We start from the raw sequence: 54,978 nt of genomic DNA, 5'->3' as shown, positions 1-54,978 counted from the left end.
CGCCACCCTGATTATCGGTGTTGTTGCAGACTTTTCAGGGCCGCTGCGCACCCCAGCGGGAGCAAGCTCCCTCGCCACAGGGGAGCGGTGTCCTTTATTGGTAAACCTTCTTCAACAACCGCAGCAACTCCTCACGCTCAGCCCCTGAAAGGGTCGCCGTGGAATCCAGGTCACTCTGCGCGGCGATTTGCTTGAGTTCCTTGAGCAAGGTTTCGCCAGTCTTGCTCAGGAAGATCCCGTAGGAGCGTTTATCCGGCTTGCACCGCACGCGCACGGCCAGGGCCCGGCTTTCCAACTTGTTCAGCAGCGGCACCACTTGCGGTGGCTCGATCGTCAGGGCCTTGGCCAGGTCAGCCTGCATCAGGCCGGGATTCTGGTCGATGATTGCCAGGGCCGAGAACTGGGCAGGGCGCAGATCGTGGACGGCGAGCCGGCCAATCAGGTTCTGGAACAGTTTCAACTGGGCGCGGCGCAGGGCGTAACCGATCAGGTCATCCAGTGCGGAGTCCAGCGGCGCTTGCGCGTCGGTACCGGCGGCCAGGGGCTCGGCGGGTTCGGCAAGCTTGGAAGACTTGGCCATCGAAGTGAACTTCCTCAAGGTAAGTGGTTAACAAGGCTATCCAGTTTGCCGGGGTTGCGACGCCCTGGCTATGGGCTTGCGCAGATTCGAGATTTGTAACCTTCGATCCAGGTCCGGGAAAAGACAGATAAATCGATTAATAGTTAATTGACATAACTATTTTTCCGGTTTAGTTTTTGATCATCTTCAGCCAAGAACAAGAGAGCACGCATCATGAGTAATTACGAAGGTCGCTGGAAAACAGTCAAGGTCGATATCGAGGAGGGCATCGCCTGGGTCACCCTCAATCGCCCGGAAAAGCGCAACGCCATGAGCCCGACCCTCAACCGCGAGATGATCGACGTGCTCGAGACCTTGGAGCAGGATCCGGCCGCTGGCGTATTGGTGCTGACCGGGGCCGGTGACGCCTGGACCGCTGGCATGGACCTCAAGGAATATTTCCGCGAAGTGGATGCGGGGCCGGAAATCCTCCAGGAAAAAATCCGTCGCGAAGCGTCGCAATGGCAATGGAAACTGCTGCGCATGTACGCCAAGCCAACCATCGCCATGGTCAACGGCTGGTGCTTTGGTGGCGGTTTCAGTCCGCTGGTGGCGTGCGACCTGGCGATCTGCGCCGACGAAGCGACCTTCGGTCTCTCGGAAATCAACTGGGGCATCCCGCCGGGCAACCTCGTCAGCAAGGCCATGGCCGATACCGTGGGCCATCGCCAATCGCTGTACTACATCATGACCGGCAAGACATTCGGCGGGCAAAAAGCCGCCGAAATGGGCTTGGTCAACGAAAGCGTGCCCCTGGCGCAACTGCGTGAAGTCACCGTGGCGCTGGCGCGCAACCTGCTGGAGAAGAACCCGGTGGTGCTGCGGGCCGCCAAGCATGGTTTCAAGCGCTGCCGCGAGCTGACCTGGGAGCAGAACGAGGATTACCTGTACGCCAAGCTCGATCAGTCGCGCCTGCTCGACACCGAAGGTGGCCGCGAGCAGGGCATGAAGCAGTTTCTGGACGACAAGAGCATCAAGCCTGGCTTGCAAACCTATAAGCGCTGAATCGACCGGCGAATGGCGGGCCGCATCCCGCTGTTCGCTGCGCCGCCCTGGCGCTACTGTTACACCGCTGCGATGTATTCCCGATAAAGACAATAAAGAGGAATCACCATGCTGGACGTGCCCCTGTTGATTGGCGGCCAGTCGTGCCCGGCCCGTGACGGCCGGACCTTCGAACGCTGCAACCCGGTGACGGGTGAGGTGGTGTCTCGCGTGGCCGCCGCCACTCTGGAAGATGCCGATGCCGCGGTAGCTGCTGCCCAAGCGGCGTTTCCCGCCTGGGCCGCATTGGCGCCTAACGAACGCCGGACGCGGCTGTTGCGTGCGGCCGAGCAGTTGCAGGCCCGCAGCAGTGAATTCGTCGCTGCTGCCGGCGAGACCGGTGCCATGGCCAATTGGTACGGTTTCAACGTGCACCTGGCGGCGAACATGCTGCGCGAAGCCGCTTCCATGACGACCCAGATCAATGGCGAAATCATTCCTTCGGACGTGCCTGGCAGTTTCGCCATGGCCCTGCGTCAGCCTTGCGGCGTGGTGCTGGGCATCGCCCCTTGGAACGCTCCGGTGATTCTCGCCACCCGCGCCATCGCCATGCCCCTGGCTTGCGGTAACACCGTGGTGCTCAAGGCTTCTGAAATAAGCCCGGCAGTGCACCGGCTGATCGGCCAGGTGTTGCAGGACGCAGGGCTGGGTGACGGCGTGGTCAACGTGATCTGTAACGCACCGGCGGATGCGCCGGCCATTGTCGAGCGATTGATTGCCAACCCGGCGGTGCGTCGGGTCAATTTCACCGGTTCGACCCATGTCGGACGCATCGTCGGCGAACTGTCGGCGCGCAACCTCAAGCCGGCGCTGCTGGAACTGGGTGGCAAGGCGCCGCTGCTGGTGCTGGACGACGCCGACCTGGACGCCGCGGTGCAAGCGGCGGCCTTTGGCGCTTACTTCAACCAGGGCCAGATCTGCATGTCCACCGAGCGACTGATCGTCGATGCCCGTGTGGCGGATGAGTTCATCGCCCGCTTGGCCGCCAAGATCGCCACCCTGCGCGCTGGTGATCCGGCGGCCGGCGATTCGGTACTGGGCTCGTTGGTCGACGTCAGTGCCGGCCAACGCATCAAGGGGCTGATCGACGATGCCCTGGCCAAAGGCGCAACGCTGGTCACGGGGGGGCAGTTGGAAGGCAGCATCCTGCAGCCGACGTTGCTCGACGGCGTCACTGCGCAGATGCGCCTGTACCGCGAAGAGTCCTTCGGGCCGGTGGCCGTGTTGCTGCGCGGTGACGGCGATGAAGAGCTGCTGCGCCTGGCCAACGATTCCGAGTTCGGCCTGTCGGCCGCCATTTTCAGCCGCGATACCACCCGTGCGCTGGCCTTGGCCCAGCGGGTCGAGTCGGGCATTTGCCACATCAACGGGCCGACCGTGCACGACGAGGCGCAGATGCCCTTCGGTGGGGTCAAGTCCAGCGGTTACGGCAGCTTTGGCGGAAAGGCGTCCATCGAGCATTTCACCCAGTTGCGTTGGGTGACTTTGCAGAACGGTCCCCGGCATTACCCGATCTGAAACCCGTCGCATCGCGGGCGGTCGAGCCTTGAACGCCGTCGCCCCGATGCAGGCCAGAATAATAATGACAAGGCCGCAGCCTGGTGCTGCCACGCTCCGCTCGCATCGCGACCCGAGTGTGCCTTGGTGGAGGAAATGTACGTGAGTTCCGAGTCCAGATCGTCCTCCCGACCCGAGGCCGGGCGGTATCGCCAGGTATCGATTGGTCATCCTGCTGTGGAAGTCCGGGAAGAGCGTGGCATCTTGCACATGCGCTCCCTGGAGCCCTTGGCCCCGCTGCCAGCGCGGTTGCTCGAGCGCCTGGTGCACTGGGCCAAGGTGCGCCCGGAGCAGACGTTTATCGCTGCCCGTGAAGCCGGCGGTGACTGGCGTCGAGTCAGTTATGCCCAAATGCTCGACAGTGTCCGAGCCATCGCCCAAAGCCTGCTCGGTTACGGTTTATCGGCGGAAAAACCCTTGGCGCTGCTCTCCGGCAATGACATCGAGCACCTGCAAATGGCCCTCGGCGCGATGTACGCCGGTATTCCCTATTGCCCGGTTTCGCCGGCCTATTCATTGCTGTCCCAGGATTTCGCCAAGCTGCGTCATGTCTGCGATCTGTTGCAGCCGGGGCTGGTGTTCGTCAGTGAGGCCGCACCGTTCGAGCGCGCGATCACTGCCGTATTGCCGGCGGACGTGCCCTTGATCACAGTGCGTGGCGAGATAGCCGGCCGGTCGAGGACAAGCTTCGCCAGCCTGCTGGTCCAACCCGGCGGCGCCGAGGCCGAGCAGGCGTTCGCTGCCACCGGCCCGGACAGCATCGCCAAGTTCCTGTTTACCTCAGGCTCCACCAAGCTGCCCAAGGCGGTGATCACCACCCAGCGCATGCTTTGCGCCAATCAGCAGATGCTGCTGCAGACCTTTCCGGTGTTCGGCGAGGCGCCGCCGGTGCTGGTGGACTGGTTGCCGTGGAACCACACGTTCGGTGGCAGCCACAACGTTGGCATCGTGTTGTACAACGGCGGCACGTTCTACCTGGACGACGGCAAACCCACCGCCCAGGGCTTCGCCGAAACCCTGCGCAACCTCAAGGAAATCTCGCCTACCGCCTACCTGACCGTGCCCAAGGGCTGGGAGGAACTGGTCAATGCCCTGGAGCAGGACGATGAATTGCGCGAGCGATTCTTCAAACGCATCAGCCTGTTCTTCTTTGCGGCGGCGGGCTTGTCCCAAAGCACCTGGGACCGGCTCGACAAGGTCGCCGAACAGCATTGCGGCGAACGTATCCGCATGATGGCGGGCCTGGGCATGACCGAGGCGGCGCCGTCCTGCACCTTCACCACCGGGCCGTTGTCCATGGCTGGCTACATCGGCCTTCCAGCGCCTGGCTGCGAGGTGCGCCTGGTGCCGGTGGACGGCAAGTTCGAAGGGCGTTTTCGCGGGCCGCACATCATGCCCGGCTACTGGCGCTCGCCGCAGCAAACTGCCGAGGTATTCGACGAGGATGGTTTCTACTGTTCGGGAGATGCGATCAAGCTGGCCGACGCCAGCAATCCGCAACTGGGGCTGATGTTCGATGGGCGGATCGCCGAGGATTTCAAATTGTCTTCCGGTGTCTTCGTCAGTGTCGGGCCGTTGCGTAACCGGGCGGTGCTGGAAGGCACACCCTATGTCCAGGACCTGGTGATTACCGCACCGGATCGCGAGTGCCTGGGGGCGCTGGTGTTCCCACGGCTTGCTGAATGCCGGCGCTTGTCTGGCCTGGGCGGGGATGCCAGTGACGCCCAGGTTCTTGCCAGCCCTACGGTGCGCCAATGGTTCGCCGACTGGCTGCGACGCCTGAACCGTGAAGCCAGCGGCAACGCCAGTCGCGTGGAATGGATCGCCTTGCTCGATGAACCGGCGTCCATCGACCGCGGTGAAATCACTGACAAGGGCTCGATCAATCAACGGGCGGTGTTGCAGTGGCGGGCGGGGAAGGTGGAGGCGTTGTATCGCGGGGAGGATGCGTCGATTTTGCGGGCGGGACCTGTGGCTTAAAGCGAGACCTTGTGGATGTGCATAAATGGCGGACTCATCCACAAACGCCTGTGGGAGCGAGCTTGCTCGCGATAGCGGTGGCTTAGTAGCAGAGAGGTTCTCTGACACACCGTCATCGCGAGCAAGCTCGCCGCTCCTCCATGAGGTCCGGGGGCTGGTTTGTGATGGTTAACGCCGTCCTAGCAACAAACCCACCACCAGCCCGAAACCAGCGGAAATCGCCACGGTCTGCCAGGGGTGGCCGCCAATATAGACTTCAGTGGCGTCGACCATGGGGCGGGTACGCTCCCGTGCGCTGGCAACCGAATCAAGCGCTTGTTGCAGTTTCTGGGAGATCTGGTCGCGCAGGTTTTCAGCATCTTCGCCCACCAGCGAGGCACTGCTTTTGAGCAGCTTCTCCGATTCTTCGATCAACGCCTTCAGTTCGCTGAAGGCTTGATCCTTGATTTGCTCTCCATTCGCTTGCACGGTGCTTTTACGGGCCATTGAAGTACTCCTTGCTGATGATGGCATTGATCAATGGAGTGCTGCGCTTGTGCAAAAGTTGCAACGTTTGGCCTTGTCGGCGCAGCCCATCACAAATCGTGGTTAAGACGTTTCCCTGCAAGGTGTAAGATGGCGCCTATTTACGCAACAGGTAATTCCCATGAGCTTCAATCTGGCTGACAAGCCCCTGGCCGAGCGCGCCGCGCTGGAAGACGAAAAATCCCGACTTTTTGAACTGTGGCAAAACAACCTGGGCAAAGCCAAGGGCGATGCTGCCCGCTTGTTCGGCGAGCGCTCCAAACGCAAGGGCAAGTGGGCCGAGTGGGTGCGTGCCGAACTGGACGGCATGTCGCCGCCGGAGTACGCCAACATGGTACGCAGTGAAGTCAATCGACTGATGGCTGCCAACAAGTAAGCCTTAGGTGAATGTTGCCGTAATGGCCTCGCGAACCTTGAGCATTGTCGGCTCCATTTGCGTGTGGGTTCGCCATCCCAGTTCGATAGGGTAGCGGGGCAAGGCCAGGGGGCAGGGCAGCAAGGCCAGGCCGCTGAGGTCGGCGATGGCCCGGGCGGCATGGGCCGGAATCGTCGCCACGGCTTGGCTGCCCTTGAGCAGGAACGGCAACGCGGCAAAGTGGGTGGTCGAGGCACAGACTCGCCGGCTCAGGCCAAGCCCGGCCAGCCCTTCGTCGGTGATACCGATGAAACCACCTGAAGACACCAGCAGATGTTCACGGGCCACGAACGCCTCCAGGCTGAGGGATTGTTGGCCCTGCGCCAGGCTCGCCGGGTCCAGGAGGCAGGCGTAATCGCCTTCGCCCAACACCTGGCGGCTGAGCAACCGCTGGGCGAAACCGCCCGCCGTGATCGCCAGGTCAAGTTCGCGCTCCATCAGGGCCCGGCCGACGATCTGGCTGTGGGTCTGGCGGAAAATCAAGCGCAGGCCCGGCGCTCGGTCGGCCACTTCTTCGATCAAGCGTCGCCCATGGGCAATCTCGAAATCATCCGACAGGCCGACGATGACCGAGCGGCCTTCGTAATGGCTGGCATCCGGGTCGACCATCGCCAGGCTCTGGCGGCATTTATCCAGTGCTTCGCTGATCACCGGCTTGAGCTGGTTGGCCCGCAGCGTCGGCGCCAGGCCCCGGCCGGTACGCACGAATAATTGATCGTCATACAAACCGCGAAGCCTGCGCAGCGCTGCGCTGATGGCCGACTGGGTCACGCCCAGGCGTACGGCGGCGCGGCTGGCGCTGGATTCGTCATGCAGGGCTTCGAAGGTCTTGAGCAGATTGAGGTCGATATCGGCGATATTCATAAGACTCATATCATTTAGCAGTATTCGGGGCTTTATTCATGATCGGCCGCTGCTTGAGAATCGGCAACACCTGATGATCGAGGAGTTGAAAAACCATGCCCAAATCCATTGTGGCTGCCCTGCAGATCGGCTCGTTGCCTGGCGGCAAGGGCGAGACCCTGGCACAGATCCTTTCCTACGAAGAAGCCATTCGCGAGGCTGGCGCGCGCCTGGTGGTGATGCCAGAAGCGCTGCTGGGTGGCTATCCCAAGGGCGAAGCGTTCGGGACTCAACTGGGTTACCGGTTGCCGGAGGGACGCGAGGCGTTTGCCCGCTATTTTGCCAATGCCATTGACGTGCCCGGCGTTGAAACCGAAGCGCTGGCCGGGCTATCGGCGCGTACGGGGGCGAGCCTGGTGCTGGGCGTCATCGAGCGTGTCGGCAGCACCTTGTACTGCACCGCGCTGTATTTCGAACCCGATGAGGGCCTGGTGGCCCGGCACCGCAAGTTGATGCCCACCGGCACCGAGCGGCTGATCTGGGGCAAGGGCGATGGTTCGACCTTGCCGGTGATCGACAGCCAGGTCGGTCGGGTCGGCGCGGCGGTGTGCTGGGAAAACATGATGCCGCTGCTGCGCACCGCGATGTACGCCAAAGGGGTGGACGTCTGGTGTGCGCCGACGGTGGATGAGCGGGAGATGTGGCAGGTGACCATGCGCCATATCGCCCACGAAGGTCGCTGTTTTGTGGTCAGTGCCTGTCAGGTCCAGGCCTCGCCGCAGGCCCTGGGTATCGAGGTCGCGCACTGGCCGGCCGAGCGGCCGCTGATTGCCGGAGGCAGTGTGATTGTCGGCCCCATGGGCGATGTACTCGCGGGGCCGCTGAAGGACACAGCGGGGCTATTGATTGCCGAAATCGACACCGATGAGCTGGTGCGGGCGCGTTACGACTATGACGTGGTGGGGCATTACGCCAGGCCAGATGTGTTCGAGTTGGTGGTGGATGAGCGTGCCAAGCCCGGCGTGCGTTTCACGGCGTGATTCACCAGTTGGCGGCGGAGCCCGGCAGGTCGAGGGTTCCGCGGTCAACGAAGCGCAGGGTGCCGAATACGCCGCCGGCGAGCTTGCCCTTGAGCACATAGGGCAGGTTGTCCAGGCTTTGGGTCTGGCTCAGGCCCAAGGTCTGGCGCAACACCGAAAACGCCGAAATGCTCACCGGGACACTGAGGATCGCCTCGGAAAAGCGCGGGATCGAACCGCTCTGGTCACTGACCCCCGTTGCCAGCGTACGGCCGTTGACCTCCAGGTCCAGCGCCACGCCGTTGTAGTCGATCGCGGTTTCGTTGGGGTTCTGCACGCGCAGTTTCACGGCGAAACGCACCTCCAGGCCCTGGTTGGGCAAGGGTTCGATGCCGACCACGTTGATGTTCAGCGGGTCCCGGTGCGGGAAGAGGGCGCAGGCACTCAGGCTGAGCAGTATCAGGAAAACGGAAAGGCCGAGGATTCTGCGCATGGATTGACTCTCAACGAATGAAAAAAACCGGAAGCGATTGAGCACGATACCCCACAGGTGCCCCATGGCAACCAACGAACCCTTGGATAGGGCGCTTTTGGTGGCGAGGGAGCTTGCTCCCGCTGGGCTGCGTAGCGGCCCCAAGCTTTTGCGGTTGCTGCGCAACCGAGCGGGAGCAAGCTCCCTCGCCACAAAAGCCACAAAAGCCACAAAAGCCACAAAAGCCACAAAAGCCACAAAAGCCACAAAAGCCCATGCCACAGCGATGTATGCGAGACATGGCAAGAGGGCTCCTGACAGTTTCTGACACCAGCCTCTGCTAATCTGCGTCAACTTTTTTCTTCTGGATAGCCCATCGTGTCGCGTACCTCTCGGTTGCTCACTTTGCTGCAAGTCTTGCGGGGCAAGCGTTGCCCGGTTACCGCTGCGACATTGGCGGGAGAACTGAACGTTTCCGAGCGCACCTTGTACCGCGACATCGCCGAACTCACCGCCCTTGGTGCGCCGATCCAGGGTGAAGCGGGCATTGGTTATGTCTTGCGCAGCGGACTGTTCCTGCCGCCACTGATGTTCACCGCCGATGAAATCGAGGCCATTGTGCTGGGCTTGCGCTACGTCGATCAGCGCGCCGACGAGGTGTTGGGCAAGGCAGCCGCCGACGCCCTGGCGAAGGTCGCTGCAGTGCTGGCCCCCGATGTGCGAGACGCTTTGCGCAACCCCACGGTGCTGCCCGGCCCACCGGGTTATGGCTATCCGCAGAACACGGTGGAACTGAATGTGTACCGCCAGGCCATTCGCGCCCAGGCCAAGCTGCACATCGATTACGCCGACGTGAACAAGACCCCGAGCCAACGCTTGATCTGGCCGCTGGCCCTGGGCTTTTTCAATGAGGCGCGGGTGGTGGTGGCCTGGTGCGAATTGCGCGGCGCCTATCGGACTTTTCGCACTGACCGGATTGCCTCTGCCACCGAGCAGGGCGAGCGCTATCCGGGCCGCCGCAGCGACTTGCTGCGCGACTGGTTCGCGCTGATGAAGCTGGACGAAACCGGACGGTTCACTCCTGACAAAAACTGACACAACGCTGTTCTAGCATGGTGCCAGATCGATAAAACAAGGAGCCGTACCATGTCCAATCCCGTCTCTTCCCTGGCCCCGGCCATCGCCGGCTACATTGCGGCGGCCAATGCCCGTGACAGCTCGGCGGTGACGCGTTTCTTCGCCGAGGATGCCAACGTATTCGATGAAGGCCAGCACCGTGTTGGCACCCAGGCCATCGCCCAATGGATGGAAGACACTGCCCGGCGCTTCCAGCCGCGTGTGGAAGTCCTCAATGTGCAGCAACGCACTGGCAAGGTGTTGGTGCAGAACCTGATCTCCGGGACATTCCCCGGCAGCCCGCTGGAGTTGCGCTACACCTTCCGGCTCGATGAGCAGGGCAAGATCAGCCGGTTGGATATCTCGATTTAAGTTGTTTCAACTTAAGAAGGCGAGCGCTGTTGTATAGGAAATGAATGCAGTTGTGGCGAGGGAGCTTGCTCCCGCTGGGCTGCGTAGCGGCCCCAAGCTTTTGCGGTTGCTGCGCAACCGAGCGGGAGCAAGCTCCCTCGCCACACAGGCTTGGCGTTGAGTCAGAGGGTTTGGCATTGAGTCACAGGCAGGTGAATGACTCATCCGCCCCCGCTGTCATGGCATACTCCCCACCTTCGTATTCCGGACCCGGGCCGTATGACTTTCGACTCCCCCTTGAGTGCCTGGCAGCATGCCATCGAACACCACGGCTTCGTCCAGGACGAGGCCCAGGAACTGGCCATCATGACACTGGAGCAATGCCACAAGGCGTTGCACGAAGGTCGCAAGGCGATCAAGGGCGTTTATCTCTGGGGCCCGGTGGGACGTGGCAAGACCTGGCTGATGGACCGCTTTTATGAAAGCCTCAAGGTGCCGGCCCGTCGACAACACTTCCACCATTTCATGGCGTGGGTGCATCAGCGTTCGTTCCAGCTCACAGGGACGCCGGATCCTTTGCAGGCCCTGGCTCGGGAATTGAGCGCTGAAGTACGGGTGCTGTGTTTCGACGAACTGTTCGTCAACGACATTGGCGATGCAATCATCCTCGGACGCCTGTTCCAGGTGATGTTCGAGTTGGGGATGGTAATGGTCAGTACCTCCAACCTGCCGCCGGAGGAGCTCTATGCCAACGGCCACAACCGTGAGCGTTTCCTGCCGACCATCACCGCGATCAATCGATATATGCAGGTCGTGCCGGTGAACGGCTGGCAAGACCATCGCCAGCACCCAGGCCAATTACAGCAGCGTTATTGGCTGCGCGATCCCGGGCAACCTGATCCGCTGGGTGACGTCTTCAACCAGTTGACCTGCGGGCAAGCGTCGAGCAGTGCGCCGATCGAGGTCGGTCATCGCCTGCTTGAACCGGTCCAGGCCAGCGACAGCGTGCTCTGGAGCCGTTACCCCGACCTGTGCGAGCAACCGTTCTCGGCGCTGGATTTCATGGCGCTGTGCGACCGCTTCAGCGTCATCCTGCTCAGTGACGTGCCGTGCCTGAGCGCCGAGCAGCGCGAAGGGCGCATTGCCCGTGGCACCGAAGACGGCGTCGAAAGGGTCGAGGCCGGTGATCGCGAATTGCCGCAGTTGTCGATCCATGACGATGGCGTACGGCGCTTCATCGCCCTGGTCGACGAATGTTATGACCGCAAGGTGCCGTTGTGCCTTTCGGCTGCGGTGCCGATGGATGAGTTGTACACCGAGGGCTATCTGCAATTCCCGTTTCGCCGTACTCTCAGCCGCCTCCAGGAAATGCAAATGCAACGTTTTGGTCAGCAAGCCTGACCTGTATCCCGCCGACGGCGTCGAGCCAGCGGCACTAACGAAGTGAGATGGAAGGTCATGGAAGAAGCCAAGGACATCCTTGTACTGCAAGCCAGCTACACCAACCCGGTCCACGCTGAAGCGATCTGTCATGTGCTCAATGGCTATGCGCAGGACCCGATGGGCGGGGGACATCCCTTGCCGGCCGAGGTGCTGCTGCACCTGCCCGAGGAACTGGCCAAGCGCCCTCATGCCTTCAGCGTGTTGGCTTTCGTCAACGGCGAACCGGCGGGGCTGGTCAATTGTTTCGAAGGTTTTTCAACCTTTGCCTGCCGGCCACTGGTGAACATCCACGACGTGGCGGTCATGAAGGATTTTCGCGGCCTCGGGTTGAGCCAGAAGATGTTGCAGAAGGTTGAGGACATCGCCCGCCAGCGTGGTTGCTGCAAGATTACCCTGGAAGTGCTGGAGGGCAATGCCGTGGCCCAGGCCAGCTATGCCAAGTTCGGCTTTGCCGCCGGCATGTTCGACCCGGCCCACGGGCCTATGGAATTCTGGATCAAGCCCCTGTAAAAGCGGGCTTCTGATGGGTTTCGGTTATTTCTGCACGACTGCGGTCGTCGGTGCCTTGGGCTGCATCAGGCTGAAGTCGATCAGGGCCTTGCGTGGGGTTTGATAGGGGTCGCCGATCAGCAGCGGCCGGGCCTTGAAGTCATCGCTGACCAGGCTCTTGCTGCGGTCCAGCTCGTCAAAACTCAAGCCTGCCAGGTCTGCCCAGGTGTGAATCAGGTGCGAGCTGCTGTAGGGACGCGACAGCTCGCCGGCAAAGTTCCAGTCATGGCTTTCGCGCCACTTGGGCGAGGCCCAGGCCATGAAGGGGATGGTGTACATCGGCGCGGTCGGCTTGCCTTCGTTACGGCCCAGTGTGTCGTGGCCGGCGGAGTCGAACACGTCTTCACCATGGTCGGACAGGTACAGCAGGAAGCCGTTGGGGTCGGTCTTGGCGTAGTCCTTGATCAGGCTGGACACGACGAAGTCGTTGTACAGCACCGCGTTATCGTAGCTGTTGTAGGTCGGGACCTGATCATCACGCACGCCTGCCGGTACGCCTTGGCGATCGGTGAACTTGTTGAAGGTCGGTGGATACCGGTACTGGTAGCTCATATGGGTGCCGAGCAGATGCACCACGATCAGCTTGCGCGGGGCGCTGTCGGCCAGGGCTTTGTTGAACGGCTCGATCACATCGCCATCGTACTGCGCGGCATTCTGATTGCGGTTGTTGTTCAGGTACACCTGCTCGTCGGCCTGCTGGGAAAACGTCGTGAGCATGGTGTTGCGCTTGGTCATGGTCTGCTGGTTGGTGATCCAGAAGGTCTTGTAGCCGGCCTGTTTCATCATGCTCACCAGCGACGGGGTGCTCAGGTACAGGTCCGGGTTCTGTTCGTCGGCGAACGTCAGCACCTGCTGCAGCGCTTCGATGGTGTAGGGGCGTGGGGTGATGACGTTATCGAACACTGACAGCTGGTCCTTGAGCTTGTCCAGCTCAGGCGTGGTTTCGCGCGGGTAACCGTAGAGGCTCATGCGCTGGCGGTTGGTGGATTCACCGATCACCAGCACCAGAGTGGCCGGTTGGTCGGCCATGGCGTCCTTGAGGTTGCGCAGTGGCGCGATCTTGCTGGCGCTGTGGAGCATGCCTTGCATGTTCTCCAACTGTTCACCGTAGCGACGATAGGCCACCAGCATCTGCCACGGGACGGCCGGCTCGATGCGATTCTCGAATTTCTCCAAGCCACCGGCGAAACTGCCGGTGCGCAGGGTTTGCTTGACCAGCGGATAACCGGCCACGGCGAGCACGATGACGGCTGCGGCGACCATGGCCTGGCCCCGGGGCAGGTACACCGGGCGCAGGCGGGTCCAGAGCCAACAGCCGACGGCGGTGTGGGCCAGGAACGCCGCCACCATCCACCAGGCAAAATACTGTGTCAGGTATTCGCCGGCTTCAGACACGTTCGATTCGAACATGATGAAGATGACGCTCTGGGAAAACTCTTGCTGGTAAATGAAGAAGTAGCCCAGGCTGGCCATGGAGCAGGCCCACAGCACCACGCCGATCAAGGCGGCGAGCACGCGCGTGCGGGCGGGGAAGAGCAGCAGGGGCGCCAACCACACCGCGCTCATCACGAACGCTTGGCGAAAGCCGGTGAAGCCGGAGGTGTCGCTCAACAGAATGAGCAGTTGGGTGATGCCAGAGAAGTACCAGAAGAACAGAAACAGCCAGCCAAGCCCGGCCCAGTCGAAACCTTTCGCAGTCGTTTTGCTGCGTTTGAACAAACTCATCAAGCGCTCCAGCCTTTGTCGACGAAGCTGTCGGCACCGGATTGGTGACCGCAGGCATACGCCGAGCAACCTTAAAGGCGGAGAGTATTACGAGTCGGTTGTGAAAACTTTGTGAGTTTTTCGGATACAAAACGCACGTGAGGTGCGAATGCACCTGTGGCAAGGGGATTTGTCTCTAGGGGCGGGACCTGTGGGAGCAAGGCTTGCCCGCGATAGCCGCGCCGCGGTCGTACCGCTGAACCGCGTTATCGTTCATCGCGGGCAAGCCTTGCTCCCACAGATAGAATTCTCGCCGCAAGTGGGCACGGCAGGACTACATGGAAGTGACACTGTTTGACCAGCGTCACTTCTTCAACCGTGCCTCCGGGGACGGTTACCGAGCCAGGGACTGGTTCTGGTGGGGCAGCTGTGCGTATTGCAACTGCATGCGCAACTGCGTCACTTCATCAAGCAGTAGATCGCGTTCTTCCTTGAGTAGGCGCAATTCATCGCGACGAATGGTCACATAAAGGGTTTGGGGAGGACGTGCGGTAACGACAGGGCCCATTGCTCACCTCGCAAATGGCGTACATCAACTATAGAGATGTCGCCAGTATTTGGTCGACACCTCTACTATCGGCGCCGATTCTGATTTCTTTTGCTTGTGATTGGAACTTTTTTATTTTTCATGGTCGCTGTGTCTTCGGCCGGATCTTGAGCGTTATCCCTTGTGATCGCTCGAATTACCCGGAAACTATGCAGCAATGCTCTGGACTAACCTCCACGTGTCGTACGAGCTAAACCTTTGACTTACCTTTATTTGTAGTAGGGAGCATCAGCACATGCAACTCGGGATCATTGGACTGGGCCGCATGGGCGGCAATATTGCGCGGCGCCTGATGCTCAATGGGCACACCACCGTTGTCTATGACCGCAATGCCGCTTTTGTCGAAAACCTGCGCCAGGATGGCGCCACGGGCGTCGCGGACCTGCCGGCACTGGTCGCCGGGCTGGAGAAACCACGGGCGGTCTGGGTCATGCTGCCAGCCGGCGCGCCCACCGAAGACACCATCAACGTCCTCAGCGAGCTGTTGGAGCCGGGCGATGTAATCATTGACGGCGGTAACACGTACTACAAAGACGACATCCGTCGCGCCCAGGCCCTGTCGGAAAAAGGCCTGAGCTACATCGATGTTGGCACCTCCGGCGGCGTGTGGGGCCTGGAGCGCGGTTACTGCATGATGATTGGCGGCGATGCCGAAGTGGTGAAGCGCCTGGACCCATTGTTCGACAGCCTGGCCCCAGGCATGGGCGACATCCCGCGCACCCGTGACCGCAAATCCGACGATGACCGCGCCGAACGTGGCTACATCCACGCGGGCCCGGCCGGTTCGGGGCATTTCGTGAAGATGATCCACAACGGCATCGAATACGGAATGATGCAGGCCTTCGCCGAGGGCTTTGACATCCTCAAGACCAAATCCAGCGAAAGCCTGCCAGCGGAGCAGCGCTTCGACCTGAACCTGGCCGATATCGCCGAAGTCTGGCGTCGCGGCAGCGTGGTGTCGTCGTGGTTGCTGGACTTGACCGCCGATGCGCTGGCCAGCGATCCGAAACTGGACGGCTTTTCCGGCGAAGTCGCCGACAGCGGTGAAGGGCGCTGGACCATCGAGGCGGCCATCGAGCAAGCGGTGCCGGTTCCGGTCCTGTCCAGTTCGTTGTTTGCCCGTTTCCGCTCGCGCCAGCAAAGTACGTACGGTGACAAAATGCTCTCGGCCATGCGCTTCGGCTTTGGCGGCCACGTGGAGACGCCGAAAAAATGACCTCGATCGGCAGCAAATCCAAGGCAGAACCCGCGCCGCCGACCACGTTGTTTCTGTTCGGCGCCCATGGCGATCTGGTCAAGCGTCTGCTGATGCCGGCGCTTTACCACCTCAGTCGCGACGGTCTGCTGGGCGATGGGCTGCGCATCATCGGGGTTGACCACAACGCCATCAGCGATGTGGATTTTGCCAAGAAACTCGAGGACTTCATCCGTAACGAAGCGGCGAGCAAGGGCGGCGATGCCGACCGGGCGCTCGATCCGGTGCTGTGGGCCAAGCTGGCCAAGGGCATCAGCTACGTCCAGGGTGATTTTCTCGATGAGAGCACCTACCAGGCGCTGGCGGCGAAAATCGCCGCCAGCGGCACCGGCAACGCGGTTTTCTATCTGGCGACCGCGCCACGTTTTTTCAGTGAAGTGGTCAGCCGCCTCGGTGCGGCAGGGCTGCTTCAGGAGCAGGAAGGGGCCTTCCGTCGCGTGGTGATCGAAAAGCCGTTCGGCTCCGACCTGCACACCGCCGAAGCGCTGAACGCTTGCCTGCTCAAGGTCATGAGCGAGAAGCAGATCTATCGCATCGACCATTACCTGGGCAAGGAAACGGTGCAGAACATTCTGGTCAGCCGTTTCTCCAACAGCCTGTTCGAGGCGTTCTGGAACAACCACTACATCGACCACGTACAAATCACCGCCGCCGAAACGGTCGGCGTGGAAACCCGTGGCAGTTTTTATGAACACACCGGCGCCCTGCGGGACATGGTGCCCAATCATCTTTTCCAACTGCTGGCGATGGTGGCCATGGAGCCGCCAGCGGCGTTTGGTGCCGACGCCGTGCGTGGCGAAAAGGCCAAGGTCGTCGGCGCGATCCGGCCCTGGTCGGTGGAGCAGGCCCGGGCCAACTCGGTTCGCGGCCAGTACACAGCCGGTGAAGTCGGCGGCAAGGCGGTCAACGGTTATCGCCAGGAGGCCAACGTGGCGCCCGACAGCAGCACCGAGACCTACGTCGCCCTCAAGGTCATGATCGATAACTGGCGGTGGGTCGGCGTGCCGTTTTACCTGCGCACCGGCAAGCGCATGAGCGTGCGGGACACCGAGATTGTCATCTGCTTCAAGCCCGCGCCATACGCGCAGTTTCGCGACACTGAAGTCGACGAACTGCAACCTACGTACCTGAGAATCCAGATCCAGCCCAATGAAGGCATGTGGTTCGACCTGTTGGCCAAGCGGCCGGGGCCGGCACTCGACATGGCCAATATCGAATTGGGATTTGCCTACAAGGATTTCTTCGAAATGCAGCCATCCACGGGTTACGAAACCCTGATCTACGATTGCCTGACCGGTGACCAGACGCTGTTCCAGCGCGCTGACAACATCGAAAACGGCTGGCGCGCCGTGCAGCCGTTCCTCGATGCCTGGCAGCAGGACGCGGCATTCCAGCCCTACAAGGCCGGCGAAGATGGCCCGGCGGCCGCCGATGAATTGCTTACTCGCGACAGCCGCGTCTGGCATGGCCTCGGATGAGTGATCAGTTGATGCATCCCATCCGCTTTTTGCTCAGTGACATGGACGGCACGTTGTTGCTGCCCGACCATAGCCTCAACCAGCGCACCATCGAAGCCGTTCGTTCATTGCGTGAAGCTGGCGTGCTGTTCAGCCTCGCCACCGGGCGGCCGCCGCGGGCGATGTTGCAGTTCATCGAGGCGTTCGGCGTCGACCTGCCCACGGCGGCATTCAATGGCGGTACGCTGGTGCATCCGGACGGCAGTTTCCTCGCCGTGCATTACCTGCCGCCTGAGGCCGCGCTGACCACGCTGGCGTTGTACGCCGATCAACCCGGTATCGAGGTCTGGGTATTCGCCGACGGCGACTGGCTGGTGCGTGACGCCAACGGTCCGATGGTGCCGGTGGAAACCCGTGGCCTGGGTTATCCGCCGGTGCAGGTCGACAGCTTCGAACCCTACCTGGAGCGGATCGACAAGATCGTCGCCACCAGCGCCAATACGGATCTGCTGGTTGAGCTGGAGGCTCGCTTGCACCCGCTGCTCAAGGGCCAGGCCCAGGTGTCGCGTTCGCAACCGATCTACCTGGACGTGACGGCGATGCAGGCCAACAAGGGCGAAGCACTCTTGACCCTGGCGAAGTTCCTGGATGTGCCACTGGAGCAGACAGCGGCCATGGGCGACGGTGGCAACGACCCGGCGATGTTCCATCGCGCGGGCTTGTCGATTGCCATGGGGCAGGCGGAGGAGGCGATCAGGCGTCAGGCCGATGTCATCACTGCAGCCGTTACCGAAGACGGCGCGGCCCTGGCGATCGAACGCTACATCTTGCCGCGATAAGCTTTGGCCCTTTGTGGCGAGGGAGCTTGCTCCCGCTGGGGCGCGAAGCGCCCCCCTGTACATGCCTGACACACCGCAGTGTCAATGCTTTCTTGGGGCTGCTGCGCAGCCCAGCGGGAGCAAGCTCCCTCGCCACAGGTTTTCCTTCTGCTCAGCAATACTTCTACAGCCAGTAAGTCACCGCATACCAGCCCAAGCCACCCATCACCACGGTGTAGGGCAGTGCCATCCAGACCATCCGGCCATAGGACAGGCGAATCAGCGGGGCGATCGCCGAGGTCAGCAGGAACAGGAATGCCGCCTGGCCGTTGGGTGTGGCGACGCTCGGCAGGTTGGTGCCGGTGTTGATGGCCACCGCCAGGGTCTCGAACTGTTCGCGGCTCATGTGGCCGGATACGAAGGCCTGTTTGACCTCAGTAATGTAGATGGTTGCCACGAACACGTTGTCGCTGATCGCCGACAGCAGGCCATTGGCAATGAACAGCATGCCGGGCTGCTGGTCGGCGGGCAGGGCCAGGACCCACTGGATCAGCGGCGTGAACAACTGCTGGTCATGAATGACCGCCACCACTGCAAAGAACACCACCAGCAGCGCGGTGAACGGCATGGCGTCCTTGAACGCATTGCCAAGCCTGTGCTCGTCGGTGATGCCGGTGAAGGCGGTAATCAACACGATGACCATCAGGCCGATCAGGCCGACTTCGGCAATGTGCAGGGCCAGGCCCACGATCAGGATTAGCGCGGCAATACCCTGGACGATCAGGGCGGCGCGTTGCCGTGCGGTGCGTTCACGATTGTCCTGCTCGGCATAATCGGCCAGCACGGTGCGTACGTTGTCCGGTAGCAGCGTGCCATAACCGAACCAGCGCAGTTTTTCCAAGGCTACGCAGGTCACCAGCCCGGCCACCAGCACCGGCAGCGACACTGGCGCGACTTTCAGGAAAAAATCGACAAAATGCCAGTCCATTTCATGGCCGATCAGCAGGTTCTGCGGTTCGCCTACCAGGGTGCAGACGCCGCCCAGCGCCGTGCCGACGGCACCATGCATGAGCAGGCTGCGTAGAAACGCCCGAAACTGATTGAGATCTTCATGATGGCTCGACGGCAGATCATGGTCTTCATCGACATTGCTGTCCTGGCGCGGATCGTTGCCCGACGCCACACGGTGATACACCGCATAGAAGCCCACGGCGGCGCTGATGATCACCGCGGTGACGGTCAATGCGTCAAGGAACGCAGACAGGAACGCCGAGAGAAAACAGAACATCAAGGACAGCAGCGCCTTGGAGCGCACACCCAAAAGCAGGCGCGAGAACAGGAACAGCAGCAGATCCTTCATGAAGTAGATCCCGGCCACCATGAACATCAGCAGCAGGATGACCGGAAAGTTGTGCAGCAGCTCATCATATAGCGCCTTGGGCGTGGTCATGCCCATCACCAGCGCTTCGACCAGCAAAAGGCCGCCAGGCATCAGCGGATAGCATTTAAGGGCCATGGCGAGGGTGAAGATGAATTCCACCACCAGCATCCAACCGGCAACGACCGGGCCCAGGGTCCACAGCACCACGGCATTGAGGATCAGGAACGTGATGACGCACGCCTTGTACCAGCGTGGGGAATGCCCCAGAAAGTTATGCGCGAAAGCTTGAGCCATCGAACCGGACATTGGCTGCTCCTTTTATTTAGAAGCGCGCAACTTGCCGTAAGAAATAAGGAATATCAAGAGTAAGAATAAATACCGTCCACTCGCGACAATCCTGCTCAGGCCCAATACCGCGCAACCACCGCTCGATAATGCCCCTGGAGCGAATAGCCGCCTACCAGAATTCTTCCATCAGCTTGCATAGCCAGGGAAGTGGCGGTGTCCAGGCTGTAGCCGAGCCGAGTGCGAACCCAGCCCTTGCCCTGGCCGAAATCCGGGTCGAGGCTGGCATCCGGCAGATGTCGGGCAAGTACGAAGTCGGCCTCGATACCGCCGATCGTGGCGCCGGCGGTCACCAGTTTTCCGTCCGCTTGAAGCTGGGCGGCGGTCCACTGACTGGCAGTGCGCCCGATCGCCATGAGTTGGCACTGACCCTGGTTGCAATGACGATCCGGCTTGCCGTCGGGGCGCACTTTCAGGGACAGGCTATGCATCGGATCACGGCTGCTGCCGAACACCTGCAGATCACCGGCCGCATCCTGAACGATTTGGCTGACCATCACGCTGTGCCCCTGGGCCAGGATGGACAGGAAGCCGTTCTCGCCAAAGCTGTCATCGAGTTGGCCGCTGCTGTCATAACGGGCAATCAGGCCATGCTGGGGCAAGTCGATGGCGCCGCCGACGACAATATGGCCGTCAGCCTGGAGCACCAGGCAGCCGAGCCAGGTATTTTTCAACAAGCGTCGGACCATCACGAAACCGCGACCGTTGAACGAGGAATCCAATGCCCCATCGGGCAAGAGCCGGATCAGTACGCCGACATGGTCGGAGAGTTGATAGTGGTGATTGGCGAGCACAAGGATCCGGCCATCGGCCTGCACTTGCATGTCGCAAGCCTCAAGTCCCGGCACGCCGGGGGGGAGCCAGGGGTCGCGCAGCCCTTGGGAGAGATTGCCGCAAAGCCTGATGATGTGCCGGCCGGCATTGCCGAAGCTTTGAACGGCGCAACCTTGCTGGTCGAACAGCGCCAGGGCGGGAAGGGTGTGGTCGTTGCTTTCATAGTGCAGGCCGGACAGCAGGATATGCCCATTGGGCAACACGATCACCTTACCCGCCGTCGCTTCGAAACCGTGTTCAAACGCGCCGATCACGTAGCCGCGGGTGCCGAAGTCCGGGTCAATCTCACCGTCGTGGCTGAGTCGAGCCAGCCCGAACCGACTGCCGTGGGCCGTCTCGATCCTGGCTGCCACCAGGATTTGTCCGGCATGATCGAGCGTCAATCCGGTGGTCAGGCTCGAGGTACTGTCTTCGAAATGAACCCAGGCTTTGCCGTTGGTGGCAAAGCCTGGGTCGAGTTGTCCGGCGTGGGCCATGGCCCTGGGGGACACAAACGCGAACTGATCGAGCATGCCTGCCTCTCCTTGCGTGTCGAGCAGCCCGAAAGGGCGACGACTGCATGAGGGCAACATTCAATCCCTGAATGTGACAATGCACAACTGTCATGTTCTACGGATACAGCGGCAATTCGTGCCATAACGATGGCTTTACAACCCAGAGCCAAGCCTGCAATGGATAACAGGCTTTACCGGTGGTTATTCAGGCATCGACCAGGATTGCAATGTATAGCCTTCCTGGCTCAGTTCGGCACGGGCCTGTTTCAACAGATCGGCCAGTTGGACCGGGTCGGTATAGGCGCTGCTTGGAATTTGGGTGCGGCCAATATGGGTATTGGTGCGGTCGATGACGGTCAGGCTAAGTTCACCGTTACCGTCTTGTGGAGCCCAGGCCACGCATTGGAAAGGACGGAATGCGCGGTCGGCAATCAAAAGAGCTTCGTTGATACGGAGCGGGGCGTTCATGGCGTTTTCTCTTAAGTGTGCCCAAACAAATGATGTGCCGTCGGTTGGGCGTACCGTGCGGCTGGTTACTTGTACTGATGTCCCGAACCCGCAGGCGGGTCACACATTATTTAAATAAATTTCGATTTTCTTTCAGACCAGGCTTTTGGGCTTTTGTTTGAAAGCACCCTGAAACAAACAGACTTGAGATAACTAACCAACCGCCTGCTTATAACCAGTTTGAAGCGACCTCGATAATCAATTGATACAAGGGGGCGTCAACTTCTTGCTACTGTTACATGCAGGTTTGCCAAACGACTGTTTCTAATCATATTTCCTTATTTTGACGCCAAGGATCAGTCATGATCGAAGCCAGTACGTCACGTCGTCTGCTCGTGGTTGATCCCTGCGATGATTGTCATCGCCTGTTGCCAGGTCTGCGCACCATTGGCTGGGATGTGGACAGTTGCTCCCTCGAACACGCCAGCGATCGGACGTGCGACGTCGGCCTTTTGCGGTTGCAGCCTTTTCATCTGGAGCGCCCGGAAGCGGTCAAGGAGTTGATCAGCCGTAGCGGCACCGAATGGATCGCCGTGCTCAATCAGGAAGTGTTGCGCCTGAAAAACGTCGGTGATTTCGTCTGCGAATGGTTTTTCGACTTCCATACCTTGCCCTTCGACGTGTCCAGGGTCCAGGTGACACTGGGCCGGGCGTTTGGCATGGCGCGCTTGCGGGGGCAGGGCTCGATCCACATTGATCAACCCGAACATCAACTGCTGGGCGACAGCAAGCCGATTCGCGAGCTGCGCAAATTGTTGAGCAAGCTGGCGCCCGCCGAGTCGCCGGTCTTGATTCGGGGGGAGAGCGGTACCGGCAAGGAACTGGTGGCGCGTACCCTGCATTGTCAGTCTCACCGGCGCAACAAGCCGTTCATCGCCATCAACTGCGGTGCCATCCCCGAGCACCTGATCCAGTCCGAGTTGTTCGGGCATGAGAAGGGCGCGTTCACCGGGGCTCACCAACGCAAGATCGGGCGGATCGAGGCGGCCCACGGCGGGACGTTGTTTCTCGATGAAATCGGCGACCTGCCGTTGGAGCTACAGGCCAATCTGCTGCGTTTCCTGCAGGAAAAACACATTGAGCGGGTCGGTGGCAGCCAGCCGATCGCGGTCGATGTGCGGGTCTTGGCGGCCACCCATGTGGACCTTGAGGCGGCCATCGAGCACAAGCGGTTTCGCGAGGACCTGTATTACCGCTTGAACGTGTTGCAAGTGGTGATGGCGCCGCTGCGCGAGCGTCATGGTGACCTGGCGATGCTGGCCAGCCACTTTTCCCATTTCTACAGCCAGGAAACCGGTCGCCGTCCTCGCAGTTTCAGCGACGACGCGCTGGTGGCGATGGGCATGCATGACTGGCCCGGCAATGTGCGCGAGCTGGCCAACCGCGTCCGTCGCGGTCTGGTGTTGGCCGAAGGGCGTCAAATCGAAGCCCGGGACCTCGGCCTGGCCAGCCACCAGGGCGTCGCGGCGCCGATGGGTACGCTGGAGGACTACAAGACCCGCGCCGAGCGCCAGGCCTTGAGCGATGTGCTCAACCGTCACAGCGACAACCTGAGCGTGGCCGCCAGAGTGTTGGGCGTGTCCCGGCCGACATTCTATCGCCTGCTGCACAAGCATCAGATCCGCTGACTCAAGCTCGCTCCCACAGGGGGGGGCATTGCCCTTGGGATATGTGCCCGTCACATATCCCTGAGGGTATTAGAAGTAGTACGGGAATTTCAGGCTAAAGGTGAAATCTGGTGCGTCGTCGGTCAGCCCGATGGACAGGTTGGGTACGATGGTCAGGTTGTCGGACGCGGCGACGGTCATGCCGATGTTGAAGTAGCCGGCGTTGGCGTCGCTGGAGGTCACCGACTCCCAGTCGCCACCGTCCTGTTTGAGCTTGCTTTTCTTTTGGATCAGGTCAGAGACCGAGAACGACATGCTCATCTTCTCGTTCAAGGCAAAGGCGATGCCCGCGCCGAGCTGGAAGCTGTCGCCGATCCGCACCTTGCCTGGGACCTTCTGGTTGACTGTGGAACTGATGTCATCGAACGATTCTTCGAAGTTATGGGTGTAGGAGAGGGTGCCGAACAGCACCGCCGGATCGAAGGTCTTGACCAGCGAAAGCCCGGGCGTGATCGACCACACGCCGTTGCCGGTGGGCAGGTCGTCAGGCACGAACAGGTTGGTGTTGGCCTGGGATTGACGCAGCTTGATGCCAAACGGGTCCTTGCCGGTGGGGGCCTTGACCCGCAGGGTGACCACCGCGTCCGGAGCGTTGATCGACTCATCCATGAACTTGTAGGCGATGCCGAAGTTGACGTCGCCGATGGTCGGGTCGCGGGTCACGGTTTCTTCGCTGGTGACCCCGGCCGCGCCGTTGTTCGCGCCGCCTGACTGATACGTGGATTCGCGATAGACCACCGGCACGTTGAGGTCGAACTGCCAGCGATTATCGAAGTTATAGCGGCCGGTGAGGTCCAGCGTCCAGGTGTCGGCCTTGATCCGGTCGAGGTTGATGTTGCCCAGGAAAATCGAATCCAGGGCCAGGAAGCCGTTGAGGATCAGTTGCCGCGTGTCGTAGCGTGAATAGGTCACGCCGGTCTCGAAACTGAACTTGCCGCCGCCAAAGAAGCCGCTGGCCTCGTCATAGAGGTTGGAGACACTCTGGGCCGGTTGGGAATCATCGGCCAGGGATTGCCCATAGCCGCTGCCGCCGGTCGTTGTCGCGCCGCCGGCCACGGTCTGGTTGCCTTTCATGTCGGCCGGGGATTTGGCCAGGCGCTTGGGCTGTGGCGTGGCGGGTTGATCCTCCACCTGGCGAACCCGCTGTTCGAGCACCGCCAGGGCTTTCTGCTGGACCTCGTATCGTTGCTTGAGCTCAAGAAGTTCCTGTTTCAGCGCCTCGATGTCTGCATCCGGGGCCGCGTGCAACACGGCCGCCGGGAACAACGTGCTTAAACACATCACAGCGCGCAACGATACGGATCGATACATGAAATATGCCGTCCCTATTTGCCCAATGATCGGAAAACAGCGTAGTTCAATAACCGAGGTTACGGAGGCCGCGCAGTTGGGTCAGATTGCAGTCCAATGCCCCGGCACTGGGGCCGTTGTTGTTCAGCACCACGTTGAGCTGCGTCATGTTGTTGACCAAGTTGCTATTGCCCAGCAGGCGAGTGTTTTGCAGCAAGCCGCCCTGGGCCACTTGCTGCAGGGTGCCACCCTGGTTGTGGCTGGCCTGGATCGCCATTTGCACGCCATTGCCGGTGGCGGTGACCGCGACGCTGCCGGCGGCGTTGCTGCCGCTGATGGTCTGGCCCTTGGTCAGCAGTTGGCCTTGGGAGGGGACGAGCGCAGGCGCCTGGTTGCTCTCTTTCACATTGATGTTGACGTTGTTGTAGGCCGTGTTGCCGTCGCCGGCGGCACGCACGCTCTGGGTCACGCCCTGGCTCGTGCCAAGGCCAGCACCACCGGTAATGTTGCCGCTGCCCTGTTCCGGAGCGCTGCCGTTACCGGTCTGCTTGATGGTCGAGACGTAGAATTCGGGTTTGACGGTGGCGGCCTGGATCTGCATGGTGCTGGTGGCGCCGATCAAGTCGCCGCTGGCGTTGCGCCAGGTACTGCTCATGACGATGCCGAAGCTGATGACTCGGCCAGGCATGACATAACGACCGCGCAGCTCGGCAAGCTCCTGGTCCTTGACTTCGATGGGTTTGAAGCCGGCATGGGCAAAGCCCGAGGCAGTCGCGAGCAGGCAGGCCAGCGACAGCCAGTGTGAGGTTTTCATGTGCTGCTCCCGGAGCGTCCTGCTCCTTTTTGTACTTATTGTTGGCAGTAATCGGCGATTAGAAAAAGTCGCTCTGTATGAAACCGAAGTCCATCAGTTCCGCATCCCTGACCGGGTTGAAACCGTCCAGCTTGTTACGGGCTGTCAGGGGTTGAGGAGGGCTGCGTAGTGCATTGGTCTTGTCATAGCCCGGGCCGACGATCGCAAAGACGATGCCGTTCCAGCCTTTGACGAACTCATCGTGGGCGTAGCGCTTGTGCCCCAGCACCGGGTCGCCGATGTAGACCCATTGCTTGTCGGCCCGCTGCAACACCACGAAGTGCTTGTAGCCGCGTATCTCCATCAGGACCACCACCGGGATCGTCACCGCTTCGAGTTTCTCAGGCGGTATCCGGTAGCCTCGGGCGCGCATGCCGATGGTTTCCACGTAGCGCTTCATGTCCAGCATGGAAAACCCTTGGGTGCGAACCAGGTTCTGGTCGGCATTGACCAGCATGCCTTTGATGACGTGCTCTTCATCGACGTCAAGCCAGTAGGCCTGGCGCAGCACCGTGGCCAGCGCGGCGGCGCCGCAACTGAAATCGGTTTTCTGCTCGACGATGTCGCTGAATTTGCGTTCGCGTATGCTTTGCACCGGTTTGTAGACCAGCATGCCGCCAGGCAGGGCGGCGACCGGCATCTGCGCTGCTTCGGCCACGCAGGCCAGGCAGAGCAGCAGGGAAACGGCAGTGACACGCATGATCAATACGCCTAATGAACATCCAGGGAAAAAAAGCCCCTTTGCGTGTCATGTCGTTCATTTCAAAGCGTTGAACTGAGTCCGTGGCGAGGGAGCTTGCTCCCGCTTGAGTGCGAAGCACTCATAACCAGTGGGTCTGCTTCGCAGCCCAGCGGGAGCAAGCTCCCTCGCCACAAGAATCACTCACGTCCTGAGTGGACAGCATTACCGTTGCCGGGGCTTCGTTTCATGCGCGCTTACATGCAGGCTTTGCAGCCGGCAGCGATGGACAGCGAGTTGCTCTGCTGGTTGCCCACGCCTGCCGACACGTTGGCGCCGCCGTTACCGGAGAAGCCGTTCATGGAGTTGGTCATGGTGGCGTTGTTGATCACAGGGTTTTTCCAACCGTCACGGGTCAGCACCTGCTGGGTGTTGCTGCCGGCCAGCTCGAAGGTCCCCACGGCGGAGAACTTGAACTTGTCGTCATCGTGACCGCCGCCATAGCCGCCGCCTCTGTTGTCCCAGCCGCCGTGATCGTTGTCTTCGGCGGTACCGGTACCTTTGGCCTTGAACGTGCCGGAGGCGCTGTAGGTGCTGGTGAGGGTGTCGGTCTTGTAGGTCCGCACGCCTTTGTTGTCGACCACTAGGCCGGTGGAGGACTGGTCAGCCGCGGCAGAGGCCTGTGCGACACGGCCCCCGGATACAGCGATGGCCAGGTTGTTTTTCTGTTGGTTGAAGTTCCCGGCGGTCACGTTGATGCCGATGTTGCCGGAGCCACTGTTGCCTGCATTGGTGAGCGAGGCGTTGTTTTGCGTCGAGTTGTTCTTGACGTAGTTGTTGTTATTGACCTGCGTGGCGCTGGAGGCGGCGACAGCCGAGCCGAAGATAAAGCTTTCGTCGGCGGTGGCCAGGGCGGCGGCGTTGTCCTGCTGGTTGCCGTCGCCGCCGGCAATGTTGGCGCCCATATTGCCGTTGCTGCCATTGAGCGAGTCAGTGGCTTCAGCGGTGTTTCTGGTGGCCTGGTTGGTCACCACGTTACCGTCGCTGTTCTGCTCATCCAGCACCGTAGCCCCAGCGCCGGCATTGATGGAGAGCAATTGATCCAGCGTCGGCCCTTGCTGATGGCCATTGCCGTGACCGTGACCATTGCCATGGCCATTATTGTTGTCGTTTCCTCCAGCCTGTGCCGCCATTGTCATGACCGCGGCGAGAGCGAAAACCAATGGTTTGAGTGCCATTGTAGGTTTCATGGTGTTTCTCCTTGCGTGTCGTTGGTTAAGTGTCAGTACTTTCTTATGTAGCCTCCGGGTCAATCCGCGACTCGGATGCTCAGGGTGTTAGCCATGCGGTTTCCCACCCCTGCGCTCTGGTTCACCTGGATTACCCCTCGGCTGCCGGTGAAGGCCTGGTCGCTGGTAACGACCTGGCGACTGCCGGTTGGGGCGCCAGTTGCTCCTGAGTTCGGTAGCAACGCCACGTTCTGTTGAGACAGGGCGCTGTCGTCAATGCTCTGCGGATGGGCACTGATGCCCACCCGCATGACATTGGCCATCTGGTTGTTGGCCCCGGCGGACTGGTTGACGCCCAGCACACCGTTGCCGTTGGTGAAGGAGTGGCCGCCGATACGGGCGGTGGCGGTCATGGAAGGGTCGGCCGGCGTGTCGACGCGTTGCTGCACGCGGGTGCTGGCCTGGGCGTGGCTGCCAATGGCGATGGCCCGGGTGTTGGTTTGCTGGATCTGGTCGCCGGCGGCTTGGTTGACGTTGAAGTTGCCGGTGTAATGGCTGCCGGAATCCTGCAGGTTGGCATTACTGACCACCGCAACACCTGGATCGGCAAATACGGTGAAAGAACTGAGCAGGGAAAGCATGAACAGGGCGAGCAGAAACAGCACGGGCTTCATATCACTGACCTCCCGCCAGCCGACCCAGCGGGGCCAGGCCGGAACTCAGCGAGCGGTTGATGGTGCCGGAGATCGCGCCGCCGCTACCGCCACCGTGACCGGCATTCATGCCCGGCATGCCGTTGGGATTGGTCACGACGTTCAGACCTTGCACGCCAGTATTCGGGTTGACGGTGTTGCGGATCGACGAGCCGCTGGCCACGCTGGCAAATTCGCCGTCACTCAGTTCGGTGCTGGCGGTCGCCTGGTTGATTCGTTCGGAGGGGTTGGCATTGACGGTGGTTGGATAGGGGTCTTTGCCACCGTTGCGACCAATTGCGATGGGCTGCACGTCGCGGTTGAGCACAATGACGCCGTTGCCCTCGGCCTGCGCCGGCAGACTGAGCGTTGCGCTGGCGGCGCAGCCGGTTAACAGCAGGCACGTCAAACTTTTCTTGAAAGTCCCCACGGCATCGATTCCTTCTTCGGTGGGCTGGCCCTTGTCAGCGTTGCGAAGTGGGAGAGCATGTGTTGTGCCGTGTTTTGAAATGACTTGTAGTTCAAAGGGTTAGAGTTTTTTTGTATGACCCGCCGGTCGAATCTGTTTCATCCGTGAGACAACCCTGTGGCGGTTAATGGCCGTGCGCTATCGTTTGGCTATGGATCCAGGCTGTGGGAGGGGAGTGTTTCAAGAAACTAACAGTGAGGATGACAATTGTGTGAAAGGGCGCTGGGGCAGGGTTTGAGGGGGGCCAGGTGTTTCAAGAACGCAACACACCCCTCGCGATACGTCAGATGTCGAGCAGTCGGGTCACGGCGGCGAACACCTGGTCCCGACGTTGCGTCCAATCGCCTTCAATCACTTGGAAATGCCGTTGATGCCGAACCAGCCAACGCTCGATCGCTTCGAAGAAATCCATGCGTTCTGCCAGTTCGGGTTGGCAGCGCAAACCGTCGCCGGTCCATTCGACTTGCTCGGGGCTCAGCAACAAGTGCAGGTCATAATGGCGGGCCAGCAGGGCCGGCTCGAGCCAGTCCGGGCAGTCGCCGAACAGGGTCTGGCTCCAGAGGATGTTGCTCAGCAGGTGCGTGTCGAGGATCAACAGCGCCGGCCGGCGGGCACGCGCCTCATCTTCCCAGGCCAATTGGCCGGAGGCGATGTCGGTGATGTCCGCCAGGCAGGTGTCGCGTTGGGTCTGCTCCATGAAATGGCGTACGTACTCATCCACCCGCACGCCACCAAAATGTTCCTGCAATTGCGCCGCCAGCCAACTCTTGCCGCTGGATTCCGGGCCGGTCAGCACCACCACCTTCATGCGCGTAGGGCCGGGTCGGCGCGCCATTCCCGCCAGCCTTGCACGGCCAACAGGGTGAACAGGGCATAGAGCGCGGCAGTCAGGTGCAAGCCTTTGTAGATGAACAGGCCGACGAAGATCACGTCCAGGGCAATCCACAGCGGCCAGCATTGCACGCGTTTCTGCGCCATCCACCACTGGGCCACGAGGCTGAAACCGGTGAGCGCGGCATCGAGCCAGGGCTGGGCGGCATCGGTCCAGTGGGCCATGGCGGCGCCCAACAGCAGGCTGCCTGCCGCACCGATAGCCAGGCCGGACAGCACTGACGCCCCACCGAGACTGCTGACCTGGCGTCCATCATGATTGTGCCCGGCACGGGTCCATTGCCACCAACCGTAGAGTTGCAGCACTGCGTAGACAACCTGCAGCAGCATGTCCGAGTACAACTTCACCTCGAAAAAAATCCAGCTGTACAGCAACACCATGACCAGGCCTATCGGCCAGCACCAGGGGTTCTGCTTGACGGTCAACCAGACAGCGATCACGCCGAGGGCTGCGGCAAACAGTTCAAGCCCGGACATGGCGGTTCCTTGGGGAATAGAAGAGGGCGGCGATTGTAAACGCTATGGCGTGGGCAGCTCCAATACCAATGTTGAATGTGCCGTCGCTATCGCGAGCAAGGGATTACGTTCGTTCCCACGCTCCTGCGTGGAAATGTCGCCAGGGACGCTCCACGTTCCGCTTCTGGAGGTGACGCAGAGCGTCACTGGATGCATTCCCACGCGGAGCGTGGGAACGATCTAATCCAAAGCCCGCTCCCACAGGGGGGCTACCGATCTTTAGACCCGGAACTGCGTGAGCAACCCGTTCAACTGTTCACTCAATGCCTTGAGGCGGGTGCTTGCCTGGCTGGATTGTTCGGCGGCCATGGCCGTGCTGTGGGACAGGCCGGCGGCCTGGGTGACGTTCTGGTTGATGTCTTCCACCACATGGGCTTGTTGCAACGTGGCGCTGGCGATGGAGGCGTTCAGGTTGTTGAGATTGCGCAGGGCCTGGCCGATGGCGTTGAGGCTGGCACCGGCCAGGCCGGCCTGTTCGATGGTCAGTTGCGAAGCACGGCTGCTGTCGCCGATGACTTTCACGGCGGCTTCGGAATGGGTTTGCAGGCGCTCGATCATCGCCTGGATCTCTGCAGTGGACTTCTGAGTACGCTGGGCCAGCAACCGCACTTCATCGGCGACCACCGCGAAGCCCCGGCCCTGTTCGCCGGCGCGGGCGGCTTCGATCGCGGCGTTGAGGGCCAGCAGGTTGGTCTGCTCGGCAATGGAGCGAATTACCTCCAGCACGCTGCCAATCTGGGTGCTTTCACTCGCCAGGGTGCGGATCACTTCCACCGCCTGGTCGATGGTCTGGGACAGGCGGTCGATCTGCTGCAAGCTGCCATCGATGTTGACCTGGCCTTGCTGGGCCTGGGATTCGGCGTCGCGCATCTCATTGGCCGCGTGCTCGGCGTTCTTGGCCACGTCCTGCACGCCATAGGTCACTTCATTGATCGCGGTCGCCACCAGCTCCATTTGTTGCGACTGCTGCTGGCTGCGTTCCTGGGCCTGCGCCGCGTCGTTGCCCAATTCACTGGAGGATTGCCCCAGCGCACTGGCCGAAGCTTGCAGTTGGGTCACCACTTGCCGCAACTTGGCGGTAAAGGCGTTGAAATGCCGCGCCAGTTGAGTGACTTCGTCCTGGCCGTGGGTGTCGAGGGTGCGGGTCAGGTCACTCTCGCCGCTGGCGATGTTGGCCATGGCGTTGACCGTTTCCTGCAACGGGCCGACGATGCTGCGCACGATCAGGGTCAACAGCAGGCCCATGAGCAGGGTGATGACCAGTCCAACCACCGAGGCCTTGATCACCTGGGATTGAAACTCGGCCTGGACGTCATCCACGTACACGCCTGAGCCGATGATCCAGCCCCAGGGCTCGAACAGTTGGACGTAGGAGGTCTTGCCCACCGGGGCCTCGGCGCCCGGTTTCGGCCAGAGGTAATTGATCATGCCGGCGCCCTTGGACTTGGCGATGGCAACCATCTCGTTGAACAGCGCATAGCCGTTCGGGTCACGGATGGCCGAGAGATTCTGGCCTTCAAGCTTCGGGTTGGTCGGGTGCATGATCATGACCGGCGTCAGGTCGTTGATCCAGAAATAATCAGCCTGGTTATAGCGCAGGCCACGTACGGCGCTGAGGGCCTGCTTTTGCGCGGCGTCACGGGTGAGGGTCCCGGCAGCTTCCAGGCCTTGGTAGTAAGTCAGCACGCCGCTGGCGGTCTGTACCACATGCTGGGTTTTCTGCACCTTGGCTTGGTAGAGGTCGCTGTGGATCTGTTTAAGCATCAAGGCGCCGAGCGTGAACAACATCACGATGGCCACGACCAGGATGAGCCACAAGCGTCGGCTGATCGACACACTGCGCAAGCTATTCATACGCTGTCACTCCGGTTTTTTTATTCTTGTCATATCGACGGCCGGCACTGTAGCGCCCGGCCGCTATCGGTCATTGACCTGAGTCACAACGCGGCAGCGTTATCAGGGCTCGTCTGATAGGATTTCGGCCCCGCAGCGCAAAACCTGAGCCGGTTCTCATTTTTCATTGGTTTTTTTTGAAAGGTCGCGGTTATCGTGCACCCGCTGCGGGGGACCTGCATGACACTTGAATATTGATAAGACCTGCATGAACAGCGTCTTTTTTGGGGGATGAATGGATTTGTGGACCGCCTTTTCGGCACTGATTCTTGGCGTAGTAGAAGGCTTGACGGAGTTTCTGCCGATTTCCAGCACGGGACACCAGATCATTGTCGCTGACCTGCTCGAGTTCGGCGGTGAGCGTGCGATGGCGTTCAACATTATCATCCAGCTCGGCGCGATCCTGGCGGTGGTCTGGGAGTTTCGCCGCAAGATCTTTGACGTGGTGCTGGGCCTGCCGACGCAGCCCAGCGCCCGCCGCTTTACCGCCAACCTGCTGATCGCCTTCCTGCCCGCCGTGGTCTTGGGCGTGCTGTTCGCCGACTGGATCCACCACTACCTGTTCAACCCGGTCACGGTGGCCACCGCGTTGGTGGTGGGCGGCCTGGTGATGCTCTGGGCCGAGAAGCGCCAGCACCAGGTGCACGCCGCAACGGTGGACGAGATCTCCTGGAAAGATGCCCTGAAGGTCGGCCTGGCCCAATGCATTGCGATGATCCCAGGCACCTCCCGTTCCGGCGCGACCATCATTGGTGGCCTGCTGTTCGGGCTGTCGCGTAAAACCGCTACCGAGTTTTCGTTCTTCCTGGCAATGCCGACTATGGTTGGCGCGGCGGTCTACTCGGGCTACAAATACCGTGAACTGTTCGTCCCGGCGGATTTCCCGGTGTTCGCCATTGGCTTCGTCACCGCGTTCATTTTCGCCATGATTGCGGTCAAGGGCCTGCTGCGATTCATCGCCAGCCACAGCTACGCCGTGTTCGCCTGGTATCGAATCGCCTTCGGCCTGTTGATCCTGGCAACCTGGCAGTTCGGCTGGGTGGACTGGACCGCTGCCAAGCCATGAACCAATCACGCAGCCGCAAACACGCCGGGCGCAATGCTGAAGGCACCGTGCAGCACCTGCGGCTCAAACTGATGGTGTTTGCGCTGCTCTGTGCCTTGCCGTTGTTCGGTTCGCTCCTGTTGGGGCTGCGGGCGGTGTCGTGGGTGCCGATGGTGGCTTATGGCGGCGTCAGCGTGGTGGCATTCCTGCTGTACTGGAGCGACAAGCGCAAGGCGCGCGCCGACACCTGGCGCACCCCGGAGAATGTGCTGCATGCGGTGGAGCTGGCCGGCGGTTGGCCCGGAGCCTTGCTGGCCCAGCAGCTGTTTCGCCACAAGACTCGCAAAGTGTCGTTTCAGGTCGTGTTCTGGTTCATCGTGCTGTTGCACCAGGTGTTCTGGATCGACCAGTTGTTCCTGGGCAGCTATTTGTTCTAATGACTAGAGCAACAAGCCCACCTGGGTGCGCTTGGGCAATTTGCTGGCCACCAATTGGTGTGAGCGTTGCAGCAGGCCACGCAACTCTTCGACCCCCAGCGGGTAGGGCACTTGCATGATGACCCACTGGGCCCGCGCCAGGTAAGGCGCGGGGTGAATGCCCGGTCGGTCGCAATGGCCCAGGAACAGATCCTTGTCGACCTTGAACGCCAGCGAGTCGCCTCGCAGGCCCTGCAGGGCGAACATCTTGTTCCCGGCAATGGAAAACACCCGCACGCCGCCCCATTTGTAGTCCTCCCTGGCGCCGGGCAGGCCCAGGCAAAACTGCGCGACATCCTCTTCGCTCAACCTCATATCGTTCTATCTCCACAGCCCTCGAAGGCTTCCACCAAATGATCGATCCATGCACGCACCGCTGGCAGCACGCCACGCCGATGCGGGTAGACCGCCTGGAGCCAGCCATCGGGCGATGACCATCCAGGCAAGAGTTCCACCAGTGTGCCGTCCTGCAATTCCTGCTCGCAATACATGCTCGGCAATAAGGTGAAGCCCAGGCCGGCGAGGGTGCAGGCCCGGCGCACAATGAAGTCGTCGATGCCCAGGCGGGCTTCCAGGCTCAGTTCCACCCGCTGCCCATCGGCACTGACCAGGCGCAGGTGCACCTGGCGATCGGCTTCCAATGCCCCCAGCACCGGCAGTTGCTTGAGATCGTCCGGGGTTTCGATCCGCCGTCCTGCGACAAAGGCCGGGCTGGCAACCATCATCAGTCGCGCCTGGCGCAGGCGCCGGGTCATCAGCAAGGGATCCTCGTCCCCCAGATCGCGCACGCGCAACGCCACATCGATGCCTTCGCCGATCAAGTCCACCCGCCGGTTGAGCAGGGTCATATCCAGTTGCACCAAAGGGTATTTCACCAGGAAGGTTTCGATTATCGCCGGCAGGAACTGGTGGGCCAAGCCCACCGGACTCGACACCCGCAGTCGGCCGCGGGGTTCGCTGGACATGCTCGCCACTGCCTCGTCGGCCATCTCGGCCTCCAGCAACATGGCCTGGCAATGGCGCAGATAACGTTCGCCGACCGCGGTCAATTTCAATTGGCGGGTGGTGCGCTGGAGCAACCGGGCGCCGAGGCGTTCTTCCAGCTCGGCGATACGCCGCGACAACCGCGACTTGGGAATGCCCAGCGCGCGCCCAGCCGCCGCGAAACCGCCGGCTTCGACGACTTTGGCGAAGTAATACAAGTCATTGAGGTCTTGCATGTTGAACTCGATTGTCCTGTCAATGGGACAAACTATCGCATTTATGCTGACTTATCGATCATTGGTCTCATATGTAGGATGGTCGCCAATTGATCGCCCGGTTGCGGTCCTCATTTGGAGAGCATTGATATGAAACTACTGCACATCGATTCGAGCATCCTCGGTGACAACTCCGCTTCCCGCCAATTGAGCCGTCAAGTGGTTGAAGCCTGGAAAGTTGCCGAGCCAGGCATCACCGTTACTTACCGTGACCTGGCCGCCGACGCCATCAGCCATTTTTCCGCCCAGACGCTGGTTGCCGCCGGTACCAGCGCCGAATTGCGTGACGCTGCGCTCAAGTACGAAGCCGACCTTAGCACCGAGACAATGGCAGAGTTCCAGGCGGCGGATGCGCTGGTCATCGCCGCGCCAATGTACAACTTCAGCATTCCGACCCAACTCAAGGCTTGGATCGACCGCATTGCCGTGGCCAGCCAGACGTTTCGCTACACCGAAGCTGGCTTCGAAGGCCTGTGTGGTGGCAAGAAGCTGGTGATCGTTTCCACCGCCGGTGGTTTGCATGCCGGGCAGCCAAGTAGCGTGGGGCACGAGGAATACCTGAAGGTGATGTTCGGTTTCCTGGGCATCACCGACATCGAATTCGTCCGTGCGGAAGGGCTGGCCAAGGGCGATGACATGCGCAATAAGGGCATGAACGAAGCCCAGGCGCAGATCGGCGAACAGTTCGCCGCTGCGTAAAACCTGCGTAAAGGCAGCAAGCGCTTCGGGCAACCTTCGTAAAACCCTGTATTCTCGTCGTCATTGGATGGTCGGGATGCAGGGTTTTACTGCATTCGGCGCCGAGGATTCTGGCGCAGGATATGCACGGCCAAGCGTGCGAGCGACGGGGCCTTCCCGTGCGCTGGTGAAGGTGGATGATTCGATGATACGTTTTGGTGCGGCGCTGCTGCTTTGCTTGTTTGCCAGTCTCGGTCCAGTGCAGGCCGCACCGGGCCCACATCCGCATTGGAGCGCCGGTTTCCATGAGCTGAGTTTTCTCGATCCGCTGGATCAGCAACCGATGCACGCCATCGCCTTCTATCCGTCCACCGACCGGGAACAATCCAGCCTGCTGGGTGGCTACCAGATCGATGCCGCGCCGGACGCCCAGATCGCCATCGGCCGCTTCCCGCTATTGATGTTGTCCCATGGCAATACCGGCACGCCGTTGGCCCTGCATGACCTGGCCACCTCCCTGGCACGCAAGGGGTTTGTCGTGGTGGCGGTGATTCATCCCGGCGACAATGCCCAGGATCACAGCCGGCTCGGCACCCTGAGCAACCTGTACGGGCGGCCGATCCAGATTTCCGAAGCCATCACCGCAACGCTCAATGATCCGATACTGTCGCCGTTCGTCAGCGCCGGGCAGGTCGGGGTGATCGGCTATTCGGCCGGTGGTGAAACCGCGCTGATCCTGTCCGGTGCGACGCCGGACCTCAATCGCCTGCGCCGCTACTGCGTGGAACGGCCGGACGATCGTGACGCCTGCAACACTCAGGGCGAACTGATTGCCGACCGCGATGACCTGCAACCCGTGGCCGACCCCAGGGTCCGGGCGCTGCTGCTGATGGCACCGTTGAGCCTCAAATTCGGTCGTCATACGTTGGCCGATGTCCATGTGCCGGTGTTGCTGTACAGCGGCGATGGCGACAAAATCGTGGCTTTCGACAAGAATGCTGCCGCTCTGGCCCGCAAGCTGCCCACCGCACCGGATTTCAAGACCTTGGCCGGCGCAGGCCATTTTGTCTTCCTCGCACCCTGCACCGATGAGCAGATCGCCGCGATGCCCGCGCTCTGCACGGATGCCGACGGTGTCGACCGCAAGGACATCCACCGCACCATGATTTCCGAGGCCAGTCGCTTCTTCGGCGAGGCCTTGGGCAAGCCAACCCGGGCGGGGATGAGGACGGCCGATCAATAAGGTGCGTTCATAGCTCGGCGACGCAGCAGCAGAGTCAAGCCCAGTCCAGTGACGGACAACAAGGCGGCGCAGAAGAAAATCGACGAATAGCCCAGGTTCAATGCCACCGCCCCCATCAGCGGACCGGCAATCGCCAGCGCCAGGTCAAAGAACACCGCATAGGCGCTCAAGCCGGCGCCGCGGCTGGTATTCGGCACTTGCTTGATGGCCTCCACCCCCAGCGCCGGGTATACCAACGATAGCCCGAAACCGGCCAGCCCAGCACCGACCAGGGCGAACGCGGTGGTCGGCGCCAGCCATAGCAATACCAACCCGAGGGTTTCGATGCTCATGCAGGCAATGGCCGAGTTGAAGCCGCCGAAACGGGCAATGCTGGAAATGAACAGCAACCGCGCGAGGATGAAGCAGACACCGAACACCGTCAGGCACCAGGCCGCGCCGGTCCAGCCGCGACTGATATAGAACAGTGTGATGAACGTGGTGAGCGTGCCGTAGCCGATCGACGCGAGGCTCAGGCCCACCCCGAACGGCGCAATGCGCCCAAACACCGCCCAGAAAGGCAAGCGCTCGCCACGAATGACCGGCACCGACGGCTTGTTGCGAATGATCAACAGCGCCACCCCGGCCAGCAACGACAATGCAATACCCAGGCTGGCAAAACCCAATTCACTGACCATCACCACCCCCAACGGCGCGCCAATAGCGATGGCCCCGTACGAGGCGATGCCGTTCCAGGAAATCGAGCGGGCCGTGTGTTCCACCCCCACTTGGCCCATGCACCAACTGATGGTGCCCACGCCAATCAGCCCTTGGGCCACGCCAAGCAGCAGGCGCCCAACAATCAGAATCAACAGGCTGGGCAAGGGATAGCTTTGCAGCAAGGTCGAGAGCAGCGTCAGCACGCCGCTGAGCACAATCCCCGACAGCCCGTAGACGATGGCGCGCTTGGTGCCGACGCTGTCCGACAGCCGCCCGGCCATGGGACGGCTGAGCAGGGTCGCCAAGTACTGTGAACCGATGGTCAACCCGGCCACCACCGCGCTGAAGCCCAGCTGTTCGTGCACATACCCGGGCAGCACGGCAATCGGCAGGCCGATGCATAGAAAGGCGATGAAGGTGTAGAAAACGATGGAGACGATCTGCAGGGTGATCGACAAGGAACTGGGAGCAGAGGAGGGCGTGGGCATGGGGCTCGTTCGCGGGCGGCGGTAAGAGAGCCTCATCATGGCGCGAGGTGAGGATAAAAGAAAGCAGGCTAACTAAATGTGCTGGCACGGGATGCGGCCCGGGCTTGGCGAATAGTCCCTTGGTTTGAACCCCCGGCTTTTCTGGCGGGCAGTCGCTGCTTGGGCTCTGTAAAAGGACGACCTGTCAACTCTGACAGTATCCAAGATATGAAAGAGGGCGTTCAATCAGTCGCAGGCCCTATTGGTCGATGTGAAACGCTTCGAGATGTCCATGGGCATTGTGTGCCGAGCTTTACGGCGGTAGCTCCAATCACGACGGTCTGAATATCAGGAGAATCGGATATGGCAAGCGTGGACAAGAAAACCAGTGCGGCGCAGGCTCGTATTGACTACCTCGCGCAGCGACGTGAACAGCATTCAGGGCCCAAGGCTTTGGATCCTCCTGAGCTTCTGGCCAGGGTGGTCGATAGCACAGACGGTACGCTCCATGGCGAAGATCTGGATAGGGATCTGCAAGTCAAATTCTTGGGTTTCTCTGACTTGCCGACACTTCCGGGTGATGAGTCGATCATGTATTTGCAGTTCGCTTCGGGTGCGACGCCTGATGACGATGACTATGAAGACGTTGCTGAAAGAAGCTTTCCTTATCCGGTCGACCCGCAAACCGCTTTCCCGTTTGAACTGACCCTTGAGCGCAAGCACTTTGCCATCGATGGCGTTTATACATTCAGAGCGTATTTAGATAGTTACAACCACGAGAAAGACAAGTCACTACCTACCACTCGTATTTTCGATAGCACGCCCCCCTATAACCATAAGGAGCCCAAACCGTTAACCATTACGTCTCCCATCACCGATGCTGTTTTGGCGGCTAATCCTCTTGGGGTTCCGGCGATCCTTGACGAATATGACGACCGCGCGGCAAGCGATGAATATTTTCTGTATTACGGAACACTCCCGTTGCCGGATAACCTGCCCGGTACCCCGCCTACGGTCACAGGTTTTGTACCGAATGACCTGACATTACGGATACCTGTCAACATCATTCGGGAGTTGGGGGATGGTGGCTGCTATGCGGTGTATGCACTGCGCGACAAAGCGCAGAATCGCACTCCGCTGTCTGACGTAACCGCCTTGGGCGTGGCCTTGGGCACTTGGCCGCCCCCTGATCTTCAAAGAGTCGAAGTACCGCAAGCGACATTCAAGGGGTTCCTCGATTTTCAAGATGCTCTGGATGGCGTGGATGCAGTCGTCAAAACCTATACGGGGCGAAAGGGGACCGATTTCATTGAGGTGACCTGGGGAACGACAGTGCTTCCTTTGGAAACCATGGGTTTGGCCCCAACCAAGAGCATCCGCATCGACCCCGACGTGCTGCGTAGCGAATACGGCGCTGCGACCGGGCCGATTAGTATTCAAGTAAGTTATCGCGTATTTCGAGGCACGGAGCCTTATGGTTCGGACATCGAAACAGGGATTACGGTCGTGACCAATTTTTGGCTACCGGGGCCCACGCCCACCGATCCTTGGCCTGATCCGATCAATGGTGACATCCCATTGGGTGACGTCTTTGGCGAGAATTCAACAACGCCTAACGTTTTGACCCGAGCGCACAATAATAAAAATGCCAACTTTGTATTTAAGTTGTACCCGAATGTGCAGGCGGACGAAATCGTAAAGATTTACTGGAACGGCGAGCATGTCGTCGAAGCCGATTATACGGTCTTGCCCACTGATAAAGAGGGCTATGAAAAAACGCAAATCATTCCGTGGCCCTACATCCAGAGGGGCGGCAATGGCGACGAGGTGCCGGTGTGGTACTGGATCAATTCTCCCAACTCTCCCAACCGCCAACGTTCGGACGACACGCCGGTCGAGGTGAACGCGGTCATCTTCAAGCCCGCTGCGCCGACCTTTCCCGATATAGACTACCCGTTCTTGAATTGCAGTTCGCTCTATGGTCCCGACTACGCCATTCGTGTGCAAGTGCCTGATCTATCGGGCCCGCCTTACAACTTGGGCATCGGGGATGAGGTGACCCTGCACTGGGTCGCGCTGTCGGGTACTGCTGGAGAAACGCCGATCGATGGGGCCGAGAAGGATGAACCGGTCATCCTGGATGACACAACCTGGCCGGTGACAGGCTTCATCTGGCTGGTAAAACCCTACGAAAAGCACCTTCTGCCCACGTATGACCCATTTGGTCCGGGGGGCAGTGAGGGGCGAGGGCGAATCACCTACTCCTATGTTGTAGATGGAGAGACGATTACTTCTGAGGAGACCGAGGCGCGGGTGACCATGTTCCTAGGTCACGGCCCGTGCCCAATCCCTTGATCACCATCACGTATCCGGCGGTGAAGGTGCGACCCCTTTGCCGCTGGAGTTAGGTCTGTTTACTTTTGCGTGATCAAAGAAGGAGTTGTCGGTAGAGAATCAGAAAAGTCCTACATATGCCCACAGGGCTAATCTATAGACTCGCCGGCCGTATTAAGTGTTGCCCGGCGAGTTGCTAGCCTGGATATGACACTTGGAATTAACTTTCCTTCTCCAGGGAATCAAGCATGATATTTTCCAATTGCACGTTTGCATTAAACCCTATATCGCGGTGTCTTGCGCTGGCCTCCGTTGCCCCGTTTATCATGGTCTGTCAATTCACTCAGGCCCGTACATTGACGGACGAAGACCTGACCATTGGCGCTGGGGGCCGTCCCGACAATTATCAGCTGTTTGGTAACTCCACCCTGACCGCCAATGGTGCTTCCACCAAGGATATTCGGGTGGCTATCGGTGGCACGGTCAATCTAAATGGCACGACAGTCACAGGTGGATCCAGTAACGGCGTGGAGTTGGTCGATAGTACTGCAAACATTGCCGCCAACAGCACCGTGACCAGCAACGGTATAGCGCTGGCCTTGACGGGCAATGTGTTGGGGGCCAAAGCCACGGTCACGGACAGCTCGCTCATCGGCGGCACCCGCGGCGCCTCCCTCAGTGCTGCAAGTGAGCTGACGCTGAGCAACGCCACGGTGACTGCAACGGGTGCCACGGGCACGGGTATCGTCAGTTTCGGTGGAACGGTCCAGGCCAGCAACAACACCCGAATCACGGGCGGTCAGAACGGTGTTGTCTTGCGTAATGACATCTCTTCGGTAAAGGGAAACCAGCTAACGCTGGATGCCAGCCATGTCGGAGGCCTGAATGGTGCGGCCATCGTCGTGAGCAGCGTTGCCGGACTCCCTGATCGCGAAGCGGTGATCGACGTGAGCAATGGCTCGACCCTCAAGGGCAGCGATGGTGTGATGCTGCAAGTTACGAACGATGGCATGGCGGCGCTGAATGTCGATAACAGCGTTCTGCTCGGTGATGTGGTGGCTGAAGCGGGCAGTATCGCGAAAGTGGCCTTGAGCAACTTCGCCACCTTGACCGGGCGCCTGGAGAACGTCGATACCCTGGCGGTCAATAGCTCGGGCAAATGGGTCATGGTCGAAGACAGTCAGCTAAAGAATCTGTCGATGGCAGGGGGGGAGGTTCAGTTTGGTCAGCCTGGCAGTTTCTATACCTTGTCGGTGGAGAATCTCAGCGGTAACGGCAACTTCATCATGCATGCGGACTTTTCCAACGGGCAAGCCGATTTTCTGAATATCACGGGGACAGCAACCGGTACTCATACGCTTGACGTGGCCAGTACCGGTGTGGAACCGACGCTGACCAACCAGCGCATCCATGTCGTCCACGCAGCTAGCGGCGATGCTGCGTTCTCGTTGATCAATGGCCGGGTAGACTTGGGTACTTATTCTTATGATTTGCTCAAGGATGGCGCCAATGACTGGTATCTCGATGGTGCGAGCAAAACCATCAGTCCTGGTACGGCCTCGGTGCTGGCGCTGTTCGATGCCTCGCGTACGGCCTGGTATGGCGAACTGAGCACGTTGCGTTCGCGCATGGGCGAAGTGCGGATGAACCAGGGGCAGTCTGGCGGCTGGATGCGGGCGTATGGTAACCGCTTCGACGTTTCTGCCGACTCCGGAATGGCCTATAGGCAAACCCAGCAGGGATTGGCTTTTGGTGTGGATACCCCCGTGCCGTCAGTTGGGGATGGACAGTGGGTGTTTGGCCTGATGGGTGGTTATAGCCGGTCCGACCTGGACCTGATTCATGGGACCTCGGGCACGGTCAACAGCTTTTATGTCGGTTCTTACGCCACTTGGCTGGACGCCGAGAGCGGTTACTACTTCGACGGCGTGCTCAAGTTCAACCGCTTCCAAAATGAGTCCAAGGTCAGTCTCAGTGACGGGGCACAGGCCAAGGGGCGGTACAACACCCATGGATTGGGCACCACGCTGGAGTTTGGTCGGCATATCAAGTTGGACGACGGTTATTTCATCGAGCCTTTTGGGCAAGTCTCGGCGCTGGCGGTTCAGGGCAAACGTTACCAATTGGATAATGGCATGGCTGCCGATGGCAACCGGAGTTATTCCTTGCTGGGCAAAGTGGGTGCAAGTGCCGGTCGGGATATCGACCTGGGTAATGGACAGATGCTTCAGCCTTACCTCAAGGCCGCGCTGGTCAACGAGTTCGCCAAAGACAATCAGGTCAAGGTCAATAGCACAAGCTTCAACAATGACCTTTCCGGTTCTCGCCTGGAGTTGGGAGGTGGCGTTGCCATGAAAGTCGCGGATAAAGTGCAAGTGCACGCCGACGTCGATTACAGCCAAGGCAAAAAGATTGATCAGCCATGGGGAGTAAACTTCGGCGTGGAATACAAGTTCTGATCAGCTTTGTTTAAAAGGTCAGCTCCGTGGATTGTTTTCACGAGACGGCATGAGGGTTAGTCAAACGAGCAAGGACCGTAACGGTCCTTGTTTCATTTTTCATGAACTCTTTTTTGGAGTCTGTCAACTGAGCAGTTCTGTTAGTACTCAACGGTTTGGTTTTGGAATCTAATGGGCTTCTCTGGACAGTAGTGGCTTTGGAGGCGTGGTTACTCATGTGTTGATAGGAGGGTCCATGATGTCAAATTCGAAAAATTCCAGTACGTTCGGCAAAAAACAAGTCCCGATTTACGATCCGCCTACGGTCGTGGCGTTGCCAAATATCGACGGAGGCGAAACCAATCTGCTGCATAAGAGCGCCCTGGTAGCGCCCTTGCCCATCACTATTCCCAAGTGGTTGAATTCCAATCCCAAGCCCCATGAGCCGGAGTGGGTCACGCTGTATTGGGGAGGCGATGATCTGGAAACAAAGACCTGGATCGCCGAGGTGCCCGATGCGGATCGGGTATTTTATGTTCCCGTCCATTTACTCATCCATGGTGAACATTCACTTTATTATTTTCTACACCTGTACAACCTGGCCGAGGCTGACTCTTTTGATCTTACCCTGACCATCGATACCCTCAAGCCGCTGCTCAACCAGACCGACGACCTTGCGCAGTTTCCTGAAGCGGTCCTGACAGGTGGGGTAACGGCCCAGTATCTAGAGCAGAACAACAATCAAGTGAAGGTCGGTATCCCCCGTTATGATGAGCAGCGGGGTGGTCCCAAGGTCGGCGATATCATTACCTTGTATTTGAACGAAAAAAACGGAACCGGAGAGCCAGATCAGCTAAAGGTCGGTGAATTGACTGTTCCGCACCCGGTACCCAACGTTCTTGAGGGCGTGTATGAGGGGCAGGCGTTTCTCGACTTTGGCGATCGTGTGGGGTATGCGCGATATCGTGTCGAAGACCGGGCGGGGAACATCAGTGAGTTGTCGGGGCGGGTTGAGCTGGATGTGAAGGCTGCACCGACACCGCGTGATCTGTCCTATCCATGGGTGAGAGAAGCCTCCGGCAACCCGCAGGCCAGTCGGCTCGATCCGAACCTTGCGGCTGTCGTCAATAATGGCGTCATTGTTGCCATCCCTCAAAACGCGATCATCTCGGATACGGAGACCGCCGCCGTACTGTTTGGTGAAGAAGGTGGTTTCGGATTCTATCGCGCTGACACACCCATCGTCACAGGAGGGCGGGAGTACCGCATTCCCAAGGAGTATGTCGCCCGAAACCTGCGAAAAAACATCCCGATAATCTTCGAGGTGACCGGTCCCAATATTCCCACACCGCTTGTGTCTCAGACGCACAGCCTGACGATCTCCAGCCTGAGCGGCGGGTTGCCGGTCCTTCAGTCCACCAGTTTTAATGCGACGACGTTGAGCTTGGCCAACATTCCCGAGGGCGGGGCGGCTGTTCTCAGGCTGGGTAGCTGGAAGTACATGGCGACGTCACAGTTCCTCAGGGTCGAGATGAGGGGATTGCTGAGTGCGGGAGGCGCTCACACCGTGACGATTCTCGATGCTCAGCCTGTGACTTCGGTGGGTGAAATGCAAGCAGGACAGATACTCAAGACGGAGCTTCGCAGATTTCAAATCGGTGAAAAGCTCACCTTCATCGCGAAGGTCAGCTTTGACAATAAGCAGACCTGGCACGACTTTCCAAGCATAGATCCTCAATTAACCAACTGACCCTTGAGCATGAGGTATTACCGTTTCAGCGATGCGCCTCGCGCTCATTTGTAGGTCATGGTGAAGTTCAACGCGCCTTTGGCCACACCGGGACCGACGTGAGGCGCTATCTGGTAGAAGCGTGCGTTGAAGTCCAGCACCGTCGTGCCGGATGTGATGGGCACCAGGGGAACCTCCATACCCAGCGCGACAGGGGTCAGGCCGTCGCCCCTGAGGATCTGAACACCTACGCCCGATGCTCCAGAGTCTGCGGTCAGACTGAAAATGCCGTTGTTTTCATCGACGGGGACGGACCCCAGAACACCATCGAGCTTGATCGTTGCGACGGCGATATTGCCATCTGACGGGTCGGCTTCGCAGGCGCTGAGCGTGATGGTAAAAGGCGCAAGGGTTGTGCCGAAGCCGGGGCCTGTGAACTCGGAGGTGTCCCAGGTCCCTAGTGGCACTGGATTGACGCTTACCGGGTTGCCCGAGATGCCGCAATGAGCCTGAATCACCGTGCCCACGGGGCCTACGCCGAACCCTTTGCCGACGCCGCTAAAGGTCCCGCTGAACAGTTCGCGGCCATCCAGTGGGTTGGGACCGGTCGGAATGGGGCCGGTTTTGATCAGGGTGGTGTAGGTCCGCAGGTTGCGCAGTGTAAAGCGTATGAACGTGGTGATCTGGTCCTGATAGCCATCGAAGGGCACGATCGGGCGATAGGTCGGTCCGCCGATGGGGATGAAGGTGTTGTTGCCGCTGCCATCGAAGGGAAAATCCAGGCGGATCAAGGCGCCCACGCCGGGAATATTGGTGTTGAATACCTTGCCGTTCACATCGAACCCGTCAACCGGCGGCAACTGGCCGGCGAACAGCGGGGCGGTTGGCTGGGCCTGGAAGTTGAGGATGGTGCCGGGGGTATCGACGCTGCAGTCCAGTTGCGAACCACCGCCGCTGGTGAAGGTGTGTTTGTTCAAGGTGCCGATGACACTTCCTACGGCAGCGTCCCGAGGGACATAAAGCGTGCCCAATTGAGGCTGGAAATTCAGGGGGCCACTTCCGGCCTCCCACCAGCAAGTATCGGCGGCGGCGAATGCGGATGAAGTCGGGCTGCCGGTGACCAGCACCAGGGATGTCAGCAGCAGTCGTGTCGATTGTTTCATGGTGTTTCCTGTGGGATCGGGCATGACAATAGGCTGTTTGCCAGTGGCTGGGTGGCGCGTGTCAATGGCATGTCAGCGCCTGAATGCGGTAGCCCTGCACCTGCTCCATCGTCTGCGGATTGACGTCCAGCCGGCATTGAGGGGCGTCGCCCGGTGCCCAGCGCACGTTAAGTTGTTGTGGCTCGGGCCCTACAGAGAGCAATACCTGGCCGGCCTGGCCCACGGTACCCAGAACAGTGCCCTGGGCATCGCTGACCTGAGCCCCGAAAGGCAGGGCCTGGCCGTTAGCCGTCTGCCCGCTGATCAGCAGGCGATTGATGGTACGCGCGGTGAAGGTGGTCTTGACCACGGCCCCGCGGCGTGGGACGACTTGCGCTGTGCCATTGTCGATCTCGATTTCAGGCCCCAAATCATCCGTTTGCAGGGACACCTGGTTCATTCGATAGGGCCGCAGGTAAGGGACCAGCGCGAAGCCTTGGGCGTTGGTTTTCACGCCTGTCGCGTTCTTGACTCCCACACCGGGGATATCCGGTACTTCAACCAACGCCAGCGTTTCTCCCAGGTACGGGCCGGCTTCAATACCATCGGCATGAAGCAGCAATGCGCCGCTGGCGTTCAGTGAGGTCGTGCGGTAGTGGCTGCTTTGAGTGATCCCGGCGCCGACGCTGCCAGTGGCCCCTTGATAACCTAAAGCCAACTCGGCTGACTGTCGCTGTTGCGAGTCGTGGCTGATGCTGGTTCGATAGTTGAGCCGGTTCTCAAGACTGTTACCACTCAGGCTGGCCCTCTGGCTATGGCGTCCGGCGTTGTTCTGTACGTCGAACGTGGCAGTGCTCGAAGGCATGAAGTCCAGCGGCAATGATACGCTCAACCCCATTTGGCGCTGCTCGCTCATGTTGCGTTTGTCGTTATCTCTGAGCGATTGCAAGGCATAGACGTTATAGGTCACGCCTTTGTGTTGGGTATTGAAGTTGAACTGGAACTGGCGTTGGGTGTTATTCGTTTGCCAGTAATCCTGGTGCGAGAACGTCAGGTTGACGGAGCTGTGTTTCCCGATTTTCTGGTTGATTGCCGCTTCGAGACGGCTGCGTCGGCTGCCGAAAAAACGGACGTCGTGCTCGCGGTCGCGCACAGCTTCGTCGAAATCGCGGTAACCCTCGGTGGAATAGCGATAGCCAGCGAAACGCAGCTGGGTCCCGCTTTGGAATGATTTGCCGTATTTGACCGAGTAACTCTTGCCTTGCACGTCCTGGCTTGCCTGCGTATCGGAGTGACTCAGGTCCAAGGCCAGGGCGCCCAGCGCACCCAAGTCCCGGGAGGCCCCCAATGTGACGGCCCGATAAAAGTCGCTGCCCATCGCGCCGCCATATAACGTCGTGCTCCAGCCGAGCCCCCAGGCCAGCGTACCTTGCCAGAGCAGAGGGTGGTCACCCTCGCTGATGGCGTTGTAATGCCCGACTGTCGCGCTGTAACGCCAGAGACCTTCGCGCAAAAGATTGCTGAGTGTGGCGTAAGGCTGCGTGTAGCGATGAACCTGGCCATCGGCTTCGGTTAATACGATTTCCAGTTCACCGCTGCCGCCCACGGTAGTGAGATCATCGATTTCATAAGCGCCGGGGCTGACATAGGTGGAGTAGATCGGGTAACCGTTTTGCAGGACTTCGAGCTTGGCCCGCGTCTGGGCCACGCCTCGTATGACAGGGGCATACCCCTGAAGGGCATCGGGCAGCATGTCTGGGTCCGAGGCAATGATTGCGCCCTTGATGGGCAGGCTCCTGAACACATCGCCCCGGGTAAAGGTTTCACCCAGGGTCAGATTGGCTTGCAAGCCGGGAAGATCGCGCTGGGCATAGGTATAGGCGCTGCTCCACTCGCGTTGGTTCTGTTCGTTGCGGCGTAACGTCTGGTTGCTGCGCAAACGCCAGGCGCCCAGATTCAGCCCACTGTTGAGGTACAGGTCATCACTCTGGCTGGAGCCGCCTTGTTGATGATTGCTCTGCTGCGCCGACACCTGGTAATTGATAAAGGCCGCGTTGATTCCGTGATCCCAGCGCTCGGGGTCGGCATAACCTGACTGATTCCTGCGCATGGCGATCTGAGGAACCGAGAGTGACAACCACAGCTTGGCGCCTTCGAATTCGATATTGGCCCCGGGGATTACGCTGGCCAGGTCGATGCAGTCGGTGTTCAGCGCTTGGTTGTCGGCCAGGCCGTCGAGACGTACGCCCAGCTCTTGAAGCAAATCGGACGATAGGCAGGGCAGCAGGTCGCCCTCGGGGCTGAGGCTGAAGTCGAGCTCACGCAGGCCAAAGGAGCGCCGGTTGATTTGAAGTTCGACCCGATAGCGCCCCGGTCCAAGGTCCTGACTTTGGCCCAGCGCACTGAGTGCCAATGCCCCGGCATCGCGGGTGTATTCCGGATGCTGGCGCAGGAAACCGGATTGGAATTCAACCGTCGCATCGGCCAGTGCGGGTGTGATATCGAGCAATGCCGTACTGGCACCCAGGGCGACCCAGTGAGCCAGGCGTGCTTCGCCGCCGATACCCGAGCGTTTCAAGAGTCGAGTCATTAAAAGTGTCCGAGAGCGCATGGCGTCACAGTGTTGAAGGGAGCTGCACGGGGGCGGTCAAAGGCGCGCTGAAAGCGCCGTAGTCATTGACTGTGGCGAAAGTGACCTGCAAGCCGGCTGTCGGTTTGATCCGGCCCAAGGCAAATGTCTGGCGTTGCAGCGGTGCCGACATGGCCGGGTTATTCAGTTCTTCGGATTGGCGCTGGTCGCTGACTTCAAGCCGGCTGAATGAAACATGGAAGGGGGTTGGGTTGTAGACCACCAACTGCGCCGAGCCGTTGACCTGCTCAATCGACCACAGCAGATCCTTGAGGCGGGCTTGCGGGTTGTCCTTGATTTGGCTGGGGCGATAGAACAGTTTGATCCGGGTGCGCAGGGCGATATTCAGGGCGTTGGCGTGGCTGGTATCGGCCTGGGGAATTTCCTGGACGTTGAAATAGAACAGCGATTCACGGTCCGTCGGCAAGGTGTTGGGGAGTGCATTGATCTGCACTTGTTGCTCCTTGCCGGGGTTGAGCCGGAACAACGTGGGTGACGGCATGAAGGGGACGGCGGTGGTGGTGTCGTCGGCAGCGGTGTTTACCCAGGTTTGAACGGCAAATATACTCTCGCTGGGGTTGGCGATGATCAGCGAAACACTGCGTTTGTCACTGTCGAACACCACGCGGGTGCCGCTCAGGCTCAGCGCCGCCTGACTCTGGGCACTCTGGAAAAACAAGATCGACAGTGCCGCGCAGGCACCTAGAATTGACCGCGCGGCCCCAGGCTGCTTGATGAACGTGAACATAGAAAAGTACCGGTGGATCAGGCGCGGGACTGCGCCTGAGGTGCAGTGCGCTTGCGCCATGAGGAATCCGGCGTACAAGCCGGCAACTCATGGCGTGCGCGGGCGGAAATCAGATGATGTTCACAAGGAACATGATGTGCGCCGAGGCAGGTCCCGGCGTTACCGTGGCAGCGGTCGAGCGATAACGGGCATGGAAGAGCATGTCGGTTTCGCCGCCGGCGACCAGGTTGTACGCGACGGAGCTGGTGCCGGGTGCGATGGCGGCGCCCGACTTGTCGCGGATCGCGATGGACACGCCCATCGCATGGCCCGGTGTCGGGGCAACGGCAAAGTAGTCGCCGCTGCTGTCGGCGGCGCCGTTGAAGGTCGTGGTGGCGGTTTGGCCAGGGGCGATCACACAGCCTGAGCCGCCTTTGACGCGCAGGACAAAGTCCTTGCCCAGCAGTTCATCCCCGACCTGGGTGAAGTGACTGGCATCGACACTGCCCATGTAAACGGTATTGCCGATGGTGCCATCGCCTGGGTTGACGACTTCGATGGGGCAGGTACTGGCGGTGATTTCACCTTGGAAGTGGATGGTACCGGTGTTGGCAAGCGCCGCGGTGCCTGCCAGGCTGGTCGCCAGGCCAAGGCACAGGGCGAGGGAAGTTTTTTTCATGGTGGGAATCCAGTGGACGCAGTGCTCGGCATTCAAGACGTGAGACCGGACGGGGCGCACTGCGATTTGGCCGGTGTCGATAAGGTCTCTCTGGATAAGTTTAAGAAGCGGCGTGGGGGGGGGATATGAGAGAGTTCTCATTGTGAACGTGGGGCGTCAGGGAGGTGGAACAGAATGTTTCGGGGGGGCAGGCACCAACCGAGACCGAGGTGTTCTCGGTCAGGTTGGTGTTCAGGTGAGTGAGGGGGGAGTCACGCAATTCTCAAATTTTTATTGATCAACTTGATCAACAATGTTTCCTGCAGATGTTTCGGTACTCCGCTGGCCCCCAATATTGTTTCGAATGTTTTTTCACCGCCCACATTTCCCGCCATAGCAGCGTCGGCAACGCTGGCTCCTTTTCTTTTTGCTGCCAGTGCGACGGAGAGCTGATCCGCAGTTGTAACGGGCTTGTTCTGAGAACCGCCGGTGGTCCCGGGTTGTAGCCCCTTTTTAATCTGCTTGGATAAAGCTGTTTGCGCGTCGTCAAGCCAAAGTGCTCTTGGCATCGGGGGAGGGGGAGGGGCAGGGGCAGGGGCAGGGGCAGGGGCAGGGGGCGCTGCATTCTGTACTGCCGAACTCACCTTGGCTGAATTGCGATAGTAAGACAGGTTACGCCTCAGTACCGCTCTGGGTATTTCCACGGGCACGGGTGTAGGTGGGAGTTCCGCGGCCCCGCTCATGACGAGCGCGTTGGACCACTTAGACGTCTGGTTTGCTAGAGCGCGTCCTATAGTGTAACCACCGACAGCGCCAACCAAGCTAATTCCCATGCCCGCGTAGTCCAATATCTGGCCCACCAGCAAAGCGTCCTCATTATCATCGGGTGTTGCCGCTTTGATCACCGTAGTAACGAACCCCAAACCTACGGCAGTCACTGATGCTACGTTAGCAATCACAGCGGCAGCCAATGCCAGGCCACTCAGACCGCCTGTGGGGACCCAGGTAATGACAGCAAAGATAGCCGCAACGACAGTCACGGCGGCGCTGATAGCGACAGTGACCCAGTTTTTACTTCGTTTGTACGCGCCCGGAACCCGATCCTCATCCGGGTGTTTCATGCGCGAGACCGAACTCACATGGCCCGTCGGGTCCTTGAAGCGAATCGGGTTACCCAGGCAATAGCAGTAGGGGTTGACGCCACCGGCACCGAAAGGGCTGAAGGAGTCCGGGCTGTGAAAGCGCATCAGCACCGGGTTGTAGGCGCGATAACCGTTGCCCAGCAGATACCAGCCACTGCTACTTTCCCGCACCTCGCCATTGAAGGCCCGAACGCTCAATAACGGTTCTTCGCTGCTGCGCTCGCCGTAGGCGCTATAGATAGCGGCGCGTAACGCGGCACCTTGGCATTCGCCCAGTACACTGCCATTGGCATCGGTGAACAACAGCAGGTTTTTCGACGGATCACCCGGTTGGTGTTGGCCCAGGACCTGGTCTGCGGCGGTGAAGAAGTGGGTCTGTGCGGCGCTCTGGACGGTATAGCTCAGTTCGTCACCCTGGTAGAGGCGCAAGGATTTCGCCTGGGTACCCTCCTGGGAACTGATCAGGCGATCATGCCCATCGTACTGGTATTGCATGACCGGTTGCTGGCTGACGGAGCGCACTTCCAGCAGGCGGCTCTGGCTGTCGTAGCGCAGCAATTGCCCCTGCTCATCGTTACGCATGTTGCCATTATCGTCGTAGTCGAAGGTCTGTTCCTGCGTGGGGCCTCCATCGAGGCTGCGGGTCATCCTGACCAGGCGACAGCGGTCGTCGTCGGCGTAGAAGTATTCGTTGACCTCGCTGGCCCCTCCCGAAAACTGGCTCACTCGTAGGGTGATGTTGTCCAGGTCATCGAAAACGTACATTTGTTGCTCGATGGCGCGACCGGCTTCATCCTTGGGCAAATCCCGGCCCGAGCAGGTATGGACGCTCAAGCGGCCACGGTCGTCGTAGTCGAACGCCTCCAGGAGCAGGCTGTTCAGAAGGCCTGCCTCCTCGACTTGCAGATGACGTGACTTGAGCTGCCCGTCGGGATACCAGACCTGCTCGATGGTCCGTGTCGAATGCCCCGGCAATGTGATCGTCCGCAGGATTTCCTGATCCTGATCGTCATACGTCAACTCGGTGATGAGCGTGGTGTTGGCGTCAGTATCAACGCTGGTGGTTTTGCTCAAGCGACTGAGAGCATCGTATTCGAATGTCGCTTCCAGGCTACCCTGAACGCTGCGCGTAACGAGTCCCGCGCTGTCGTATTCGTAGACGTTCTCGACGGTGTTGAGGTGGTTGATATCCAAGCGCTTGCGCAGTTGTCCACCCGATGTGCTGATGTATTGGGTTTCCCAGGACAATCCCTGCTCATCGACCCATTGCTCACTGCGCACCTGGTTGGTGATGTCGTATTCGTAGTGACGCGAACCTTGCTCGTTCTGCGCCTTGACCAGACGAGCCGAGACCGGGTGGTAGTCAAAGGCGCTCTGTGCATCGGGCGAATGAATGGCGGTGGGCTGATCGGTCAGTTGCAAGTTTTTGTATTCATAGGTGATCACCGCGCCGGCGGCGGTGGTTCTCGTGTTGGGTTGCAACTGATCGTCGATGTAGCCGAGCGTTTCGCTGCGCATGCCGGTCTGGGTTTCGGTCAGGCGTTCCAGGCCGTCGAAGGTCTGGGTGCCGATCAACACGGGGTCGGGTGAACTGCCGGAGGCGGGTTTCACCCACAGTGCCGTGGGCAGTTCCGAGCGGCTATGGGTGGCATACTCGCGTGATACCACACACTGGTCCGGCAAGGTGGTGGTGACCATGCGGGACCAGGGGTCATAGCTGTAAAGCGTCTTGCGTTTGAGTTCGTCGACCTCTTGTGTGCAGTTACCCTGGCCATCGTACTGGTAAGTGCGGGTGGCAAGCACCTGGCCCTGTGCATCGAGGCTGGCTGTCTGCGCCGGTTTGTCCAGCGAGTTGATGCGGGTCTCGCTTTTACCACTGATCATCGGAGAGTGGCCAGGGCCTTGCCGCCAGCGGGTCTCCACCAGACCGTTCCAGGGAGATGGGTGACCGACGGCGATGCCGATGGGGTTGAATTCGGTGTGGGCCTGCACACCGTCAGGGCCAGTGACACAGGACTGTTCGCCCCAGTCGTCATACTCATAGGTGGTGGTGTAGGCGAAGGAGCGTCCTTCAAAATAATCGTAGCGGGTTTCTTCGATCAGCTCGCCCAAACCGTTGTAACGAGCCTTCCAGGTTTGTTCGACGCGCGTGGGGTTGGTTTCGCTGACATTATCGCGCTCTTCATAAATCTGGCGTCCCAGTCCGTCAATTTGGGTTCGGGTGGTGATTCCACGTGTGTTGACGGCATCTCGCCCACTGAAGTGCCCCACGCCGGCAGAAGGGAAATACCGATAGGTGCGTACAGCCTTGAATTCGCTGCTTCGGGGCGCCGTGGTTTCACGAACCAGCCGTCCTAGTTTGTCGTACTCATAGCTGATTTCCATGTCGCTCGAGTGCAACAACAAGAGCTTTCCGGTCAGTGCCGAAGTTTGCTCGATATTGACTTTCTTGACACCGTCGAAATCGGTACTCAAGGTCGTGGTGAGCTGGATGGCGGGTTCGGGGAAGTCGACGCCGAAGAGTCTTTTGTAATCAGTATCAGTGTAGGTGGTGGCGCCATTGAGGCGTACAGCCTGCCGCGACAATTGACCATGACGTAAAGGGTCGTTCAGGTCAGTCCAGTATTGGTAGGTGGTGCTCTGCAACGTCTCCTCTCGTTCCTCGGGGGTGCCGGCATCGTGCACTTGAACCAGAACTTGCTCGTCGAGCGTGACGGGCCTCGCGAGCGGGGTCCTGGCCAGTGGAGGTATTTCGATGTAGCGGTAGTGGGTCCGCAAGGTCGGGGCCGGCTCGTGGTCCGGTGCGGGCGTCACCGTGCTGCTCTTGACTTTGCAGACAAACCCATAAGGGTTATCGGGGAAGTCCTCTTCGCCAGAGGCGCGATAGTAGACGTTGGTGGTGGTGATGCCACTGGCCTCAACGTGGGTCAGTTCATTGCCGGAGCTGTCGTAGGTGTAGGTCTCTGTTTCTGCGCGTTGACGTGTCGGGTTGCTTTTAAGCCGCCAGCGATTGATCACCTGTGTAGGCAACTGATAGGTATTCGGTTGATCCAGCACCGAGCCGTTGCGCAAAGGGTAAACGGTTTCGGTTTCCTGGATGTTGTCACCTTGTGTCGTGGTCTGGAGTATGAGCGAGTGGAAACGGTTGAACGTGCGTTTGACACTGCGCACAGCTTTTCCCGCCAGGTAATGGGTTTCCACGGTGCTGTAGTCGTAAGTACCGCTCTGATAGATCAGCGGGTCCTTGTTGTCGGTGCCCCATTGGATCGGCAAGGTGTTGCCCAGGAAGTTCTTATCATCCGGATAGGTGTATTCGACTTGCACCTTGTCCGGGTTGTCAGGGGCGCCATCGGGATAAATCTCGTGACGGCTGACACGTGGCAGGTAGCGGCCTGACGGGCCGGGGAAGCTATGTTCGCTGTCATAGACGATCAGTTCACTACCGCCCAACGGGTTTTCCACCTTGGTCACCACGGTGTGCCCATGTTTGATCTCGTAGTCGAATCGCCAGTAACCCCGTTGGCCGGATTCATCGGCAGGCAGGGCAATGGTGCGGGCATATTTCAGCTCGCCCGAGTCGAAAGTCATCGTATAGCGCGCCCGCGCAGGGAGCGCCTCATCGACATTGGGGTAGAGATCCAGATCCAGTTTGCCGGCGTCGCGCCGCACGCTCAACAAGGGGATCCCCGCGTCGTCGTTGACCGATTGCAGCAGCGTGTGTCCGTTGAATGAGGTATAGGCAAGGACCAGCCTGTGGCCCAGGGGGCTATAGATTTCGATCGGAACGGCGACGCGGTCGCTACCCATGCCGCGCTCTCGCAAAATTTCCACGGTGCCGGTCTTGTGCACCAGCATGAACTGTTTCTTATCTTGAAATGGCGTGTATTCGAAGAATCGGAAACTGTCGAGTTTTTTGGTCTCCATCAGCAGTTCCCCGTCCACGCCATTGGCGGTCACGGTGTGGCGTTCGCCTGTGCTCGTGGATAAAACCTGCTTGTTCATATCGTATTCGGACAGCTGCACATTCCAGCCGATGCCATAGCCGCTGTCCGTTGTGTTGAGAGCGCTGAAAGCCAATGCCAGCGAAAACCCCGGGCCGCGCAAATCGTTGCCCTTGAGTTCGGGTAAGTCGAGGGATATCCGGTATTGCCCGGTACGTGGGTCAACGCCACTTTGCAGCGACTGCATGAAGTTGAATGCGTTGGAGGGAACGGAAGTATCGGCACTCATGGGGGCACACCTCAATGAGTCATCGAAAGCCATAATGAATGGCGCCTTTTAACGGCAGGGCTACGGCGAGTTGTCGATACGGTAACAGTCTGCAGAGCGCCAGTAACCTAACAGTTCTGATAGTGGTCGGCGCCATCGGTCAGGGGTAAAACGTCTTTATCGCTGCATGAAAACTCAACGAGGGTGGCGAACCGTTGGGGAAGAGTCCCTGCGTCTGTTTTTTATGTGGGCAAGCGCTTATGGCGCCTTGAACGCACTATTTTTTTGATGGAAAGACTGATTGTCGTTGAAGGACAAGGTTCGGTAATCGCTTTTTGCTGTTCTGGCGATCAGATGGTTTTGTGACGTTTATCTCGATAGGAAGCGCTCAGTCGTGAGTGTGCGAGACGGCTCGGCTCACCGTTGATTTTGATATTTGAGGGTATGGCAATGGCAACTACCTATACGTTGGCAGAGCTTCTGAGCTGGATGAAGGATCAGGATCGCATGAGCAAATGGGATGCGATTGTGGCCATGGAACGCAACAAAACCAATCTGCTGCTGATTCAAAACTACATTGATAAGTTCA

General features: G+C 59.8%; 46 protein-coding genes. 20 read left to right on the top strand and 26 right to left on the bottom strand.

The window, feature by feature from the left end; genetic code table 11:
- Nucleotides 1-94: 94 nt before the first annotated feature.
- On the bottom strand, nt 95-580 hold the full coding sequence (locus tag BLU76_RS29685) for a MarR family winged helix-turn-helix transcriptional regulator (protein WP_014338127.1): 486 nt from the start codon (nt 578-580) through the stop codon (nt 95-97).
- A 213-nt stretch (nt 581-793) separates the two neighbouring features.
- Here BLU76_RS29685 and BLU76_RS29680 point away from each other — a divergent pair, with 213 nt between their 5' ends.
- The 3 genes from BLU76_RS29680 (at nt 794) to BLU76_RS29670 (ending at nt 5,200) form a co-directional block, all read left to right on the top strand.
- Nucleotides 794-1,624 carry a p-hydroxycinnamoyl CoA hydratase/lyase gene (locus BLU76_RS29680; RefSeq protein ID WP_063320869.1) on the top strand — a complete coding sequence of 277 codons (831 nt, stop codon included), beginning with the start codon at nt 794-796 and terminating at the stop codon, nt 1,622-1,624.
- A 108-nt stretch (nt 1,625-1,732) separates the two neighbouring features.
- A complete protein-coding gene (locus BLU76_RS29675; protein ID WP_092142783.1) occupies nt 1,733-3,181 on the top strand; it encodes an aldehyde dehydrogenase in 1,449 nt (482 codons plus the stop codon).
- 141 nt (nt 3,182-3,322) lie between these two features.
- Entirely contained in the window at nt 3,323-5,200 is a 1,878-nt protein-coding gene (locus BLU76_RS29670) for a feruloyl-CoA synthase (RefSeq protein ID WP_063325054.1), read from the top strand.
- 168 nt (nt 5,201-5,368) lie between these two features.
- On the opposite strand, the gene BLU76_RS29665 is transcribed toward BLU76_RS29670, so the two are convergent.
- Nucleotides 5,369-5,686, bottom strand: coding sequence for an ElaB/YgaM/YqjD family protein (locus tag BLU76_RS29665; RefSeq protein WP_092142788.1), 318 nt, complete (start codon nt 5,684-5,686; stop codon nt 5,369-5,371).
- 160 nt (nt 5,687-5,846) lie between these two features.
- Between BLU76_RS29665 and BLU76_RS29660 the strand changes: the two genes are divergently transcribed.
- Nucleotides 5,847-6,101, top strand: coding sequence for a hypothetical protein (locus tag BLU76_RS29660; protein ID WP_003181187.1), 255 nt, complete (start codon nt 5,847-5,849; stop codon nt 6,099-6,101).
- Between the two features lie 3 nt (nt 6,102-6,104).
- On the opposite strand, the gene BLU76_RS29655 is transcribed toward BLU76_RS29660, so the two are convergent.
- Complete coding sequence (locus BLU76_RS29655) at nt 6,105-7,013, bottom strand: LysR substrate-binding domain-containing protein (protein ID WP_092142790.1); 909 nt, start codon at nt 7,011-7,013, stop codon at nt 6,105-6,107.
- Between the two features lie 86 nt (nt 7,014-7,099).
- On the opposite strand from BLU76_RS29655, the gene BLU76_RS29650 reads away from it, so the two are divergent.
- On the top strand, nt 7,100-8,023 hold the full coding sequence (locus BLU76_RS29650) for a carbon-nitrogen hydrolase family protein (protein ID WP_092142793.1): 924 nt from the start codon (nt 7,100-7,102) through the stop codon (nt 8,021-8,023).
- Nucleotide 8,024: 1 nt separating this feature from the next.
- Here BLU76_RS29650 and BLU76_RS29645 read toward each other — a convergent pair whose 3' ends face one another.
- Nucleotides 8,025-8,495 carry an LEA/WHy family protein gene (locus tag BLU76_RS29645; RefSeq protein WP_014338133.1) on the bottom strand — a complete coding sequence of 157 codons (471 nt, stop codon included), beginning with the start codon at nt 8,493-8,495 and terminating at the stop codon, nt 8,025-8,027.
- 357 nt (nt 8,496-8,852) lie between these two features.
- Between BLU76_RS29645 and BLU76_RS29635 the strand changes: the two genes are divergently transcribed.
- The 4 genes from BLU76_RS29635 (at nt 8,853) to BLU76_RS29620 (ending at nt 11,894) form a co-directional block, all read left to right on the top strand.
- On the top strand, nt 8,853-9,569 hold the full coding sequence (locus BLU76_RS29635; protein ID WP_003202404.1) for a helix-turn-helix transcriptional regulator: 717 nt from the start codon (nt 8,853-8,855) through the stop codon (nt 9,567-9,569).
- Between the two features lie 51 nt (nt 9,570-9,620).
- Nucleotides 9,621-9,962, top strand: coding sequence for a nuclear transport factor 2 family protein (locus tag BLU76_RS29630; protein WP_072348557.1), 342 nt, complete (start codon nt 9,621-9,623; stop codon nt 9,960-9,962).
- A gap of 258 nt (nt 9,963-10,220) precedes the next feature.
- Nucleotides 10,221-11,342 (top strand): cell division protein ZapE, encoded by a 1,122-nt coding sequence (zapE, locus tag BLU76_RS29625; protein ID WP_092142797.1) that lies wholly within the window; start codon nt 10,221-10,223, stop codon nt 11,340-11,342.
- Between the two features lie 57 nt (nt 11,343-11,399).
- Entirely contained in the window at nt 11,400-11,894 is a 495-nt protein-coding gene (locus BLU76_RS29620) for a GNAT family N-acetyltransferase (RefSeq protein WP_072348553.1), read from the top strand.
- 24 nt (nt 11,895-11,918) lie between these two features.
- Here BLU76_RS29620 and BLU76_RS29615 read toward each other — a convergent pair whose 3' ends face one another.
- On the bottom strand, nt 11,919-13,658 hold the full coding sequence (locus BLU76_RS29615; RefSeq protein WP_092142800.1) for a phosphoethanolamine transferase CptA: 1,740 nt from the start codon (nt 13,656-13,658) through the stop codon (nt 11,919-11,921).
- A gap of 373 nt (nt 13,659-14,031) precedes the next feature.
- On the bottom strand, nt 14,032-14,205 hold the full coding sequence (locus BLU76_RS31650; protein WP_170867344.1) for a DUF6026 family protein: 174 nt from the start codon (nt 14,203-14,205) through the stop codon (nt 14,032-14,034).
- A gap of 250 nt (nt 14,206-14,455) precedes the next feature.
- Here BLU76_RS31650 and gnd point away from each other — a divergent pair, with 250 nt between their 5' ends.
- Genes gnd through BLU76_RS29600 form a run of 3 tightly spaced genes read left to right on the top strand, consistent with a single transcriptional unit; the run spans nt 14,456 to nt 17,795 of the window.
- A complete protein-coding gene (gene gnd, locus BLU76_RS29610) occupies nt 14,456-15,460 on the top strand; it encodes a phosphogluconate dehydrogenase (NAD(+)-dependent, decarboxylating) (protein WP_256572296.1) in 1,005 nt (334 codons plus the stop codon).
- Complete coding sequence (gene zwf / locus BLU76_RS29605; protein WP_092142803.1) at nt 15,457-16,977, top strand: glucose-6-phosphate dehydrogenase; 1,521 nt, start codon at nt 15,457-15,459, stop codon at nt 16,975-16,977. Before gnd ends, zwf begins: the two co-directional genes overlap by 4 nt.
- A complete protein-coding gene (locus tag BLU76_RS29600; RefSeq protein WP_092142806.1) occupies nt 16,974-17,795 on the top strand; it encodes an HAD family hydrolase in 822 nt (273 codons plus the stop codon). Before zwf ends, BLU76_RS29600 begins: the two co-directional genes overlap by 4 nt.
- Nucleotides 17,796-17,958: 163 nt before the next feature.
- Here the strand turns inward: BLU76_RS29600 and nhaB are convergent, their stop codons facing one another.
- The 3 genes from nhaB to BLU76_RS29585 form a co-directional block, all read right to left on the bottom strand.
- Nucleotides 17,959-19,461 carry a sodium/proton antiporter NhaB gene (gene nhaB / locus BLU76_RS29595; RefSeq protein ID WP_092142808.1) on the bottom strand — a complete coding sequence of 501 codons (1,503 nt, stop codon included), beginning with the start codon at nt 19,459-19,461 and terminating at the stop codon, nt 17,959-17,961.
- Nucleotides 19,462-19,556: 95 nt separating this feature from the next.
- A complete protein-coding gene (locus BLU76_RS29590; protein ID WP_092142811.1) occupies nt 19,557-20,846 on the bottom strand; it encodes a hypothetical protein in 1,290 nt (429 codons plus the stop codon).
- 183 nt (nt 20,847-21,029) lie between these two features.
- Nucleotides 21,030-21,296: a hypothetical protein gene (locus tag BLU76_RS29585; RefSeq protein ID WP_013693488.1), complete on the bottom strand. Its 267-nt coding sequence runs from the start codon at nt 21,294-21,296 to the stop codon at nt 21,030-21,032.
- Between the two features lie 341 nt (nt 21,297-21,637).
- On the opposite strand from BLU76_RS29585, the gene BLU76_RS29580 reads away from it, so the two are divergent.
- On the top strand, nt 21,638-22,963 hold the full coding sequence (locus BLU76_RS29580; protein WP_063320885.1) for a sigma-54 dependent transcriptional regulator: 1,326 nt from the start codon (nt 21,638-21,640) through the stop codon (nt 22,961-22,963).
- Between the two features lie 69 nt (nt 22,964-23,032).
- Here BLU76_RS29580 and BLU76_RS29575 read toward each other — a convergent pair whose 3' ends face one another.
- The 9 genes from BLU76_RS29575 to BLU76_RS29535 all read right to left on the bottom strand — a co-directional run bounded on the left by BLU76_RS29575 (nt 23,033) and on the right by BLU76_RS29535 (nt 31,475).
- Nucleotides 23,033-24,313, bottom strand: a complete 1,281-nt coding sequence (locus tag BLU76_RS29575) for a transporter (protein ID WP_092142814.1) — start codon at nt 24,311-24,313, stop codon at nt 23,033-23,035.
- Between the two features lie 46 nt (nt 24,314-24,359).
- Nucleotides 24,360-25,106 (bottom strand): hypothetical protein, encoded by a 747-nt coding sequence (locus BLU76_RS29570; RefSeq protein WP_063320887.1) that lies wholly within the window; start codon nt 25,104-25,106, stop codon nt 24,360-24,362.
- Nucleotides 25,107-25,164: 58 nt separating this feature from the next.
- Nucleotides 25,165-25,845, bottom strand: coding sequence for a C39 family peptidase (locus tag BLU76_RS29565; protein WP_092142817.1), 681 nt, complete (start codon nt 25,843-25,845; stop codon nt 25,165-25,167).
- A 236-nt stretch (nt 25,846-26,081) separates the two neighbouring features.
- A complete protein-coding gene (locus BLU76_RS29560) occupies nt 26,082-27,074 on the bottom strand; it encodes a hypothetical protein (RefSeq protein WP_063320889.1) in 993 nt (330 codons plus the stop codon).
- A 59-nt stretch (nt 27,075-27,133) separates the two neighbouring features.
- Nucleotides 27,134-27,727 (bottom strand): adhesin, encoded by a 594-nt coding sequence (locus BLU76_RS29555; RefSeq protein ID WP_092225670.1) that lies wholly within the window; start codon nt 27,725-27,727, stop codon nt 27,134-27,136.
- Nucleotide 27,728: 1 nt separating this feature from the next.
- Nucleotides 27,729-28,175 carry a hypothetical protein gene (locus tag BLU76_RS29550; protein ID WP_092142823.1) on the bottom strand — a complete coding sequence of 149 codons (447 nt, stop codon included), beginning with the start codon at nt 28,173-28,175 and terminating at the stop codon, nt 27,729-27,731.
- A gap of 322 nt (nt 28,176-28,497) precedes the next feature.
- Nucleotides 28,498-29,022 (bottom strand): AAA family ATPase, encoded by a 525-nt coding sequence (locus BLU76_RS29545; RefSeq protein ID WP_092143705.1) that lies wholly within the window; start codon nt 29,020-29,022, stop codon nt 28,498-28,500.
- Nucleotides 29,019-29,582, bottom strand: coding sequence for a nicotinamide riboside transporter PnuC (gene pnuC / locus BLU76_RS29540; RefSeq protein ID WP_092142826.1), 564 nt, complete (start codon nt 29,580-29,582; stop codon nt 29,019-29,021). Before pnuC ends, BLU76_RS29545 begins: the two co-directional genes overlap by 4 nt.
- A 258-nt stretch (nt 29,583-29,840) precedes the next feature.
- On the bottom strand, nt 29,841-31,475 hold the full coding sequence (locus BLU76_RS29535; protein WP_092142829.1) for a methyl-accepting chemotaxis protein: 1,635 nt from the start codon (nt 31,473-31,475) through the stop codon (nt 29,841-29,843).
- A gap of 274 nt (nt 31,476-31,749) precedes the next feature.
- Between BLU76_RS29535 and BLU76_RS29530 the strand changes: the two genes are divergently transcribed.
- Together BLU76_RS29530 and BLU76_RS29525 are read left to right on the top strand one after the other, a co-directional pair.
- Nucleotides 31,750-32,580 carry an undecaprenyl-diphosphate phosphatase gene (locus BLU76_RS29530; protein ID WP_063320894.1) on the top strand — a complete coding sequence of 277 codons (831 nt, stop codon included), beginning with the start codon at nt 31,750-31,752 and terminating at the stop codon, nt 32,578-32,580.
- Complete coding sequence (locus BLU76_RS29525) at nt 32,577-32,996, top strand: DUF1294 domain-containing protein (protein ID WP_092142832.1); 420 nt, start codon at nt 32,577-32,579, stop codon at nt 32,994-32,996. The genes BLU76_RS29530 and BLU76_RS29525 overlap by 4 nt, the downstream gene beginning before the upstream one ends.
- A 3-nt stretch (nt 32,997-32,999) precedes the next feature.
- Here BLU76_RS29525 and BLU76_RS29520 read toward each other — a convergent pair whose 3' ends face one another.
- Nucleotides 33,000-33,350 carry an MmcQ/YjbR family DNA-binding protein gene (locus BLU76_RS29520; protein ID WP_092225668.1) on the bottom strand — a complete coding sequence of 117 codons (351 nt, stop codon included), beginning with the start codon at nt 33,348-33,350 and terminating at the stop codon, nt 33,000-33,002.
- Complete coding sequence (locus tag BLU76_RS29515; protein ID WP_072348841.1) at nt 33,347-34,255, bottom strand: LysR substrate-binding domain-containing protein; 909 nt, start codon at nt 34,253-34,255, stop codon at nt 33,347-33,349. Before BLU76_RS29515 ends, BLU76_RS29520 begins: the two co-directional genes overlap by 4 nt.
- Before the next feature lie 129 nt (nt 34,256-34,384).
- Between BLU76_RS29515 and BLU76_RS29510 the strand changes: the two genes are divergently transcribed.
- Nucleotides 34,385-34,993 (top strand): FMN-dependent NADH-azoreductase, encoded by a 609-nt coding sequence (locus BLU76_RS29510; RefSeq protein ID WP_092225666.1) that lies wholly within the window; start codon nt 34,385-34,387, stop codon nt 34,991-34,993.
- Between the two features lie 184 nt (nt 34,994-35,177).
- Nucleotides 35,178-36,215, top strand: coding sequence for an alpha/beta hydrolase family protein (locus BLU76_RS29505; protein ID WP_092225664.1), 1,038 nt, complete (start codon nt 35,178-35,180; stop codon nt 36,213-36,215).
- Here the strand turns inward: BLU76_RS29505 and BLU76_RS29500 are convergent.
- Nucleotides 36,209-37,402 (bottom strand): MFS transporter, encoded by a 1,194-nt coding sequence (locus tag BLU76_RS29500; protein ID WP_170867343.1) that lies wholly within the window; start codon nt 37,400-37,402, stop codon nt 36,209-36,211. The genes BLU76_RS29505 and BLU76_RS29500 overlap by 7 nt on opposite strands.
- Before the next feature lie 342 nt (nt 37,403-37,744).
- Between BLU76_RS29500 and BLU76_RS29495 the strand changes: the two genes are divergently transcribed.
- From BLU76_RS29495 to BLU76_RS29485, 3 genes are all read left to right on the top strand, one after another.
- Nucleotides 37,745-39,736, top strand: coding sequence for a hypothetical protein (locus BLU76_RS29495; RefSeq protein WP_092225660.1), 1,992 nt, complete (start codon nt 37,745-37,747; stop codon nt 39,734-39,736).
- A gap of 227 nt (nt 39,737-39,963) precedes the next feature.
- Nucleotides 39,964-42,174 (top strand): autotransporter outer membrane beta-barrel domain-containing protein, encoded by a 2,211-nt coding sequence (locus BLU76_RS29490; RefSeq protein ID WP_256572714.1) that lies wholly within the window; start codon nt 39,964-39,966, stop codon nt 42,172-42,174.
- 238 nt (nt 42,175-42,412) lie between these two features.
- Nucleotides 42,413-43,903 carry a hypothetical protein gene (locus BLU76_RS29485; protein ID WP_139211693.1) on the top strand — a complete coding sequence of 497 codons (1,491 nt, stop codon included), beginning with the start codon at nt 42,413-42,415 and terminating at the stop codon, nt 43,901-43,903.
- 44 nt (nt 43,904-43,947) lie between these two features.
- On the opposite strand, the gene BLU76_RS29480 is transcribed toward BLU76_RS29485, so the two are convergent.
- The 5 genes from BLU76_RS29480 to BLU76_RS29460 form a co-directional block, all read right to left on the bottom strand.
- Nucleotides 43,948-45,045: a fimbrial protein gene (locus BLU76_RS29480; protein WP_092225653.1), complete on the bottom strand. Its 1,098-nt coding sequence runs from the start codon at nt 45,043-45,045 to the stop codon at nt 43,948-43,950.
- A 61-nt stretch (nt 45,046-45,106) separates the two neighbouring features.
- On the bottom strand, nt 45,107-47,614 hold the full coding sequence (locus BLU76_RS29475; RefSeq protein ID WP_092225651.1) for a fimbria/pilus outer membrane usher protein: 2,508 nt from the start codon (nt 47,612-47,614) through the stop codon (nt 45,107-45,109).
- A 25-nt stretch (nt 47,615-47,639) separates the two neighbouring features.
- The gene (locus BLU76_RS29470) at nt 47,640-48,401 is read right to left on the bottom strand and encodes a fimbrial biogenesis chaperone (protein WP_092225649.1); all 762 of its coding nucleotides are present in this window, start codon (nt 48,399-48,401) and stop codon (nt 47,640-47,642) included.
- 109 nt (nt 48,402-48,510) lie between these two features.
- Nucleotides 48,511-49,059 carry a fimbrial protein gene (locus BLU76_RS29465; RefSeq protein ID WP_063320906.1) on the bottom strand — a complete coding sequence of 183 codons (549 nt, stop codon included), beginning with the start codon at nt 49,057-49,059 and terminating at the stop codon, nt 48,511-48,513.
- Between the two features lie 251 nt (nt 49,060-49,310).
- The gene (locus tag BLU76_RS29460) at nt 49,311-54,410 is read right to left on the bottom strand and encodes an RHS repeat-associated core domain-containing protein (protein ID WP_170867342.1); all 5,100 of its coding nucleotides are present in this window, start codon (nt 54,408-54,410) and stop codon (nt 49,311-49,313) included.
- Between the last annotated feature and the right edge of the window lie 568 nt (nt 54,411-54,978).

It is taken from the genome of Pseudomonas sp. NFACC08-1 (assembly GCF_900106735.1).
Lineage (GTDB): Bacteria > Pseudomonadota > Gammaproteobacteria > Pseudomonadales > Pseudomonadaceae > Aquipseudomonas > Aquipseudomonas fluorescens_Q.
The sequence above is the reverse complement of the archived record's forward strand: the minus strand, read 5'-3'. Positions and strand labels throughout refer to the sequence as shown.

Coding starts and splice junctions, on each gene's coding strand:
- BLU76_RS29685 (WP_014338127.1), bottom strand. CDS start 580: ATGGCCAAGTCTTCCAAGCTTGCCGAACCCGCCGAGCCCCTGGCCGCC.
- BLU76_RS29680 (WP_063320869.1), top strand. CDS start 794: ATGAGTAATTACGAAGGTCGCTGGAAAACAGTCAAGGTCGATATCGAG.
- BLU76_RS29675 (WP_092142783.1), top strand. CDS start 1,733: ATGCTGGACGTGCCCCTGTTGATTGGCGGCCAGTCGTGCCCGGCCCGT.
- BLU76_RS29665 (WP_092142788.1), bottom strand. CDS start 5,686: ATGGCCCGTAAAAGCACCGTGCAAGCGAATGGAGAGCAAATCAAGGAT.
- BLU76_RS29660 (WP_003181187.1), top strand. CDS start 5,847: ATGAGCTTCAATCTGGCTGACAAGCCCCTGGCCGAGCGCGCCGCGCTG.
- BLU76_RS29655 (WP_092142790.1), bottom strand. CDS start 7,013: ATGAGTCTTATGAATATCGCCGATATCGACCTCAATCTGCTCAAGACC.
- BLU76_RS29650 (WP_092142793.1), top strand. CDS start 7,100: ATGCCCAAATCCATTGTGGCTGCCCTGCAGATCGGCTCGTTGCCTGGC.
- BLU76_RS29645 (WP_014338133.1), bottom strand. CDS start 8,495: ATGCGCAGAATCCTCGGCCTTTCCGTTTTCCTGATACTGCTCAGCCTG.
- BLU76_RS29630 (WP_072348557.1), top strand. CDS start 9,621: ATGTCCAATCCCGTCTCTTCCCTGGCCCCGGCCATCGCCGGCTACATT.
- zapE (WP_092142797.1), top strand. CDS start 10,221: ATGACTTTCGACTCCCCCTTGAGTGCCTGGCAGCATGCCATCGAACAC.
- BLU76_RS29620 (WP_072348553.1), top strand. CDS start 11,400: ATGGAAGAAGCCAAGGACATCCTTGTACTGCAAGCCAGCTACACCAAC.
- BLU76_RS29615 (WP_092142800.1), bottom strand. CDS start 13,658: ATGAGTTTGTTCAAACGCAGCAAAACGACTGCGAAAGGTTTCGACTGG.
- BLU76_RS31650 (WP_170867344.1), bottom strand. CDS start 14,205: ATGGGCCCTGTCGTTACCGCACGTCCTCCCCAAACCCTTTATGTGACC.
- zwf (WP_092142803.1), top strand. CDS start 15,457: ATGACCTCGATCGGCAGCAAATCCAAGGCAGAACCCGCGCCGCCGACC.
- BLU76_RS29600 (WP_092142806.1), top strand. CDS start 16,974: ATGAGTGATCAGTTGATGCATCCCATCCGCTTTTTGCTCAGTGACATG.
- nhaB (WP_092142808.1), bottom strand. CDS start 19,461: ATGTCCGGTTCGATGGCTCAAGCTTTCGCGCATAACTTTCTGGGGCAT.
- BLU76_RS29590 (WP_092142811.1), bottom strand. CDS start 20,846: ATGCTCGATCAGTTCGCGTTTGTGTCCCCCAGGGCCATGGCCCACGCC.
- BLU76_RS29585 (WP_013693488.1), bottom strand. CDS start 21,296: ATGAACGCCCCGCTCCGTATCAACGAAGCTCTTTTGATTGCCGACCGC.
- BLU76_RS29580 (WP_063320885.1), top strand. CDS start 21,638: ATGATCGAAGCCAGTACGTCACGTCGTCTGCTCGTGGTTGATCCCTGC.
- BLU76_RS29575 (WP_092142814.1), bottom strand. CDS start 24,313: ATGTATCGATCCGTATCGTTGCGCGCTGTGATGTGTTTAAGCACGTTG.
- BLU76_RS29570 (WP_063320887.1), bottom strand. CDS start 25,106: ATGAAAACCTCACACTGGCTGTCGCTGGCCTGCCTGCTCGCGACTGCC.
- BLU76_RS29565 (WP_092142817.1), bottom strand. CDS start 25,845: ATGCGTGTCACTGCCGTTTCCCTGCTGCTCTGCCTGGCCTGCGTGGCC.
- BLU76_RS29560 (WP_063320889.1), bottom strand. CDS start 27,074: ATGAAACCTACAATGGCACTCAAACCATTGGTTTTCGCTCTCGCCGCG.
- BLU76_RS29555 (WP_092225670.1), bottom strand. CDS start 27,727: ATGAAGCCCGTGCTGTTTCTGCTCGCCCTGTTCATGCTTTCCCTGCTC.
- BLU76_RS29545 (WP_092143705.1), bottom strand. CDS start 29,022: ATGAAGGTGGTGGTGCTGACCGGCCCGGAATCCAGCGGCAAGAGTTGG.
- pnuC (WP_092142826.1), bottom strand. CDS start 29,582: ATGTCCGGGCTTGAACTGTTTGCCGCAGCCCTCGGCGTGATCGCTGTC.
- BLU76_RS29535 (WP_092142829.1), bottom strand. CDS start 31,475: ATGAATAGCTTGCGCAGTGTGTCGATCAGCCGACGCTTGTGGCTCATC.
- BLU76_RS29530 (WP_063320894.1), top strand. CDS start 31,750: ATGGATTTGTGGACCGCCTTTTCGGCACTGATTCTTGGCGTAGTAGAA.
- BLU76_RS29525 (WP_092142832.1), top strand. CDS start 32,577: ATGAACCAATCACGCAGCCGCAAACACGCCGGGCGCAATGCTGAAGGC.
- BLU76_RS29520 (WP_092225668.1), bottom strand. CDS start 33,350: ATGAGGTTGAGCGAAGAGGATGTCGCGCAGTTTTGCCTGGGCCTGCCC.
- BLU76_RS29515 (WP_072348841.1), bottom strand. CDS start 34,255: ATGCAAGACCTCAATGACTTGTATTACTTCGCCAAAGTCGTCGAAGCC.
- BLU76_RS29510 (WP_092225666.1), top strand. CDS start 34,385: ATGAAACTACTGCACATCGATTCGAGCATCCTCGGTGACAACTCCGCT.
- BLU76_RS29505 (WP_092225664.1), top strand. CDS start 35,178: ATGATACGTTTTGGTGCGGCGCTGCTGCTTTGCTTGTTTGCCAGTCTC.
- BLU76_RS29500 (WP_170867343.1), bottom strand. CDS start 37,402: ATGCCCACGCCCTCCTCTGCTCCCAGTTCCTTGTCGATCACCCTGCAG.
- BLU76_RS29495 (WP_092225660.1), top strand. CDS start 37,745: ATGGCAAGCGTGGACAAGAAAACCAGTGCGGCGCAGGCTCGTATTGAC.
- BLU76_RS29490 (WP_256572714.1), top strand. CDS start 39,964: ATGATATTTTCCAATTGCACGTTTGCATTAAACCCTATATCGCGGTGT.
- BLU76_RS29485 (WP_139211693.1), top strand. CDS start 42,413: ATGTCAAATTCGAAAAATTCCAGTACGTTCGGCAAAAAACAAGTCCCG.
- BLU76_RS29480 (WP_092225653.1), bottom strand. CDS start 45,045: ATGAAACAATCGACACGACTGCTGCTGACATCCCTGGTGCTGGTCACC.
- BLU76_RS29475 (WP_092225651.1), bottom strand. CDS start 47,614: ATGACTCGACTCTTGAAACGCTCGGGTATCGGCGGCGAAGCACGCCTG.
- BLU76_RS29470 (WP_092225649.1), bottom strand. CDS start 48,401: ATGTTCACGTTCATCAAGCAGCCTGGGGCCGCGCGGTCAATTCTAGGT.
- BLU76_RS29465 (WP_063320906.1), bottom strand. CDS start 49,059: ATGAAAAAAACTTCCCTCGCCCTGTGCCTTGGCCTGGCGACCAGCCTG.
- BLU76_RS29460 (WP_170867342.1), bottom strand. CDS start 54,410: ATGAGTGCCGATACTTCCGTTCCCTCCAACGCATTCAACTTCATGCAG.